Genomic DNA, 57,671 nt, shown 5'->3' with positions numbered 1-57,671 from the left:
GCTACCAGCCGGTCACACCGCCCGACGTCCTGTACCATGGCACCGCTACGCGGTTCCTGGCGTCAATCTTCGATGAGGGGCTGGTCAAAGGTCGCCGCCACCACGTGCACCTGTCGACCAACCAAGAGACCATGCTGCAAGTCGGCGCCCGCCACGGCAAGCCGGTCGTGCTGTCCGTCGCCGCCAAAGAAATGGCGGCAGCCGGTCATACTTTCTTCGTCACCGGCAATCAGGTTTGGCTTACCGATCATGTGCCGGTGGAGTATTTGGGGGTGGTAGATTGAGTGCCGGCAATCCTGAGCATCATTCGGCCGTCTGCTCCTGGTCGGGCAACGGGTACTGGTACTTCCAACCGTTTTCGTCCCACCATTTTTCCACGTCTTCCCCCCTGCCCAAGGCATTGCCCACGGCTTGGCCGAGCGCTCCCCGGCAGGCGCCTCTGATGTTGTTGTGGGGACTTTCGAGAAACAGTTCCACGAGCGCTGCAATAGCTCGAGGGTGGCGTATCTGAGCGAGAGCAGCGGCCGCCTCACATCCATCGCGGTCGTGCCTGGGCTCGAGCGTTCGCAGGTACTCCTTGAGCGGCGAAATGGCGCGAGGGTCGCCAAGTTTCCCCAATGCTTCGGCTGCCTTGGCCTTATCGGTTGCTCCGTCCTCAGGCGTAGCCAACAGCAGCCTGCTCAACGCCTCTCCAGCGGCCGGATCGCCTATCTCGCCAAGCGCTTCGGCGGCAGCACCGCGGACCGCCCCACTGGAATCGTCGAGTGCCTTAATCAGTGGCGGAATCGCCCGTCGGTCACCAATTCTACCTAGCGCTCGGGCGCTTTCGCGACGTACGGCGATCTCCTGATCCGCCAAAGCTGCTACGAGGCCAGAAGTGGCTCGCATGTCACCAAGTTCGCCCAATGCCATGGCGGCATACATGCGGACATAGTGATCTTCGTCACTCAGAGTCACTGTCAGGTCCGGCGCAACGCTCTTGTCTTTGATCTTGCCTTCTGCCTGAATCGCGGCGATGCGGACGCGACTGTCGGGAGAACGCAACAATCGGAGCAAGGGGCGCGACGCGTTGCCCGCTTCCAAATTGCCCAGTACCCTGGCGGCGTCTCGCTGAGTGTACTTGTCGTTCAGCAAGCCAACTAGCGCCTTCAATAGGCTGTAGCTATCCCGGGGGAGCTTCTCCCGATCGCGGGGAACGGACCTCACGGCGGCGCTGCGCACCCCCGGGTCCGGGTCCTTGAACGCCGCCAGCACTGCGCTACGCGCCTCGTGGCTATTGTATCTCCCCAAACCCGCCACAGCCCTCGCCCGCACACGGGGATGGTCGTCGCTGATCAACGCAATTCGCATCTCCAGAGAGGCTGGTGTATCGATCTCACGGAGTATGTAGACACAGTTCAGTCGAAGATTCAGATCATCCGATTCCAAGCCGCGTTTGAGGGCCGGCAGGGCCTCGTCCTTCATGGCTACCAAGGCCGAAACCCGTCGCCTATGCTCGAACGACAATCCTGGTTGGCTACTCGATTCCCAGTCCAAATCCCCTTCGGACAGCTGGGCAACCAGCTTGTCGGCGTCGTCAGGCACTGTAGCGGGCTGCTCGGGCTGTTGCGCCGCCGCGAGGCAGCAAAACTGCAAGGCGACAAGAACACTTGGAATACGAAACCTATTGTGAGCCACGATATCCTCGATAATACTTGAACGGTTTTAGTTTTCCCTGGACTGTTCGTGCGCGGAAGGGACTCTTATTTCGGACCCGGTTTGTTCGAGGCGTGCACGTCTCATTCCCCAGTATCCATTGGCTTGCACCTCGCCGTACAGAAGTAGACCCCAAGAGAGTGAATATGGACAAAGCCATCATTCAACAATGGGTCTCCCCATTCTATTTAAACATCCTCCATGGCAACTTCGCATCGGGAATCGTAGCTGGAGATGAGCAAGTGCAGTTCAACACCAACGTGCGTGCGGCCCTTGAGTCGATCACTCCCAAGATTGCTTCGCAGTTGATCGACGATGGTTGGCGAGAGGCCATTACCGGAAGTTGGTTTGCAGGACTCAAGCGGTTCGTCGAGTGCCGCGACCAGATTGGCGAGATGCTGCTGGCTTCCAAGTTTTGCTACGCGGGACAGGGCCACGCGTTCGGCATGGCGTGTTTGGCTGACGATGCGAGCATCGACTTCTTGAAGCAGTACCTCAACACGTACCTCAGGCGCGTCGACTGCTATTACGACCAAAGTTGGGCCATGCCCGCACTGATGTGGATCGACCAGCAGCGCGGGACCAGCCACGCCGATGAGTTTCTTGCTCCAGGCGGCTTGTGGGACCACTTTACCAAGGACAAAATCTCCGCCAACGACGATGCTTGGACCATCGAGCGCAGCAAGACGCATTTTTGGACGAATATGGAGTACTGCCAGGATCATTTTCTGAGCTAGCCCACAGCAGGTGCTGTCCGAATTCTTGCGAATCCGGCTACGTCTGTCTTTTGGTCATTTCTGCCTTCGTCATTGGTCACTATCTCGGCAGTGATTCCCCCACCCGCGACCAGTGCGGTAGAATACGCGCTGGCCTAACCAACACTTTCACGTCGTACCCGCTCCACACCGCGGATGCGTCTCGCACAGGAAAGGAACAAGCCATGCAACTCACAGCCGAACGAATCACCATGATTGCCGTTATCATCACTGCTGCCTGGTTCACTTCCGCTCCGTTTGGTTGGGCACAGCGGCGGGGGCCGGGGCAGGGCGACGCGCAGCTCGAGAAGCCGCCCGTGCCGGTTGACGACTTCGAAAAGAACGCCCTCAAGGTACTTGCCGACATCAACTCCAATCAGCAGTTCCGCAATGTGCCGGAGAACGACGGGCGGCTATTGCGAATCATGGTGCAGTCGATGGGCGCGAAGCACGCCGTGGAGTTGGGTACTTCGACCGGTATCTCCGGCATCTGGCTGGGGCTCGGACTGCGAGAGAACGATGGCAAGTTGACCACTTATGAAATCGACGCCGAACGCGCCCAGACCGCTCGCGAGAACTTCGAACGGGCTGGCCTGGACGACGTGATCACTATCGTCGAAGGCGATGCCCATCAGGAAGTCACCAAGCTCGACGGCCAGATCGACTTGATCTTCCTCGACGCAGACAAGGACGGCTACATCGACTACCTCAACAAACTGCTGCCCCTGCTCCGCCCCGGCGGCGTAGTGCTCGCCCACAACATCAACCCGAGAATGGCCGACCCGGCATTCATGAGGCGCATCACCGAAGATCCGAACCTGGAAACAGTGGTCCGCGGCGGGATGTCGATCTCGCTGAAAAAGAAGTGAGTGAGCAGCGACGTTTCAAAGCAGCATTGGTGCTACAGCTTCGCAGGATGTGTCAGGCGAGTCTCCGCTTGCGCGGGCCCTTCATGTTTCCTTGCGGAAAAAGTCCCTAGCTTTGCGGGCCGGCTAACGGTGCGCGTCGCCGCGCCGATTCGAGTACAATCTCCACTACGCCATCACTGACGATCCGCGAGAAACGCTTCGCGCGACGTCGGCCGTGGTCGCTTGTGTGTTCTCATCTACCACGCATTCGCGGAGTGGAAGCCATGTCGAAGCAAGTGGGTGTAGTCGCTCGTGGGTTGTCCGTTGTTCTCTTAGCTGCGGTGGTCGGCCTTTCCAACGCCGCCACGGCCGAAGACGTCGGTCCGCCACCCGTAACGGTCCAAGAAACCGCCGACGCGTTCATCCTCTCCAACGGTATCCTCACCGCCCGCATCCTCAAGCAGAGCGGCGACCTGCGTTCGCTGCGTTACGGCGACACCGAAGTACTGACTGATCGCTCAGGGCACGCCGGTGGGTACTGGTCGCACGACACGATTGGCGGGAAGGAGACCCAAGCTACCATCACGATCGATCCCGCGACGAACGATGGCGAGCGGGCCGAGGTGGCCGTCATAGGCATCTCCGGCGGTATTCCCATGGGGCATGGGCCGGGTACACCCAGCGAGGGCGACTTCGCGGCCGACATCGAAATTCGCTACGCCCTTGGGCGGGATGATTCGGCCATCTACACCTACTGCATTTTCGATCACCTGCCCGAGTACCCCGCGGCCACGATGTCCGAAGCCCGCTTCGCCGTGAAGCTGGCCGACTATTTCGACTGGATGAGCATCGATGAGCATCGCAACCGTAGCTATCCCGAGATCGACCATAGCGAAGACAAATATGTCTTTACGGCGCTACAGTCGGAGAACCGTGCATACGGATTCGCCTCCACCGACCGTAAAATTGGCTTCTACCTTATCAATCCCAACACCGAGTACCTTAGCGGCGGCCCGACCAAGCCAGAGTTCCTCTGTCATCGCGACACCACGCGGACTCAAGCACCCGTGGTGCTGAACTACTGGCGCTCGAGCCACTACGGCGGGGCGAATGTCTCCGTGGAGGAGGGCGAGCGGTGGACCAAGGTCATCGGTCCGTTTCTGCTCTACGTGAATGAAGGGGGCGACCCGGATGCTCTGTGGAACGACGCCAAACAGCGGGCTGCCGTCGAAGCCAAGGCGTGGCCTTACGGTTGGGTCGATGCCACGGGGTACGCGAAACCCGCTGAGCGTGGCACCGTCACCGGACAACTGGTACTCGACGATCCGCAGTTCGAAACACGACTCGGCAAGTTCTGGGTGGGACTCGCTCACTCGCCATATAGCGTGCCGGGATGGCGGGGACTCAAGCGACCGATCTCCTGGCAGACCGACGCCAAGCACTACCAGTTTTGGATGGAGTGCGAAGCCTCTGACGGTGCATTCGAAATCTCCAACGTAGCGCCGGGCACCTACACGCTGTACGCCATGGCCGACGGCGTGCTGGGCGAGTTCGCCAAGGCCGATATCGCAGTGGACGACAGTGCAACGGTCGACTTGGGCGAACTCCGCTGGACGCCCGTGCGTCGCGGCAAGCAGTTGTGGGAAATTGGAATCCCCAATCGGACGGCCACCGAGTTCGCCGGCAGCGATCGTTACTTCGATCCACGGATCACGCTCGAGTATCCGCAGTTGTTCCCCGACGACGTTACCTTCACCATAGGAAAAAGCAGCCCGGCGAAGGATTGGTTCTTTGCTCACGTGCCCCACAACATCGATGCTGGCGCGCGGGTGCTGCCTTACCGCGGTGTGTCGGGCCATGGCAGGGCGACACCCTACACCATTCGCTTCGATATGGACGATTTGCCCTCCGGGAGGGCTGTCCTGCGGCTGGCGATTTGTGGTACCGGCACCCGTTCGATCGACATCGATGTGAATGGACAACCCGCCGGCGAGGTGCGACTTGGCATGGGCGATGGCGTGATTACCCGTCACCAAATCCAAGGGTTATGGTACGAGCGAGAGCTGGAGTGCGACGCCTCGCTACTGCGCGAGGGCGACAACACCCTGACGCTCACCGTTCCGGCCGGCCCTGTGAACAATGGCGTGGTGTACGACTACCTGCGTCTGGAATTAGTGAGCGATGAGGGCAACGGCGAAGAACCTCCACAGCCGAAGCAACGCCCGGACGCCGAGGCCTGGAAGAATCAGCCGCCCACCAATACCGACGAGGCATCTGTCCGCGACTACACATTGCCCGACCCGCTGACGACAGCGGATGGGGAAAAGGTTAGTTCGACCGACCAATGGGAAGCGGTCCGTCGACCGGAACTGCTGAAGCTGTTCGCCGAACATCAGTTCGGCGTCACGCCCACCAAGACCATCAAACCAACCGTCGAGGTAATCGAGCGCGACGCCGAAGGTCTCGATGGCGCGGCCCGCCGCAGTCAGGCTCGCCTCCACTTTGGCGAGGGGCCCGATGCGCCGACCATTCGCGTGCTCCGCTATGTTCCTGCCGATGCGAAAGGTCCCGTCCCGACGCTTTTGTATATTGGCTTCTCGCCCAATTGCCTGGCGGTCGACGAACCGGGCATCGACGAAGGCATGGCGTGGGACACCCGGCGGCAGGTCCGCGTGCCCGATCGCGAAACGTTCAGCTTTGGCCCCTTCAACGCGAAGTTCTTCATCGACCGTGGCTACGGGCTCGCCCTGGTGTACTACGGCGACATCGAGCCTGATTTCGATCATGGCGGGCGTCATGGTGTCCGGTCATTGTTTGGCGCGACGGGCGATGAGCGCGACGACAACGAGTGGGGTGCGATCGGCGGATGGTCGTGGGGGCTGAGCCGGGTGCTCGACTACCTCGAAACCGACCCGGCCGTCGACAGCAAGCAGGTGGCCCTGGCCGGGGTATCGCGGCTTGGCAAGACGGTCATCTGGGCCGGCGCGCAGGACGAGCGTTTCGCGCTGGTGATGCCGCTGCTCTCCGGCGAAGGCGGAGCGGCCATTAGCCGCCGTAACTTTGGCGAGACGGTGGCCGACCTCACGAACCCCGAGCGGTTCGATTACTGGTACACCCCGAATTATGCCACCTACGCCTTCGACGTCGACGCCCTGCCAGTCGACGGGCATGAACTGGTAGCCCTGATAGCCCCCCGCCCGATCCTGCACGTCGTCGGCTCCGAAGATACCTGGTCCGACGCGAAGGGCGAGTGGGTGGCCGCCAAAGCCGCCGAGCCGGTCTATGAACTCTACGGACTCCAAGGCCCGGATGGCGAAGAGTATCCTCCGCCCAACACGTTCTTAAGTGGCGACATCGGTTACTACGTGCACGAAGGTGGCCATCGGCTGTTCCCCAAAGACCTTGAGGTAATGGCCGATTTCATGGACCAGCATTTTCAGCGGCCGGAGGGGGAAGAGTGACGAACGCTTTGAGTTGGTGGGCGATTCTCCTCAAGAGGGTCACGCTTGGGCGCCGCGGTTGCCAGACCTATCTTGCTGAGGTGGAAATATCCACTGCTGCGTCTAGGTCTTAGAACATGTTTTGAAGTTCATCTTTCCGCCGAGGCCACGCACCACCCCACTGGTCCGAGGACAACAAGCAGTAGTAGGCCACTCATGCCGATTGACCGTCGCAATACGAACTAGGCGACAACGAGTGGATTGCGTCTCGATTGGAAGGTCCTAAATCACGCTTGCCTGTTACGCTCGGTCCTTCAGTTCAGTGACACCGGAACGCTCGGCACAGTGATCGCAGCAGAAGTACCGTTGGCCACTTTGTAGCCCGTGTCCGATAATCCTGATCCCACATGCTTCGCACGAAGGAGCCAGCCTGGCGATCGCGCATTCAAACGAATCAAAGGTGTACGTCTGGCCTTCCTTGATAACGTCGAATGAGGCATCGTACTCATTGCCGCAGGTTATACATTTCCCCATCATCTACCTCCATTGTGAACTTGCAGTAAACAGGCACAACGAACTACTGCTTCACTGAAATTACATGCGGCACAGCGTTCCAACGTCCAGAACTACCGCAAAACCATAACGTATCCTGGCACACGGAAGTCGCTCGCATTGTCTTTTTCTAAAAAGCTATCTGGCTAACCAGCAAAACTCGGGCCGCCCATTCCTCGCTGCCGCCCCCATGCCTCCCGCTGGGAATGAAAGAGCGATTCGTCGATTGCTTTGTTCGCTCAGTGAGCGGTTGGCTGGATTGAAGACAACCAACGTGGGCCGTAACCCCCCACTTGGCTCGGGTGTTGCAGCTGCGCATTCCTGAGCCGGGTGCATTTAGGCAACCAACATCCATATCGGATCAAACCGTGTCCCGTGGGGAAGGTTCGCAAGAATCTGAGCTGGTCGAAATTGAGCAGCAAGCTAGGTCGTCGCGACCGATTAACAAAGAAGAGAACCTGCTTGAGTCACGAGTTGGACACCGGCATCCATCAGCATGGCCTCGCACAGCCCCATGGCCAGATTTCGTCTGAGCTGGCCCCCCCGCTACGAAGTACCCTCACGGTACGCGCTATCATAACCCATTGAGCTGGCAAAGTTTCGACCGCGACTGAATCGCTTGGATTCGCGCGGTACAAACTCACCGAGATCCTTCTGTGATTAATCGATAACCAATCCAGGCACTTATGCCTAGCAGTATTCCCATTCCACACCATCGCAGGCGAAGTCGATCCGATGGCGATTCCGCGCTGGACGGTGACAGCTGATGACCCTCATCGATGTCGGTTCTAGCTGGTCGTATGGGGCCGGTAGAGGGTGCTTCGACAGTTCGATGGCCCTCGATGGTACCGTCGACATCGTGCACCACAATTCGACTCGGCGCTTCTTTGGACGCCAAACGTTCGGCATCTCGCAACGCCTGCGGCTTGGTGTTGGCGGAGCTGGCGACATCTGCGGCGCCTTCAGAGCGTACCGCCCACCCATCTCCGCTTGGCACGACGTGAAATACACTTTTAGACATAGCCTGCCTCAGTAGATGAGCAAAGCGCGAACAAACTCCCTAAAGAATCTGGAGTTTAGCCATTGAATGCTGCACGTCTCGTGCCGTTCGTGCGGCAAAACATTAACCTACGAGCAGATCTGGCTGACCCTACCATAGCTTGATCAGCATTTGTTGAACCTGACCCCGTGTAGACTGCTGTAGGTGGGCTATTGTCGTTTGCGAATGAGGGCAGCGATCTCGCCCGGACTAGGAATCCCTTTGGCGACGACTTCCAAATCGTCTTGACCGGAACTCGAAATGGCTAAATCGCCGACGCTCAGCAACCTCTGAACCGCACTCTGGTCGATTTGGAGATTGCGGACGTCGTCGTGCTGTACTTCGGTTGTCTGCTTTGCGAGTATTCCCTCACGCAACCTCGTCCGTTTATTGGTGACAGTAAGCGTCATCGAACGAGTGCGCACCCACCACACAAGCAGCATCGCCCCAAAAACTAGAGCGATCAAAAGAAGGACAAGACCAAGGGAAGTTGCGGATTCCCATCGCCCCTGGTCGGCGGGCCAGAACCAGATAACTCCTGAAAGCACCAGGCATCCGACGAAAACCGTCGATAGCAACAGAAACCAAAACGGATTTCGACGGAACATCGCCTGATGGACCTGATGAATGATGGTTTCATCGTCAGCGGTTCGATCCACCACATTCGCCTCACTGATGTCCTCGCTTGCGCGTTCCGTTGCAACTTGCATCGGCTCAGCACGCGGTGGCTCCGGAACAAACTTGCTGCCGCAAGTAGGACAAGCAACCGACTCCCCACAGAGATGAGATTCGACGGCGACGTCGTCATTGCATCCGGGGCATTTATACAGAATTGGATCGCCCATCGCTGACCTTCCTCGTAGACTGCTCGCTCCAAAGTCGAAAATACCGAATAGTCGAACCCGATCGAGCAACTAGGAATCGCTGCATATGCGATGCCGAATCACTCTTTTGCTCTGAATCGCCGACAGGAGTTGGCATTTGCCGCTAGCTGCAGGCACTACCAGGACGGACACCCCGCGTTGAATTGCGCAGTGTCCGCCGCCACCCTATCTCCTGCCTGCGCAAATAGCGCACCTGGTTGCTGAGCGGTCGGACTGCATAAGCGATGTGCTTCGCGAACAACCATTTGTCCGCTACCTCGACGTGCGGTGCAGTCTAGTTGCGACGAGCTACTTTCGTCAGGCAGGTGCTTTATCAAAACTTGCAGCCGCCCCCACCGTGTGGTTCACGTGCCTCGTTTGGTTTCAAACTGCCTCTATAAGTAGTCCGACCATTCGCTTTCGGTGGATCACTGGAAGTTGTTGTTGGACGCACGGGCCTCAATTGCTGCAGAGTGGATCTCACACTAGTTAGCCTTCTGGCATCCGGATTGCGTGACTTAATTACGTAACTCAGCTGACGTCTAACACTTACTACCTCTTCCCGCAGAACCAGAGTTTACCGATGACCAAAGCCTTTCTTCTCCACGCCACTTTTGGGTTGACTCACCTCGATTACCGCTGCGATCCCAGTCGTTCCTTTCGTCGGTTGCGAGACTGAGATGGACGATGTTGACGTCCCACCAGTCGAATCGACTGCTCCGCCGACTTCGCCCGAAACGACTGCGCCCGACCCAGCCGATAAGAACGCGGATGAGATTGACCACGAGGATGTAACGGAGATTGAATAGCGACGCCCTGACGAGAGACGACGTTTCCCCATTTCGTGAGTAGCAGGTTATATCCGACCTGACAACGAGGACCCCTACGCAGTTTGGAAGCGACGCCAGTCGAGCGAGCTATTGCTGACCATCCTGGAAAGGGAAGGTCATGAGCTGAGCGACGATGCTGTCTTCGAAATTATCGTGGCCGATGGCATGGGTGGTGAACGGCTAGGAGAGTTCGCTAGCAGGGTAGCGTTGGAGTCCTTGTCCGACCTTGCCAGAAATGCCACGAGTTGGGTAATGAAGTTCACCAACTTCGAAGCCCAATAAATCCGTCAGCGCGTAAGTGAGTACGTCGGCGAGGTTCGGTCTACTCTACGAAACCATGTCTAGGCAGATCCCGCGCTGCCGGGCATGGGGCCACCTGGAACTCTGCGCTATACCTTGGGCGTGACATACTGGTCGTTCACGTTGACGATTCCCGCGCCTATACGTTACGGCAAGAAAAGCTGAGTCAAATTACCCGTGATGAGACGGTGGCTCAAGCCTTGGTGGACGCCGGCACAGCCCGCCCACCGTGAAGCAATCCCGTCACTTTCTTCTCAATCATTTGGGCGGCGAACAGGAGCCTATAGCGGCGCAAATCCCCCGCGTTCGTGTCGACGCGGGTGACCCCCAAGTAGTCCGGGAGGGACTCGAACCACCCTCGCGAAACGAGGGGAAAACGTCGATTCCCGATGCCCGCGGCGCAGAATGCGGCGCAGTTGGCGCAGGTTCGGCCCCAAACGACCCCGATCTGGCCCTCGTCGTCGAGCGATGGGCGGAGCTACCCGAGGCCGTGCGGGCTGGGATCTTGGCGATGGTGCGGTCGAGCACCGGCGGGCAAGGGACTGCAGCCAGCTTGCGCAACTCGTCATAAACCACCGGCAGTAACTGATCGGCAGCCGAGGGATCTCCCTGCTGGATCTGGGGCACGATTTCCGTGACGTCGGCCATGACCTCGATTATAGCCGACGTTCGGCTCCGGTCTCACAATTGACTGTGGTGGTAGTAAGGCCGTGGCGAAGCGGAAGTCTTGGTCCGCCAAAGTGGCTGAGGTGGCTACACCGACGCGAGCTTCTCAGATTCTTCGTGCAGGCGGATAAATCGACCGCCAGCTCGGTGACCTTCCGTGAAGCCGCCGAGGTGTCAAATCTCGGAGGAGACCGCTGCGCGTTAGCTTCGAGCGCAACTCCTGTCGGATGGTCCAGCCGCTGTGCCGAACTTCAAATTGAAACTGAGCGAGGTGAAGGTGATCGCTGCGGCCTGGCGATGTCATTTCCTGCGGTGGTCGACAACACCTTGGAAGCCTCGCAGTGAGATGATTCCAGCACCGGGCGACACCGGCAGCTGTTTTGCCTGGCAATGAGAGATCATCGCATCGACTACGCAATTCTCAAGCCTGAATGGCTGAACACCTCGGCGATTCGGGCGAAGGTGGAGACTAAGCTGGGGGAGGTGGCCAGTTTTACCCCCGGTTGCAGGAGAGGGATTGGGCCACGCTTTATGGAATAGTGCCGTCTAAACCGGCCCCCGGGAAATTGGATCTTACTGCCAGTCTCCAAGAACCGCAGCCAGCGAAGACTCGAAAGTTGCCATCGCGGTTTCTGGTGGCGGCTCATCGCTAGCGGATTTGTAGTCCACCGGCTGTGAATCTTCGCCATCGTTCACTTGCTGTCTCAACAGCAGGAGCAGCGATGGCTGGTCATTGGTGCCGCTCGACGTCGATCTTGAGACATGATTTGATGATCGAGAAGCATACGCAGAACGCTCCGGCGAATTGTACCCTGCAAAGGCTGCGTCGGCTGCAGGACTCGATGTGCCGCCAGTTCCTTCCAGTTCAGAAGTTGCCAGCGAATTCAAGTTCGTAGCTGGTAGTACATACGTTTTCCCAAAGTTGTTCTTCCACACTTGGTAGTCCGCAGTGTCGATACCGTTGATACCATCTCCGTTGTTGTAAATTGCCGATTCATCAGCACTTCCAAGATTGTTTCGCCACACCACGTAGTCGGCCAGGTTGACGGTGCCGTCGTAGTTGAAGTCGCCCGGATGGGCGGGGGCGATGTCGGTGATGGTCAGGCCGATGTTGTTTCCGTCGCCCGCCTGATAGCTGATCTCCAAGGTGTATCGCCCCAGTTCGAACGAGGTGCCCTCGAGTAAGTTGATAAAGCTGCCGGTCACTGTGGCGTCGCCGTTGTTATCGACAATGACGAATGCGTCGTTCACCTGCAGGCCGGGTTCTTCGATGATGGAGACGGCGAGTTGGCCATCGAGCGTCACCTCGCCATGGACGATCAGTTGGTCGCTCTCGGTGGCTCCTAGCTCGATTTCGAGTCTTCCCTCAGCGGTTTGTGAGAAGGAGGAATCGACCACCAACACGCCGGGCGAATTGCCGGGGGCGATGGTGCCGCGGTTCTCCAGGGTGGTGGCGGTGATGCGTCCCTGTCCGCTGAGACCGCCGCCCGATTCGAAGATTGCGGTCCCTTGAACTACCAGTTGACCGTCTTCGTAGATGATCAGGGTGCCGCTGGCGGGCTGGTAGTAGTTGCCGCCGATCGTCAGCAGGTTGAGCGGGTCTTCGCTCGCGCTCGCCCCCGCGCGTCCCACCACCAGTTCGCCACTGTTGGTAAACGCAGTGGTGGTGGTGAGATTTGCACCCCGCTCGAGCGTGAACTTGTTGAAGTTCTCAGCAATCTCCGACAGCGCGTTGCCCGCTCCTGCCAAGCGGCGAATTTGTCCGTTCGCGGCGAGCGTCATGTCGGCATGGTTCGAGACAATGCTCGCGCCGACGTTGATGTTGAGTGTCCCATCGATGTACCAGCTTCCACCGCTGAACTCTCCCGTAGCGACATCCAGATTCTTGAGGAACTCTCCACCGATGGTCAGGCTGCCGTTGTCGCGGACGGATACCTGCGCGAAATTCTCGAACCGGGTGCCCATGTTGAACGAGCCAACTACCTTAAATTCGCCCAGGTTCTGAAAGTCCTGCAGGAACTCGTCGGGGGTACCGATCGGCGAGCTGATGGCGAATATGTTTCCGTTGCCCGACGCGTTGAGCACGCCCGCGTTCACGATGTGGGCATTGTAGTCCATGACTAGTTCGCCACCGCTGTAAGACGAGGTGCCCCCCAGCACCAGGGTGCGGCTTCGTAAGCTTCTTTGACTTGCCACGGGAAACGATAGACCCTCCTCCGCGACGACCAGTGGGCGGAGGTTGTCGGCGTCACCATAGATTCGTCCACCTTGCCAGACGAGTCGGCTCAGCTTGGGGAGACCATTTTCGTCCGCGGTGAGTGGGTCGGGGGGCGAAGGGGTAACGTAGAGATCGCCCGAGCCTGTGAGGATGATTTCGTCGTTGTTCAATCGCCCCAGCGTCAATGGGGATTGGACGATCGAAAGGTCTTCGATTTCCATCAAACCGTCGATGTGCAGTGGCTCGAGCGCGAAAACCGACTGAATAGGTTGCACTGAGGCAAGTACCGGTTTGTAGTGCACCGTTTCGCTGTCGGTGTTGAAGATGCAAGCCGCGCCGCCGGAGTCTTCGCCCGGAATGCTGTCGCCTTGCCAGTTGGTTGCTGGCTGCCCCTGATCGTTGAATCCGCGCTGGAACCACTCCAGATCAAACTCGCCGTCCCATGTGGTTCCGCAGCCCAAGATCGGTGGTCGGGGCTGTAGATCGACGACTACGTACGCCGTAGCCAACAGGGACGTCGCACCCGTTTCGTCGGTTACGACAAACGTGAATCGGTCCAAGCCGACGAACCCATCATCGGGCGTGTAGAGCACCGTGGACGAGTCGGTATTCGGGCTTCCGGCCATCGCAGCGCCGGGCAGCAAGCTACCCAACATGCCATGTTGCGGCGGGGTGATGACATCGAAGATCAAGTCAGTCGATTCGAAGTCGGTTCCCTCCAGCAATATTTGTAAGGATAGGTCGCGGGTCGTTCGGAAGTAGGTGTCCTTGGCGGCCGGCAGCGAGTTAATGATGTACCGCGCGAGGCCGAAATTGGAGTCGGGTGTGGTCGAATCCAAGAACTCCGCACCGCCGGTCGTCAGGAGCTTATGGTTGTCTCGCGAGTCGTAGTGGATGGCCGCCGACCGCGCCGCGTCGTTCGATTGTGGGCCGAGGGTGTCGTAGAACTGAGTGGTGACGCGTCCCATTTCGCCAAATGTTTGATCGATGGTCCCGTCGGCGTTCAAGCGAGCGATGGCTCCATGCGATCGGCTCGCGTCGCTTCGGCTTTCACCAATCAGGATGACCTGCTGAGTGATGGGCTGAATCAGCACGTCATAGGCTACGTCGTCCAGCCCAAAGTCGACGACCGACCTTCCTCCCCCACCAAACATGTCTCCTGGTGTCGAGTCGTTCGGGCTGCCGTCGTCGAGCGAGCCGTCGGTATTGAAACGCAGGGCGACGAATTCGCCGGCCACGTCTCCCGCGACCACCAGCTTTCCGTCGGCCTGACGCGCCAGGGCCCGGGTGGTGGCCGCTCCCTCGGGTAGGGTGAGTTGGGCCAGACCGTCCTGTGAGAACGAGTTGTCCCACTCGCCTCCCGCGGTCAATCGTACGACGTGAACCCATCCGGTTCCGGTCGCCGTGTAAACGATTCGTCCATCCGGCTGCACCAGCAGATCGGTGGCACCCAGCAAAGGCTCGAGTGGGTCGACGATCGGCGTCACATGAAAGCCCGTGTTGGCGAACGATTCGTCAAGCGTTCCGTCCGCGTCGTAGCGACCAACAACCCAGCGCCCTCCCAGATAGCCGGAGATCAGAATCTTCTCTTCGCTCATTGACTGAATAACCACGGCGCTAGCGACCGACGATTTGCCGAAGGGCGAGACCTCTAGCGGGGTGACGACGATGCCACCTGTGCCGAACGTCGAATCCAGCGTGCCGTTCGACAGGTAGCGGGCCAGCGCGATGCGCTCGACTGGGTTCAACTCCGCATCGAGTTCCGTTGTCTTTCCAACGACCACGATGTCGCCGTCCGACTGCAGCGCGACTCCATAGGCCGCGTCCGCCGTGTCGACACCAATGGGCGTTGTAGCAAGACCGTTAGATTCGGCTCCGAACTGCTCGTCCAATACACCGGTAGCCGCGTCGTACTGGGCAATTGCAAAGTCACTATCACTCTCGCCAACCACGATCAGCTTGTCGGCGGCTGAGTTAACCACTAGGTCGTGAGCAACATCCGCCTCTCCTCCGAAGTCTGTGGTTACTAGCCCGGGGCGTGGGCCAAACTCGGAGTCCGCATTGAAAGAAAGGTCCAATTCCCCAGCAGTTGCCGATAGTGCCATCCGCGATTCTAGCGTCTCGAGATTGAATCGCCTGGTAGGAATCAATTCGTATCCACATCGCCTGATCCTGTTCGACATCATGTGTCTCCTGCATTCAGTGATTGAGCGAGCCACACCTACTACCTCGACTTGTGTTTATCCGGAATACTTTCGGGCGTGTAACCAAGAGCACATGAGTCGAAGAACATCTACACATCGTCTGTGGTCTGTACACAAACAAGGTCACACAGACTAATGCAAATATTACAATTGTGAACGACGGTGGTTCGGGCACCGCTGATCGGCCAACTTGTTCCACGAGCGAGCCAGGCAGCGGCAGCGTGGCACCGAAGTTCGTTTTCCACACCGTCGTAGTCCATCAAAGATACGACTCCGTCGCGGTTCCCATCGGCCGAGAGGCCAAGTCCCGTTTCGCCCAGCAGGTTTCGCCATATCGTGTAGTCGGCGATATTGACTTTACCATCGGCGTTGTAGTCGCCGGCTAGGACCGGTACGACCGCCAATGTTACCGCGTTGGTGTCATAGAACACGTCCATCGCGAGTAGCGAGCCCAGGTCGGGCAGTTGTGCGCTGCTGAATTTGCCTGCTACGCCCTCAGCTGCAAGTAGGATGTCGAACACGTCTCCCAACTGCGGGTCAAAAGGCGCGAGCAGGGACACTTGCAGTGTGCCATCCAGAACGGCAGTCCCTGCGACCCCAAGTTGGTCTAACTCTCCATTACTCAAGCCCCCAATTTCAAACTCCGAAGTCAGAGAATTTCCGAAAACGACGTCCCCGTCCATTTGGATTGTGCTTGGGCTGTTCCCCGGCCGCAGGTCGCCTTCGAAGTAGACGGTGCCGGTACCGGTGTAAGGCCCCGAACCAGTGGCGGCACCGAGGAACACCGTGTTGCTCCCGGCGGCGGTTCGGATCTCGTCGCCGTTGTGGGTGACGTCGTCAAAGAAGGTCGTGGTCGCTCCGCCACTGGTAACGATGCGGCCGCCAATGTCGTTGAAGACGTCCCCTTTTACATCGGTAAGACCTGCGCTAAACGCCATCGCGCCCTGGTTGGTCCAGCCGCCGTCGGCGATAAACTGACCCCGGCCAGCAACGAAGCCCGTATCGTTGTTACCGGTGTCGTTGTTTATGAACTGTCCGTCGAAGCGGACTTGACCGCCAAAGTTGTTTACCTCGCCGAAATTGGAGAAAGAGCCAGCAAAATGCAATTGTCGCCCTGAGAGAATTTCTACTTCGCCGTCAACGTTGTTTTGAAGAGTTCCCGCGATCGTTCCGGCTCCAGAGAGGCGTCCGGTATTGTCGATCAAGCTGGCTGAAACACTGCCGCCGTTGAGCGCAAACGTTGCACCGAAGTTAACAGCAATCATATTGGTCACCACCAATTGTTGACCAGTGGTTAGCGAAACCGTAGAGCCGAGGGGCCCGTCGGTGCCGACTGTGAGTCCGCTCGCACCGGTGATCTCCAGTGTTCCACTGTTGAAGTTCAGCGTGCCTTGGATATCGAGCGCGCCGGTCCTGAGAACACCTCCGTCTATAGTCACCGAATGAAAAGGGGCAATTGTGGTTACGGCAGGTGTCGTCAATTGACGGTTTTCAGTAAGCACCAAGTTTTGCGATAAGCCCGTCCCAACACCGATTTCTACTCCAGAGTTTACAGTTAGCGAACCGGTGACAAAGTTAAACAGCCCGCCATTTGAATTATCGAACGAGTTGGTCACAATACTGCCACCGTCGAGAGTGACAGCGCTTGTGCTCCATATTTTCAGCACGCCTCCCACTTCCAGTCGCCCCTGGTCATACACATTTAAAGTCCCAGGTCCGGCTGCGCTGTCGTTATTGCCGCCAATTACCACATTGCCTGTATTGGCCCAGGTTGATCCTGCTCCATGAATTACCACTTCGCCACTGGAACCCGTTTCGTAGCCAATGAACCCGTGAATGTTCTCCACACGGCCTCCCTCCTCGATTAGCAGACTGCCACTGCCGAACTCGCCGACATCGGCATTGACACGGTTGTGCCACAATGACCCTACGCCGCTTACGACAACCTCGCCCATACTCCCAGGGTGGTAGCCAATAAAGCCGACATCGTCGGAAACTACTCCTCCATTGGAAATCGTGAGCACACCTTTGCCAAAGTTGCCCACATGGATATTGCCATCGTTTTCCCAGGTAGAGCTCGAGCCGCCCTGGCTTACGCCACTTACGGATACTTGACTGGTAGTCTCTTCCATTGATGCAATCGCAGCAAAATTGCTGCTCACGTAGCCACCGTTCGTGACTTCCATCGTCGCATTCCCTTCGCGTCCGACGATTAGCGTTTGCGATGTGTGCCATCCGGAAGGGGTTCCGTTGCCGTCGGTGCCGTCGACAATTGCAACAGCTTCAGTCCCGTCGGCGTAGCCGATGTAACTGAATGTGCTCGTGATTTGGCCTCCGGATGTTGCCGCTACGTAACCGTCGTTGCAAAAGCCAACGCTGCCCTCCACAACAAATTCAGACGAATAGGGCAAAGTGCCATCAATGAGCAAGTAGCCTAACTGGTCGACTTGGGCACCTCCAAGGCTGCGAAGTCGAATACCAGCCAAGAACAAGAAAGTGTCGCCACCGCTCGCGCCTGTGACCTCGACGTCTGTGAAGCTACCTGCCCCGCCCGATCCATTCACGATAAGTTCCCACACTTGGGTAGGCTCGTCATTTAGAAACAACACGTCATCACGGTCAATTCGTAACGTCCCGATGCTCGGAGCAGCTGACATCGTTTGCGAGTTCCACAATACTTCGTACTGAGCCTGAAGGTTGAATTCCACGTCATCGAGTGGTCCAGGCGTTCCCGCCGGGTCCCAGTTCTCGGGCAGGTGAAAATAGGTCGGAACACCCGTGCCAAACCATTTCTTGGCGACCTGGGCTGAAACCGGCGTCATGGGGATTGTCAGAACTAGACACCCTCCGATCAAGCATTGTGTTGTCCATTGGTTGAATGGTGCCATCGCCTTCATGCTACTTCTAATATGCATCGTGGCCCTCTCGGTGCCTTGTGAACAGACATAGGACGAGACTCGCAGTTCCATGCTCCGATTTGACCTTCGCCGCACTCGTATTTAGCAGGTTGTGCTTCGCTCTCACGGCACATCTACTTCCTGTGGCAGTGCTTCCGGACACAGCACGCTTGCGAGATAATCGAACATCAATGCGTCAGCCGAACTAATTGATTTGTCAGACTGAGCTGCGAGTTCGTTGCGAAACGACTGAACGGACTCTTCGCAAGAATGCAGGTCCCCATCAAACCGCGCTTCCTCCGCGGATCGCAACTTCACGTATAGCGAGAAAGCGACGCCCTCCTTTGCCACGGACTGGTCAATCGGGATGGCAAGGGACTCCGCACTGAAAACGTCCGCCGCATCACTTGCGAAGTCGACAACAGAGATGCCGGGCATGATATTATCGTCATCAAAACGGCAGATCGCGAACACATCGCGATAGGTATCACGCACGATCGCGAGGCTCTTGGGATCGTCTTCTTTGGGCGCCATGAATGCCTCAAACTCGACGAAACCAACGAATTCATCGTCATCGCTGTCGAGTTGCTTGGCGTTTTGATAGTTGTTCTCCGTGAGTTCCAGGTAGGGAAGCACTGCCGACGCTTCTACTGGTCCGTTTGAGTTGGCAATCAGGTCTCCTAGCCCCTGGTAGACTCGCCACCGCGCTCTCCGCATGCGTTCGCGGTAGATTCGCTCACCCTCTTCGTCGGAGCGCTCTTCAACTGTATGGCCATCCTGGTCGATACACAGCAGAAAGTAACCGGTTCGGTAGGGTGGTTTGGGAACCAGGCAGAGTACAAAGCCATCGTAATCAATCGACCTTACTTCGACGCAATAGTCGTATTTTCGAATTTCGATGACCTCGCTACCCTCCTCCCATTGGTAGTTGTTATCAAACTCAGTGGGCTCTAGATTGCGGTACCACTCCACAAATGCTGCGAGAGTTGGGATGCGATTGCTAGGATGCGTAGCGCGGTAACCTTCCAATAAACGCGTTAAATTAAGTAACTTATTCTCAAGCTGTAATTGCTGTGCGTTTCGGTTCGCATCGTGAACTGCTGGAGTGGTTAGAGTCAACAGCATTGCAACTAAACTGACTGTTACAACTAATTCAACCACCGTAAATGCAGTTCGCCGAGAAGCGTGGGCAACCGTCCGGCGGCGCGTGTTGCTCTGAAGTTCATGTTGAGTCATGGCGAAGTCTCCATGTTTAGAATTTGTGGTCAGAAATAATCTTTCAAAGTCTCGAGAGCGCAGGAACCGTGTCAGCGAGAACAGCGGCAACGCATCGAAGGCAAACCAATGATTGCTATTGCCAAGAGCAACGAGGTTACAGCCGCCGGCTCGGGTACCGTCAGTTGGTGCCCATAGCCAGCACTTGAAGTGCTGGTCTTGCCGAAGTTGCCTTTCCACACGTCGTAGTCGAGCACCGAGATGAGGCCGTCACCATTGCCGTCCGCCGCCAGGCCGATGCCGGTGGCGCCAAGCATGTCTCGAAAGACAGGGTAGTCGGCAATGTTCACAATGCCGTCGTTGTTGTAGTCACCGGCCAACATCGGTGACGCGACATATTCGGAGAGTGAACAAGTACTTCCATTGCAATCGAAAACGAAAGAACCTTTCCCGTCTGCCGTCGCGATCCGACTGCCATCGCTCACATCGTCGAACATGCCCGTTATCTCGCCCTTAAAGATGTTGTACGCCACGCCAGGCGCCGGATTGTTGACAAAAATATCTAGCCTGCCACCCAGCTGGACGTTCCCAATAATGCGGTCAACTGCTAGGCCATTGATCTCCATTTCGACAACACTTGTCTCTCCAAGTTCCAAATCCTCTACCATCGCAGTTCCCGGTGACGATCCCGGAGACATGGTTCCTTGGTTGATAAGCTGCGCGGATATCACCGCACCATCTCGCAACGCCAAGTGTGAGCCAATTAAATTGTGGAGGGCGCCATCGCCTTGGATAACAGCGTTCTCTTCGACTACCGCGTCGTTACTCAGCTGCAATTCTTGCCCCGCAGCAATCTGTGTGTTGCTCCCCGTCTCGAATCGCGAGTTTACACCCAGTACGGTGTCTTGAGAAATGTTGGCGTTTCCCTGCAAGCTCAATGTTCCAGTGCCCTGGTAGGTGCCACCTTGGAAAGTTGCGTTACTTGTAAACTCCGCCGTGCCATCGATTGTCATCCGTACGGCCGACTGCAACGTGCTCGACGAATTAAGACGTAATACACCGCCCGATTGTACTTCGATCATCCCCTGCGCGTTGAGTCCCGTGCTTAAAGTTGCTCCGTTTTCTACATTGATCCTCGCATCTTGTTCGAGAATCACCGCCATGCCCGACATGGCTGTGTTCCCTCCAAGAGCAGTCACAACCCCATGAATGTGTAGCGGAGAGCCGTACTGCGAACTGACAACGGCGCTGTTTCCGCCAATGCCCTGCAGATTCATCGTTCCATCCAGCAGCCAGGGAGTTGGAGAGATGACGGGAGGAGCAGAAGCATTTGGCGGGAGGGGAATCACGGTTCGAGTTCCGGTATTCACGAGCAACGTGCCACCGTTGATGTTTAGAGTCCCATCGTAGCCGTCGGTGGTCGGAATGCCGTCAATTTGAACGGCATTGATGATGAACGTGACCCCTGAGGCGATGTTGGTAACGGCCGATCCGCCCACGGATCCGTCCCAGTCGAATTCATCGAGCCAATAGGTTGTTGCTGGGGGCCCGGCAATGGGCGGCATTTGATAAACATTTATACCGAGGGTGGTGTTTGCGGTCACGTTCGCCGTGCCGTCTTGCTGAATGGTCCCGCCCCGATAGGCTCCGCCTTCGTAATTGGTTGTGCCGTCAAGCTGCAGTACGTCACCTGCGCCTATCACCACCGAGGTACCCGATTTGAACGCAACCGGCGCAGTAATCCTGCTCGTCTCCGCGTTGACCGTGCCAGTGACGTTCATCTGCGCCGAACCGGCAAGCACGGTACCGTCGTCCAAATCCAACCTGCCATCCAAGGTCCACGCCGTTGACGTATTTACTGTCATGGTTGTGCCACTGCCGTTCAAATCGATACGCCCATTGAAGATCTGAGTGCCTGATCCTGTTTCGATTCTCGACACGTTGAGCGTGAGATCGCTATTAACGGTCCAGACAGTATCTCCACTGTTGCCATCCAGATCCCAAGTGCCATTGCCATTCAGAATTGTTGGCGAAGAACTGTCGACGAGAGCGTTTCCAATCTGTTCGACCACACCAGCGGTGGAGTACGTTCCACCAAAGAATCGAGTATCGCCCTGCAAGCGGACCCTACCCTGGCCCGCAAATGAACCGTTCCCTGCAAATTCCATCGATCCTTGAATGTTTAGTAGCGAACCACTACCCAAATTGTAGGTACCTCCCCAGGACGCAAAACTCGATGCAATATCCAGATCCGCTGAATCACCCAGTTCAATGTGCCCATCGACGTTGCTCCCTGGACCAGTAATCTCCAAGTTTCCAGAATCTTCTACCGTGACATCGCCTGAGGTTCCAAAATTCCCATCGATCTGCGCGAATCCCGATATCTCCAAATCGGTGTCCGCATGCAGATAGAGCCCCGACGATGACCGAAACACGGCAGCTGTGGATAAACTAGTTCCGCCTTGCAAGGAGACAAGACCTCCCGTTTCAATATTGACCGTATTGTCGATGTAGAGCGTACGTGCTGCCCCAACCATCATCGTGCCATTGAATGCATCCGTAAGTCGGCCTTGTGGAAAGCTAATATTGCCGCTTCGTGCATCGAGAACGCCATCCTCACCGGTTCCGTCCAGGTTCCAAACGGTAGAACTGGAGGGAACACTTGTTGTGAAGGAAAGCGTAAGTCCGTTGGTTGCCCGAATCGTTCCATCGTTGATGAGAACGCTTCGAATATGGACGCCTCCTGCATTTCCGCTCCCTCCATTTCCTAACAAGAGAGTATCGGGCCGAGTGATGAGCGTGAAAGCATCGATTGACCCACCCAAGACTTGAAGCTCGGCCTGATTCTGAACAAACAGATTGTTTGTGTCCAACAATCCTCCTGTATCTACGAATATGTCTGTATCGAGGCCGTTGGCGGTCACGGTATTGCTTACAAACAAAGAATGACTGTTTGTCGACAGATTATCGCCCTGACCGACAAAGAGATTTCGTGCGGAGGCATTTGCCGATAGATCGACTGTGGGATTTGCGGTTGGAGATCGGATAAATGCATCGTCGTCGCCGTCTGGAAAGGTTCCGCCGATCCACCCAATTCCATTACTCCACAAACCAGAGCCGGCAACATACTCTTTGCGATCGAGGTCGATGCCTGCTGCCGTGAAGTTGAGTACGTCCGCAACTGCAAAAACGTCAACAGCCGACGGCAATACTCGTGTTCCAGGGGGAGTTATTGGCGTCATAAGCGTAGTCAGCGCAGCGAGGTGCCCACCGTCGCCGGACGGACCATTGAAGCCGGCCGAAAAGTTGCCAATCCATGACGGTTGAGCCTCGTACGGACCTTCTCCAGTATTGACGCCAAGTTCGTGTCCCAATTCGTGAAGAACTACGCTTAATAAGTCAAACTGATTCTGACGGGAAGGAGAGGTTGCGTAGCCTCGGTAGCCTACTTCCATCACGCTGGGTGGAGCGCCGGTGAACCATGAGGACCGTTCGCTAGCACTAAGGTCGCCATATAACCACTGTCCCCCAAAATAGGATGATGCACCGCTCGTTGCCGGATTCTTTGTCGTGAAGTTAAATTCGCTGTGGTTCGAAGGAGATGAGTCATAATACCAGTCGAAGTTCGGATTGATTTCGATCGTGTTGTCAGCAAGCGGATATTCTGTCCACAATCCCAGCGTATTAGACCCAATGTCGTCATCCCATTCTACGTCGACGTCAAAAGTCCCCGGTCCGGGCAGCAAGTCTTCCCAAATGTCCGCCGCAGCTAAGAACGTGTTGCGAAGCAAACTTCCAGTTTGATCCCAGCTAGGATTCTCGCTCGTATTCGAGTCGAGACTAATGTTGATCTGAATTCCGAATACCGATGAGCTTGTAAGAGCGACCGCGATCACGGCGGCAAAGACCGATAGACGTTTGCCATAATACATCGAGCGAAATGTGAGATTGGAAAGAACCATAGCGATATTCCCTTTTCTGCCCGCGTTACAATAAGAAATCCATCGCCCTGGGCGCGCGGACCGTGCGCTGGGGTATGCGGCACCGGTCGGTGAGTGGTGGTTGGCGCTACTGGCTCACCGACCGGGTTTTTGAAACTGCACTTCGGTTATCGGAATCAGTCTCGTTGTCGAAAAACGGAATAGATTGAAACGAATTGTTCACAGTTGATTAACGCACCTCTGCGTTGGTCGATGACTGATCGACCGCGTTCGCGTCGATGCCGAGCACTTCTTCGGCCTCGCGACGAAAGCTGGCCAGTTCCAAGTTCGATAGCGTCGTGATACCTGCCGCTTCTTGCTTCTCCACTCCGCGACCATACGACTGGCGGGCTTCGTCCTGCTCGCCGCGCCGCCAATGGGCCATTGCCAGGAAGTAGTAGTTGCTCATGTCGTCCTCGCCCCCAAACTCGATCGATCGGTCAAGCGCAGTGATCGCCTCGTCGAAATCACCGGCGCGGTAGTGCCCGATGCCGAGCGAGTTCCAGTAGTCGGGCGACTCGGGGGCCCTCTGCAGGGCCTCGTTGGAATACGTGATCGACGTCTCGGCAGCGCGGAACGGTGACATCGGGCAAGCAACGCGCGTCCAACGCAGGGCGCTCTTGGCGAGATCTTGGTGGGACGTACCTGGTGATTTGCTTAACGCGCTTTCAAAGCCTTCGAACGCAAGGCGGAACGAGTCGGCTGCGGCCTGGGTCTTTCCCTGGTAGTGCTGGAGCAGCCCCAGATCGTAGAACGTCCAGGCGGTTTCTCGCTTGGCGATAGCATCGTCTCCAGGGCGTTTCGTCTGCTGGGCGATCTTGCCAAGATAGGCGTCCTCGGCCTCCTCGAGCCGGCCTTGGGCGATTAGGACTTCAGCAAGAACACGTAGCGCAAGACTCATGTGTTTGCGATATAGGTCAACGTCGGGAAAGTCATCTTTCAGGCGCCCCAGACCTTCAATCGCCGAGCGGAGATTCTGTTCCGCCTCCGGCGCGGCCCCGCGGTGGAGCAGCGCTTGGGCCAGATATATCTCAACATGGCCTAGACGCGCCCTTGCCCATGCGTCGTTCGGGAACCTATCCAACAGTTGCTGGCGAATGTCTCGAGAGAGCCGCAGGTGCTGCTCGGCCTCCTCGTACTCGCCGATCTTCATCAGATTGCTGGCCAGCCAGTGATGCGAATGCCCCTCCTCCCAGGGGTTCATCTTCAAGTGTGGAAAGTCCTCGCGAAACTGCAGCCAACGTGCCAGCGAAAGGCGGCAGAGGTCCACGCGTTCCGGAATCGTCGCAGGCCATGGTCCCCCCTGATTGGCGGCGTCCACTGGCAGTCGCGCCGCCTTTCGACGATACCGGACAACCGTGGGATGCTCGCTCGCCAGCCGTTCGGCGACCTGTAAGGATCGCCGTATCATCGCGACCGATTCATTGGGATGGCCGCTGCGACGCAACCTAACTGCCAGTTCATTGAGACTATCCGCGAGCCGGATACGGTAATCGGGCGCTGCCGGAAATTCGTCGGCGAGCTGCTCATACATTGACGCAGCCTTTTGCGTCGCCGCTACGGCGTCCCCATATCGCCCAAGAAACTCGTAGGCGAACCCGAGGCGTTGATAGGCAAGGGCTGTCTCTTTTCGAATCTCTGGATCGGCGCTCTTTTGCTGTAAGAAGCCTTCATAGAACTCGGCTGCATCTTCCAGCAGTGCTCGGCGCACCTCGGTCATGTGCGGTACATTGACCAGTTCCTCAGCAGCCCGTGTAAAGAGCCGGTCAACCGCTGCGCGTGATTGACGCAGGTTTTGTTCGGCCCGTTGGCGCTCTCGATCGGCTTCTTCGGCGGCAATCGCTTCTCGCCGAGCCGACTCTTCGGCTGCGTCGCGTTCCTGGGCGATCAGATAGGTACTGGCCCCTAATCCGACAAACGCAATTAGCAATACAACAGCAGTTGTCGAGAGCCACCCTCGATTACGGCGGGTGAACTTACCGACGAGGTAAATACTGGACGGAGGGCAGGCTTCGACTGGTTCGTCGCTGAGGTAACGTTGCACATCCTCGGCAAGGTCGCTCGCTGTCTCGTACCGCCGCGCGCGATCTTTCTCAATCGCCTTCATCACAATCCAGTCCAACTCGCCACGTACTAGTGCGCCTAGCTTGCTCGGTTCCAATTGGCGATCGGCCGCGATCGATGCAAGAGACTGGCTCGTACTCAATTTCACGCTTGGGCGGGGAGGTTCATCTTCGCGGATGATCCGCAGCATTTCGTCAAAGGCCGCGCTGCGGAGTCGCTCGCGTTCGAATGGTGTCTCACCAGCCAGAAGCTCATACAAAAGCACTCCAAGTGAGTAGATATCAGTGCGAGTATCGATGTCCATCTGATTGAATTCGGCCTGCTCGGGACTCATATACTCCATAGTCCCGACGACCTGACCAAACTCGGTAAATAGCGTCTTTTCCGTCAGCCGTTGTTGAGTAGCCTTGGCGACGCCGAAATCGATGATCTTGGGTATTGCTTGGCCATCGTAACGGGCTACCAGCACGTTGGACGGCTTGATATCGCGATGGATGATGCCCTTCTGGTGGGCGTGTTGCACAGCTTGGCAGACGGGAATAAATAGCTCTAATCGCTGCCGGGGATCGAGCTGTTGCTGGTCGCAGTACTCGGTGATGGGCACTCCTTTCACCAGCTCCATTACGAAGTAGGGGAGGCCCGCTGCCGTCGTGCCTGCCTCAAGCACCTTGGCAATATTGGGATGGTCCATCATGGCTAGCGCCTGACGCTCGGCCTCGAAACGGGCGATCACCTGACGGGTATCCATACCCGGCTTGATGATCTTCAGCGCTACCCGCCGTTCGACCGGCGCGGTCTGCTCGGCCATATAAACCACGCCCATGCCCCCCTCGCCGATCTGCTGCAACAGCTTGTACGGGCCGATCGTGTCGCCCGGTTGCTCGGCGATGGATCTGTCGAGGATACAGGCTTCGGGAGGAGACTCTAAAAAAGTAGTGTCCTCGTCGTAAACTCGCAGCAGATCTTCGACGCGAGATCTAAATTCCTGGTCCTCGCCGCATATCTCGCTTAGATAAGCGTCGCGATCAGCAGCGGAATCGAGATTCCTGGCCTCTTCGAAGACGGCTTGCTCGTGATTTTTTTCTTGCACCATGACTTACCCCTCAAAGTGTCAGTGCGAGATTGGGCAGAGAATTCCCCGATCAGAATGGAGATTTCTCTGAAATATAGTGGAGATTCAATTCTCGGCACGGGTCACTATTGCTCTAAGTGCAGACGCAGCCACGACTTCGCATAAGCCCAGTCCGCGTCGGCAGTCGACTCAGAGATCCCCAACACTTCGGCAGCCTGAGCAATTGTGAGGCCGGCGAAATATCGCAGTTTGACAAGTTCCGCCTTGCGCGGTTCGCGTTCCCCAAAGACGGCTAAAGCTTCATTCAGGGCGAGTAGATCAACAGAGGTATTCGGTGCAGCAAGGTGGTGATCGTCGAAGACTTCCCGCTCGAAATGTCCCCCGCGTTTGAGGCACTGTTTCCTGCGTGCCTGTTCGACCAACAAACGACGCATCGCCTCAGCAGCCGCGGCAAAGAAGTGACTTCGGCCGTTCCATTGGGTGGAATTCGTGCCATCGACAAGTCGCAAGTACGCCTCATGCACGAGGGCCGTGGCCTGCAGCGTCTGGCCCGGTTTTTCGTGAGAAAGGCGCGCGGCGGCTAGCTTTCGCAGCTCGTCGTACACTAGTGGCAACAGCTGGTCCGCCGCCGCAGGATCACCTTGCTCGATCTGGGACAGGATTTCGGTCACTTCGGCCATACGGCCGATTATAACAAATGCCATAAGGTGCCTGGGGCCAGCTGAAACCGCCCATCTCCTGCTGAGGTCGCCCCGACCGACTGCATTTCGCCGACTCTCAAACTCGCGGCGGGTGCATCACCCTCGCTCAGTTGGCCGGAGGGCTTCGGCGCAGCGGTGTCAAATCGCGGACACGACCTCAGCAAGTTCCGGGCCGGCGCAACTTGCTGAAGCTGGTCCAACCGCGTTCAGTTCGAGATCCGGTAATTTGACGGCGGTCTCGCCACCGCTGCACCAGCTATCTAGCATTTCCGGCGGCGGGCTTGAATACATACGCAGTTTGCGCGGCGAGGCCGACCTGTTCTCGAGAACCCGTTTGGCGGCTATCGAGCCGCCACGTTCAATGCAAATCGAAGACCTTGTGGCTCCCGCCGATACCAATTGTTCGTCGCTAGAGCGTGCTAATACAAGGGAACGTATTATTTTCTGAGGTGTTACAATGTCGGGATGGACGCCAGCAACTCTTCTGATTCCAAACCAGCCCACCCGCACGAATTTGCCACCACGCACTGGAGCATCGTGCTCACCGCGGGCGACGTCGAGCATCGACAGGCACGTGAGGCCTTAGCGGTGCTGTGCGAGAATTATTGGCTGCCGCTGTACAGTTACGTGCGACGACGGGTTGCAGACCAAGCGGAAGCCCAGGATTTAACTCAGGCCTTCTTTGCTGAGCTGCTGGAGAAGAATTATGTTGGCACCGCAGACCCGAACCGCGGGCGATTTCGCGCTTTCTTGCTAACGGCTTTCAAGAACTTCTTGTCCAAGGAAAGGGAAAAGGGACGCGCGCAGAAACGGGGTGCCGGCAAAGCACCGCTGTCGCTCGACTTTGCTGCGGCAGAATCGTCACTCGATATTGGTCTCACCGGCGGGCTAACTCCCGAACAAATCTACGACCGGCACTGGGCCATGACGCTGCTATCGCAAATCATGGAGCGTCTCGAGTGTGAATTCGACCGCGCTGGCAAAGCGGATCAATTTGAGGCATTACGATGCTATCTGGTCGGCGATCACTCCGGTGGCACCTACGCAGCCGCGGCGGAGAAATTGGGAATGACGGAGTCAGCGGCCAAGAAATCGGCCTCACGCATCCGCAAACGGTATCGAGAACTGTTACGAGAAGAAATTGAGCAAACTGTCGTCAACCGAGGGGAAGTCGATGACGAGATCCGCAGCCTGTTTGCCGTATTCGAGTAGTGAAAAAACGGAAAAATTCTTTGTCACCTTTGCACTCGCTTCCGTCAGAAGAAGGTAGAGGGCCAACCCAAAGGAGCTTCGAGGTGACCGAATACGCAACTTGTCCGAAATGTAACGCCGCACTGCCATCCAACGTCCCTGGGGGATTGTGCCCCAAATGCCTGATGGCCGTAGGGCTTGAGGAATCGGTCCCCGAGGGCGACCTGCCGAAATCGGATCCCGAAGCGCCGACGGTTGATTCCGATCGGCCAACTCATGCTTCGCCACGGCCGGGAGAGAGGATTCGGTACCTTGGCGACTACGAACTCTTAGAGGAAGTTGCACGCGGTGGGATGGGGGTCGTCTACAAGGCCCGGCAAGTAAGCCTCAACAGGATCGTCGCCTTAAAGTTGATCCTCGCAGGGCAGATGGCTGGGGCACAGGAGATCGAGCGCTTCCATGTTGAAGCGGAAGCCGCGGCCCAACTCGACCACCCAGGCATCGTACCGATCTACGAAGTGGGCGAGCACAAGGACCAGCACTATCTCTCCATGGCCTATGTGGATGGCGGCAGCCTGGCCGACAGGCTTCGTGAGGGTCCGCTACCACCGCGAGAAGCGGCTCACTACGTGAAGAAGATTGCTGAAGCCGTGGCTTACGCCCACGAGCGGGGCGTCATCCATCGCGATCTGAAGCCCGGCAACGTTCTAATTGACACCAACGGCGATCCCAAGGTGACAGACTTTGGTTTGGCAAAGCGGGTTGATGGCGATAGCGAACTCACCGCTACGGGTCAAATACTTGGCACACCCGCCTACATGTCGCCTGAACAGGCTGCCGGGCGCACAAGCGAGGTCGATGCACGATCGGACGTCTACGCACTGGGCGCAATCCTATACGTGCTGCTGACCGGTCGCCCCCCTCACCAAGCAGACAACTCCGTCGATACGCTACTGCAGGTGATTGAACAGGAGCCCGTTTCACCCCGACGACTCAATACATCGATACCAAAGGATATAGACTCAGTGTGTCTAAAGTGCCTTGAAAAGAAGCCACTCGCTCGCTACGCATCCGCCGCAGAATTGTCCGAGGACCTGGATCGATTTCTGGCGGACGAGCCTGTGCGCGCAAGAGCTTTGACGCGCCTAACGCGCCTGTGGCGGTGGAGCGACAAGAACTTTGGACGGCTGACCATCGTCATTTCTGTCGCGGCGCTGTTGCTTCCGGGACTCTTCCTCGTCTGGTTGAGCTATTTGACGGGCAAGTGGCCAGAATGGAAATTCTTTGTATTCGCTTACGGGTTCATTCTGTTGATAGCATTACCGCAGATCGCCGCATGGCTTCTGTACTCGAAGCTGCACGAGAAGAAACGGAAGGCGGCGTTGACCGACCGCACACCCTCGGCAGGTGCCGATCGATCAATACCGATCACCATTATTGGGGGCTTACTGGTCTTAGTTGGTGTGGTCGGCTACTTCGGTATTGCGATCAACAATAACTGGCAGATTCCCAAAGGGGCCAATTTGTTTCTCCTCGCGTTCGTTGCGGGGATCGGGCTAATCGCCACTGGGCAAGGTTGGCGTCCCTATCGATGAGCACGACACGACAGAATGTTTATTAGTACTTGCTTTAGTTGGAGGTACCCATGCGCACACTGATTCTTAGCCGAGGCAGCAAACCAGGCCGTGCACCTGAGGACGGCTTGCGCGGTTTAGCAAATCGAAAACCAATCGTCCATCTCAGGTGACGGCAATCGTTACGCGAAAGTGTTTGCGGGAAATCACGTCATGACTTTCCAGATCTTTGTCGCTCCGCAGCCAGTTGGCCGCGACGAAAATGACGGCTTAACCTTCTGGTTTTTCTAGCCGAAGCAGGTACAAACTCCGCGTAAGGTATGGCGGTGTCCCTATATCCGATAGCCAGTCGCCGGGTACATGAGTCGATAGCATGGCCAGCGAAGAGTCGCTAGACTATTGAAAATCACGCTGCAACAGTACTTAAGGCGTCTATCACTTTCTATTCGTTTCGACGGCCGAGGTGCAACATGGGCTCAAGCGTACGCCGCTGGCTTCGTCTGTCTCTTCGCGAACTTGTGCTTTTGGTGACTATCGTCGGTTTGGTTGGGGGACTGTGGGCTCAAAGTCTCCTGCATCGAGGCGAGTTAGCCGAGCTAGAAGGATCGCGCCGGCGTGATTCTTTGGAACGGCGGCGGCTGCACCAAAAGTGGGTAGATGTTATCGACGACGATTTGCAGCGATTCCTAAAGACAATAGTGGTGGGTAAGCCAATGAAGGAATGGGGAGTTAGTATGCTGCTGCCGGGGAACGACTACGGTGTCGGAACGCCCACCGTGCTAGACCCCAGATGCGTGATCATGGTGACCGAGCCCGATACGCCGCCCGAGGTATTTGAGACGGCCGCGCTCTTCGCCGTGTCCAAAGCTTGGCCCGCCTATTCGCTGAGAAAGCTGCCGACTCTGCTGGCAAAGTACAGTGAAGTCCAGGGCGAGGAATCGATCAACGAGAAGTTCAGAATAGTCAGCGGGACTTTGCAAGTGGAAATGAGTGCTCGCCCAGGAAGGAGTCCCTGGCTTTTTGTCACGGTGCGGCAGGTGAACGACGTGCAATATCTGCGCCGCCAGCAAGGCGTCGATGTCTCCGAGGAAGAGGACATTTTGCAGGGCGAGCTCTTTTATGGCGGAAATCCGGCACCAGATAAGTGCAGAGCGACGGTCTTAAATGGAGTCAATAGGCAAGTCGAAATCTTGCCACTATATCTTGGGGGCCAGCCCCCAAACCCCCGAGATTTTTGAGGCATGGCGAGTGTTCAATGAAGCACAGAGGAGTATACTCGTCGTTGCCTGGAGAAACGGAGCGTGGCTCTGCGGAGACGCAACCTCGCGAGGGATATCCAAGGCCGAGTGCGTCAATGATGCACAAGAGCGTTTGATCATTTGTTGGTCAAACGCTCGTTTTCTTTCATGCCGGATTTTTCCATAGCTCATCCTTCTTGATGAGCGTGTTGAGAATCGTTAAAAACTTGCGCATCGCGGCAACCAACGCAACTTTTTTCTCTTTCCCGTTTGCCAACAGATGTTGATAAAACTTGCGGATGGTTGGATTGAATCAAGTTGCAGTCAGCGTTGCCATGTAGAGTACCTATTGCGTGGCGGCTTCATGAAGAATCCTGGCCAAGCAGGTAGCATGCAGATGATGATGTCTTGGACAGATCAGTCGATGCCACGGAGGGTGTGGCCCAGCGAGAATCGGCCACCGCCGCTGGCTCGACACTTTGCGAGAGACTCTTTCTATTGCGACCTTTTACAAATTGCTAAACACCATCGGGTTCAAAAACAGCCTCAATTCTGGTAGTATGAGTTGAAGTTAAAGGAAATTGCGCGGTTCTTTCGAGACTGTGCTGGACGTGTTTTGAATTGGGGATTTCCATGTCGCCGACATTCAGAAGATCCGCGTTCTTTGCAATTGGCGTGCTTATAGCTGTATCGTTGTTTCCACCTCGATTTGCCTACCAATCCCGGGCCTCTACATCAAGGGCCGTAAGCGTGCCTTCCGGATTCCCATTATGGGCATCTCGACGGTTTGTGTTTTCCAAAGATCTCTATCAAGAGAGAATATCGGTAGGGTCGAACGGTGAGATAATTCTCCCGGCAATGGTCGATGCGGGGCGCCTCTTGGTTGAGTACGGATTAACTATCGCATTGTGGTCGTTATTCCTGTTGGTCTCCAAAACAACACTTCGCACGAAGGATGCCCGAGAGTAAGCGACCTTTAAGCTCCTTCGCTTCCATCTTCCGTTCTTCGTAACGCGGCTTGAATTCGTTACCCGTTTTTCGATTCTTCAGCCAGCGCTGAAAGTCGCACTTTGGACTGCTGCTCGGTTCCCAGGCGTGACACACTTAGGTACTTTCGGCCAGACCCGCAGGTCACCTCGGTGCAGCTCACCTCAGCCGCCTCGCAGATCGGCCAACCGACGGCGGTTGCATCGGCCGACGCAGATTAGCCCAATGGCCAAATCGCACACCTGGCCGATTTCTTGACTAAAATGAGGTCATCTGTGCAGCTAGCGTATGCTGCCTGACCTCATCACAGAGTGACAGGAAGTTCAGCAGGAGGCCGGTTATGGCCATCGGCTGGTGGAACCTGGGACGGAAGCATGTGCCGACGGTCTGGAGCCGTCACCATGTCTCACAGCTTTGAGTCCGTCGCCGCCAAGTACCTGGCCGCCAAGAAACTTTCGTCCGGCACCTGCAAGGAATACCGGGGCACCGTCACCAAGTGGACCGCCTGGGGGAAAGGAGTCGACGTTGACCAGATCGGCAGGGTTCACCTGCGCGACTTCCTGGACTGGGTCCATGAGAAGGCAGCCGCGGACGGCGGGTCGAATGCCGGGCGCACGGCCAACAAATCCCGCGAGAACCTGAGGGCGATCCTGTCCTGGGCCTGGGAGCAGGATTTCCTGGAGAAGCTGCCAAGGCTGCCCAAACCGAAGCCGCAGCGTGACGTTGCCGGACGTCACTACCTCACGAAGGCGGACTTGAACGCCCTCTACTTCGCAACGTACGAATTAGAACGGCCGAGGGGCTGGAAGCAACCGTTGACCGTCGGCCACTATTGGCGCGCGGCCCTGGTTGTTTTCTTCAACTACGGCGTCGACACCGGGACAGTCTTCAAGTCGGCATCTTTCCACGAGCCCGTTTTGTGGCGTCACATCTGCTGGCGACTTGAGCCGCCGAATGGCCAAGGTAAAGACTCACGTTACGGCTGGCTGTACTACCGACGCGTGAAAACGAAGAAGCAGTTCTATCGTCCGATGAATCGAGTGGTAAAGGTGCATCTCAAGAGCCTCCGACCGAACGTGGTTGAGCCGGATCAGCCGGTGTTCCACTGCGGCACCTCACGTCCGAACGCGCAGTTCCAGCGGCTCTGCGTCTTGGCCGGGGTCAAACCGAAGCATGACGTGGAGACGGGCGAGGAAAAGAAGTGGGTCCTGAAGGACCTGCGGAAGACCTGCGCGACCTATTACGACGAGCACATGCCGGAGTCTTCCATCGAAATCCTCGGGCATTCCGTGGGCGGCGTCACGTACCGACACTACGCCCATCGCGACCCGCTCGCGTTCAAGGCGATCATGTCGCTGCCGCAGCCAACGGCGTTCACCGCGCTGATGCACGGTTTCGACGGCGAGTGTCCGTGCTGCCGCCGCAGATTCCGCCAGGCGTAGAAAATCCGACCAGGGCGGCGCCTCCCGGCCTAGCTGCAGAGGTGTCGCCGCCGGTCGGTCACCTCTACGGCTTAGCCAAGCCGCTAACTTGCTGAAACTGGTCCATCCGCTGTGCTTCTGAGAGCTTGCGAACCGGCGGCGGTAGCAAGATCACGACGAAAGCTATACTCCGTTTCTAGCTGAGGAGGTGCCCTCCGCAGTCTGCGGTTCGCAAAGAACTGCCTCCAACGGACTAACGGTAAAAAATGTCCGGAACGCCGGGGTTCTAAGCTAATGTCCGCTGGGAGAAAAGGGAGCTATACTTGAGATCCGAGCGACGGCGATTGCCTATTCCCCAGAGCAGATCGACTGCGGGCGATCTCGTACTCATCTCGACTCTTAACTTGACCGGCAGAAGCCGCCTTAGATCGGCTAGTAAATTCAAGCTAGTGGACTTGAATCAGCAAACTCTCATTCATACTCTCGAGCCCAGCATGAAACCATACACCATCGCCTACGCTACTCTCGCATCCGTCGCGCTCGCGTTGACTGCGTGTGACCAGAAGAGCGCAAACGCCGCCGACATATCGACGGCTCCCTCCCCAGCAGAAACCAAAACCATCGCGGAGGAGGGCTTTATTTACGGCCTGCCAATCGTGATGAACTACGCCGTGATGTACGAATACGCCGTCGACAAGGAAAGCAGCCAGTTCAAGGCCCCGTTCAACCAGATCAAGAACGAGCCGCGCGTCTACACCTACAAGGACACGGCGGTCATCACGCCGAATAGCGACACCCCCTATTCGTTCGTCTGGCTCGACCTCCGCGCCGAACCGATCGTCCTGACCGTGCCTGCGATCGAAAAAGATCGCTACTATGCCGTCATGATGTGCGACGGCAATACTTACAACTACGGCTACATTGGCAGCCGCGCCACCGGCAACGATCCCGGCAGCTACATGGTCGTCGGACCCGATTGGAAAGGCGAAAAACCGGAAGGCATCAAGGAACTCTTCACTTCCAGCACGCCGTTCTCCATCGTCGTTTACCGCACCCAGCTGTTCAACCCTGAAGACATGCCGAACGTGATCAAGGTGCAGGACGGCTACAAGGTGGAGCCGCTTTCCGCCTTCCTTAAGCAACCCGCTCCCGCCGCCGCTCCGGCGATCGACTTCACTCCGGCCACCACCGCCGGCATCAAGGAGAACTTCTGGAGCTACCTCGACACTGCGCTCGAATACGTTCCGGAATCTGACATGGACAAGGACATCCGTGCCAAGCTCGCGACCATCGGCATCGGGCCTAACAAAACCTTCAACCTCAAGGATCTTTCGCCAGAGCACCAAAAAGCCATCGTCGAAGGCATGAAGGCCGGTGACGAAAAAATCAGCACCTTCCTGGCCTCGGGCATGACCGACGTCAATGGCTGGCAAGTCGGATCCCTTCCAGGTGACGAAGCCCACTACAACGGCGACTGGCTCGCACGTGCCGGCACGGCCAAGGCCGGCCTCTATGGCAACAGCGCCGCCGAGGCCGTTTACCCGTTAACCCGCGTGGACGGCAAGGGCGAGACCCTCGATTGCAGCAAGAACAACTACACCATCACCTTCCCTGCGGGCCAATACCCGCCGGTGAACGCCTTCTGGTCGGTCACCATGTATGATGGAAAGAGCCAGTATCTGATCGAAAATCCGATCAACCGCTACCTCATCAACTCACCGATGATTCCGAATATGAAGAAGGGCGAAGACGGATCCCTCACCCTCTACATCCAGAAAGACAACCCCGGTGGCGACCTGGAGGCCAACTGGCTCCCAGCGCCCAACGACACCGTCTATTTGGTGATGCGCCTCTACTGGCCGAAGACCGAAGATCCGTCCGTCCTTCCTCCGGGCAAAGGCAGCTGGAAGCCACCGGGAATCGTGAAGACAGAATAATCTGCCCTTCGTTTCTGAACCACGCGTGCCGTATCACTCGATCCGGCACACGCATTCAGCAACGAATGTCAACCACCTAACTTAAAACGAAACCAGAATCCATCCCATGAAAACTGCAACCACAATAGCGGCCGCCCTCGCCATGACATGCGGTTCTGTCTTCGCGCAGAACACACCGGGCTATAACCATAAGATCCCCGCGGAAATCATGACTCCCGACAAGGTAGAGACCAGCATCGGAACGCTGAACTTTGTCGATGGAATCCCCGATGCCGATACCACGCAAAAGCTCTATGACAACCTCGACAAGCTCCGCGCGGTCGAGACCTTCCTAAATTTCATTCCCGCCACTTCCATCGAAGGACTGCGCCAGGGTCAGATCTCCCGAGGAGCGACCGAATGCAATCAAGTGCTTCTCTTCGAGGACTTGATGGATTCCAATCCCTTGTTCCTCACCGGCAACACCGACACCGTCTATTGCATCGGCTTTCTCGACCTTGAAAAAGACGGACCGACCGTGGTCGAAGTCCCACCCGGCTGCGGACCAGGCACCTGTGACGACGCCTTCTTCCGTTTCGTCATCGACATGGGGATTCCCGGGCCCGACCAGGGCAAGGGCGGGAAGTATCTCATAGTGCCTCCCGGCTATGAGGGCGAGTTGCCCAAGGACAAAAAGGACGGAGGCGACTACTACATCGCCCATTCGCCGTCCTATGTGAACTGGGTGCCGCTTCGCGGGTTCCTCGTCGACGGCAAGACCGACGCCGCCGTGAAGATGTTCAAGGACGGCGTCAAAATCTATCCTCTGAGCAAGTCCGACGATCCTCCGGCCATGGAATTCATCAACTCCTCGAGAGAGTATTTCAATACGATTCACGCCAATAACGACGAGTTCTACGAGGAACTGAACACCGTCATCCAACGGGAACCCGTCGAATTCATCGACCCGGAACTCCGCGGCATCGCCGCCTCCATCGGCATTGTCAAAGGCAAGGAATTCGCCCCTGACGAACGGATGAAGAAGATCCTGACCGACGCGGTGGCCATTGCCAACGGTACCGCCCGCGCGATCGCTTTCCGCAACCGTGATCCACGCGCCAACATCTACGAAAACGGCCACTGGACGACCGCCTTTATCGGCGGCGACTATCGCTGGCTCGATGGCAACGGGCTTGCGGGCCGCGATCTCGACGCCCGCACCTACTTCTTCTACATCGCCACGGTGAATACGCCCGCAATGGCACTGGAAATGGTCGGCAAAGGTTCGCAATACGCGCTCGTGTACGTCGACGAAGACGGAAATCCAATTGACGGCTCGAAGAACTACAAGCTCCGCATTCCGGCGGATGTTCCGGCCAAGAATTTCTGGTCGGTCGTCGTCTACGATCCGCAGACACGCTCCGAGCTCCAGACCAGTCAGCCCTTCCCCAGCAAGAACAACAAGCGCGATCAACTCATCGAGAACGCCGATGGTTCGGTCGACCTCTACTTCGGCCCAGAGGCTCCCGAGGGCAAGGCAGCCAACTGGATCGACACCGTGCCCGGAAAGGGCTGGTTCGGCTGCCTCCGGCTATACGGCCCGCTCGAGCCATGGTTTGACAAAACCTGGCGTCCGGGCGAGATCGAACTGGTGAAATGACCTAGAGAACAAAGAACCAAACACCATTCAGAGGAAATCATGAAACCGAACATCGTTACTCTAGCACTCATGGGCGCGCTCACCATGGCGACCGCCTACGGTCAGGACGACCCGGCACGCGAAGCCGCGAAGACCAAAGCCGCCTCCATCCCGGACAAGGTCGAGACCGTTGCCGGCGAGCTGGAGTTCTTCGATGGCGTGCCAATCGGCGAGACCAACGACAAAGTCTATGACTACCTGACCCGTTCGCGAGCGCTCGGAGTCTACCTCGACAACGTCGGCGCCGTCGCGATCTACAGCGTCCTCGCCGGCATGGCCGAGCAAGGGGCCGACGCGCCGAATAAGATCGCCATCTGGGAACAGATGATGGATTCCCGGACGCCGGTCATCACGTCCAATACCTCCACGATGTATGCCTATGCGCCCACGGATCTGGCCAACGACGGCCCGACGGTTATCGAAATCCCGCCGGGTATGCTCGGGTTCCTCGACGATGCCTGGCAACGCTTTGTCGGAAACATGGGGGTGACAGGGCCCGACAAGGGCAAGGGCGGAAAATACCTCGTTATTCCTCCCGGCTACGAGGGCGAGATTCCGGACGGGTATTTCGTCATGCGGCCGTCCACAAATCGGAACTTTCTTTTCCTGCGTGGCTCAGTAAAGGACGGGCTGGAAGCAGCCGTCGAGAACTTCAGGTCTGGCCTGAAGGTCTATCCGCTGAAAGATGCCGCAAATCCGGCCCCCACCGAGCTCGTCAATATGTCCGGGAGATCGTTCAGCACGATCTTCCCGAGTACGTTGGAGTACTTCGAAATCCTGAACAATATCGTGCAGTCGGAACCGGTCGAAGCGGTGAGTCCCGAGGTTCGCGGCTACATGGCCAGCATTGGGATCGTCAAAGGACAGCCCTTCAATCCTGACGACAGGATGAAGAAATTGCTGACCGAAGCGGCGACCCTCGGCAATGCCGCCGGGCGTTCCATCACCTACGACCCACGCATCGATGGCGTGAAGATCTATCCCGATTCGAAGAGCCAGTGGGTGACCGCTTACGCGAATCGGAATACGGCATTCGAAGCGGACGGGATCATGAATCTCGATGCGCGGGTGCTGTTTTACTACAACGCCGGTGGTGTTACCCCCGCGATGGCGACAACCCATGTCGGAGCCGGCTCCGACTATGCCTTGGCGTTCCTGGATCAGAACAATCAGCCCTTCGACGGATCCAAGACCTACAGGTTGCATCTGCCGCCCAACGTGCCGGTCAACAACTTCTGGGCCGTCACGCTTTACGACACTCAGACTCGTTGCCAACTTCAGACCAGTCAGCTGTTCCCGACCGTCGGCAGCCTGACCGAAGGCATGGAGAAGAACGCCGACGGCTCCTACGACGTCTATTTCGGACCTGAAGCACCCAAGGGTAAGGAAGGCAACTGGCTCGCTACTTTGCCCGACAAGAGTTGGTTCTGCATTCTGCGCATGTATGGGCCGCTGGAGCCATGGATCAACAAGACGTGGCGACCAGGCGAGATTGAATTGTTGGACTGAGAGCGATTCGATAGCAAGCGGCAGATCTGCATGCATTCACGGATGCGTGCGGTCACTTCGAACCCTTGGCCTACACATCAAGATCGCCGGGCTTGAATCGCATAGCATCAACCGCCTTGTTAAACAGTCTGACCGGATTGAACGGGCGTGACTTTGGTCACTTGGGTTCGCCGTATGCATCTGTAGAGTGCGCGCCTTCCGTGGCTTCAACGTCACTTTGCTAGCTGCCTGCCGAAAACGACACCGTGACATGGATGGCGGCTCTCTCAAGTGTGGCCGTGCATCTCCCTCTTCCCAAAAGTGATTACCTACTAAGGTGGCACACGCTTTACTGAGTATAGGGACTTGCCAACTGACTGAGGTTGCATCACCCGCTAGCTGGAAGGGATTCTCCCAGCGCGCAGCGGTGTAGAATCTCGAAGAAGACCTCTGTACTTAGCTTGGCGAGCTAAGGCGCAGCGGCTGGTCCACCCGACTTCAATTACGAACCTCGCCAACTGACGGCGGTGGCGCGACCGCCGTCAGTTGGGAACGCGTGCCCCGAGGCGACAAATGCATCGCCTGTGGCAAGTGCGTTGTACTGACCAACCTCAGGCCTCACGGCGGGTTCTTCGCAGCAAAAGCCCTAGGCATGTCACGGCCCCTAAAATCGCCGTACTTGGCTCTGGCACCATCACTGCCCGCCACGCCTCGAAGTTGCCGTCGGGGTTGATACCTCTGCCGATGATCACTCTGCCATCGTTGGAGATTGCTTCAGCTCCACCCAAGTCCCAGCCGACCAATTCATCGCCCAGACCGAAGTCGTTGATCAAGACATCGGTTAGGTCACGCATGCCATTCGACGCGTCCCAGATGAACGGGGTGCTGCCGTCGGCCGTCGTGCCCCGCCCGACGATGACTCTACCATCGGCCGAAGCGTCAGAGGCCGCGCTGTTGAAATCGCCGCCCGGCAGGTCGCCCAAGCCTGTCATGCCGTCGCCGAGAGTCCAGCGAAAGGCTTCACTAGAACCGCTTGAGCTGTCGCTTCTGCCAACAACCACCAGTCCATCCGCCGAGATGCTGGTGGCGATGCTGTCCAAGGAGCCACCCGGTAGATAACCGAGACCCACGTTGCCATCCGCCGCGTTCCAGACGAATGCCTCGTCGATTAACGGAAGTGGTCCATTTGGATTGACCAGATTCTTGCCCACCACAACCGCCCCATCTGCAGACACACCATTCGCAACCCCTGAATTGGAAATTGGGGTGAGGACGCCCCCATTCCAGTGATACGCGATGTTGGGTTGGCGTGAGGCGGATCGATAAGATCCGACAATTGTGTTCCCATCTGAATCGATGTCGTTCGCGAACTTGTCAACGGCTCCCGTTGGGAATGGATCAAAGTTTTCGATGCCATCGGCGTCGGTCCACGTAAAGGGAACGATCGAGCCTGTCGTAGGAAAGAGCCGTCCTAATATGATTGCGCCGTCAGTAGTCGCTGAGAAACCAACCGAGCTGTCGTTGCCCGCGGGCACTCCCAAGCCAACTATGCCGGTGCCCTCGGACCAACGAAAAGCCTCTAGGCCACTGGTGGTATCGCTGCTGCCGGTTACTACTTGTCCGTCCGCAGAGAGGCCCAGTGCGGAGCTTTGGAAATCCCCTCCGGCAAGGTCACCCAAGCCCATGAAGCTTTGCGCTGAGGCGGGAGCACATAAGCCGAAGCTAACGAGGAAGAAGGCGACTGAAAGTCTTGCCGCATCGCGTTTACCGAGCGGATTTATCGATCGTGTACAGCTTGTGCGTAGAAGGCCAAGGCCAATCAGAGCGAGCATGCCCAACACCGCAGCACTCGGCTCCGGCACCAGCACCGCCCGCCAGGCTTCGGAATTCCCATCGGGATTGAAGCCGTTGCCGACGATCACTCTGCCGTCGTCAGAGATCGCGGTCGCTTCGGTCAGGTTCCAGCCGGCTAGTTCCGAACCTAAACCAAAGTCGTCGGTCAGCACGTCTACAAGATTCCGCATGCCGCCCGTTTCGTCCCAAATGAAGGGGTCGAATGCCGACGAGAGAAACCCACCCAACACATTGCTTCGCCCCACAACGATGCTGCCGTCGGCTGTCGTGTCGGCCGCTCTGCTGTCGAAGTCACCTCCGGGTAAATCGCCCAGGCCCACCATGCCATCGGCTTCGGTCCAGCGATACGCTTCGTTGTCTCCTGCTGCGTTATCGCTGCTGCCCACCACGACGTTACCATCAGCTGATATTCCGTTAGCACTACTGTTGTTAGTAGCACCCGGCAAGAACCCGAGTCGGGTAATCCCGTCATCGGCAGTCCAGATGAAGGAATCGCGAATAAGTGGATTCGGGAAGTTGAGTATGGCGATGCTTCCTGCGACCACGCGTCCATCGGCCGAAACAGAAGTGCCATTGGTAAAGTCTTCAAGATTCGGGTCTTCGATCGTAGTGAGCGTACTACCGTCCCAATGATACGCTGCGTCTGCGCCCTGAAACCCGCGACGATATGTCCCAACGACAGTTGTTCCGTCCGCCGAGAGATCACCTGCGCCACGGACGTCAGCGTTTGCGGGGAACGGATCGAAGTCCGTAGGTCCACCGCCAGTGGTCCATAGCATAGCGCGGGCGGGATTGGTTGCTGAGAGGTTGGCGCCGTGAAATCCTGCCACGGTGTCGCCATCGTTGCTTACTGCATTCGCCGTGCTGGTGTCGCTGCCGGGCGGCATGCCCAAGTCAACTATGCCCGTACTTTCCGTCCACAGGAAAGCTTCGGTTTCATTATCGGTAATCAGACTGCTCCCAACCACGTATTGTCCGTCGCCTGACAGCCCGGATGCACGACTTGAGTAAGGTCCCCCGGTCAGTTCGCCCAGGCCGATAAAGCTTTGCGCGCTGGCCACGGCACAGAAACTTGCGCAAGCCATCAATGCGGCGGTCGATAATGTTGTCGTTCTCATTAGATTCACCTCTCAGGTGGCCCGCAGTAAAATAATAAAGCCGTCGCCCGACCGCGCGCAGGCCGTGCGCGAGGGTATCCGGCGCCGGCCGGTGAGGTGTGGTTGGCGCCTCGCGCTCACCGGCCGGATTTTTTCTCGTCGCTCTGACTACCGAAGGTAGTCGATATTCAAATCACAGGTTCGCTTCACTAGTCGTCCGATGCTGGTTCTGTTTGATCACGGAGGGCTGCCTCGTACTCGGCCAATCGCTCCACATATTTCACTCGATCGGCGACTCGCGTCGATGGTAAGAGTTCGATTGCCTCGCGCTGGGTGTCGACCGCCGCCACAGTATTGCCTGTTTCGTATTGGGCAAGCGCTAGCGTGTCCAGGTAGTCACAAAGTTCATCGCTCGGTTGTTGGCGAGCTTTGTTGCAGGCGCGCTGAGCGAGCGGCAATGCCCGTTTTGGGTCGCGAAGCTCTCGGTATTGATGCGTCAAGAGTTGCCATGCCAAGTGATTCAGCGTTGCAGGGTTACCGTCGTCGTAAAACCGGCCCACCTGCAAGTCGAGCGCTTCGGCGTAACGCTGCCGCGCCATGTCGTGCAGTTCCAGGTTTTCGTAGGTTTCGGCGATCCAGCGGATGACGTTCTCCGTGAATTCATGTTCTTCCGGCAGCTCAACACGCATCTTTACCAGACAGGGTTCAAGCACGCTCCGCGCTTCCTTGTACTTCTCCGACCGCAGCAATAGAAAGCCAAGATTGGCATTGGTGCCGAGCCGCCATTGGGGCTTGATGTCCGGGTTGCCCTCCATCACCTGGACCAGTTCGCTGTAAATTTCTGCGGCTTCGGCATACTCATCGCGTTGATGGTGCATCCACGCTTTCTGATAGTTGACGGCGATCATTACTGTATTGAGCTGGCGCTCCTTCTGCGTACCGACCTGTTCTTCCTGCAGTTCCTTTACGATTTGATCGACTTGTTCAAGCGCCTCATCGTCCTCGAGCGATTGCCCCAGTACGGCGACAAGCAACCGCTTTGCGGTTGTACGGTCGTCCGTCGATAGTTCAATCGCCTGGCCGCCGGATTCCAATGCTAGTACGCCTTCCAGGATTTGCCGGGCTTTCTCCAGCAACTCTGGATCCTGCGTCGCCTGACCCCAGCTGAAGTAAACCTGCGCCAATCCGAGACGATATCGATACACCATTGGATCTTTGTTGCGCACCAGCTCATCGATCACCTCTTCTTGTAACTCCGCCGCCTGCGAAAAATCGCCGTCCTCACCAAGCATCCCCGCAAGGTTGGACTTAGCGTTGATAACCGGATAGACACTGTGCGGCGTATTGCCGCTTGCGTCGCGAACATCGATGATTTCCCGATACATGCGTTTAGCACGCTTGCGTAACTCCGCGTTACCGGTCCTCTTTGCACGATTGTCGTAGGAGCTCGCCAAGTTGTGTTTAGCCGCAAGGCGCGACGGATGGGATTCGTCCACGATTCTTTCATATTCCGCCAGGACCTCCTTCCGTATGCTTTCCGCCTCTTCCAAGTCACCTAATTTCCCGACGGCAATGGCCAGATTGCCCAGGGTAGACAGCCGATCGGGATCTCCCGCAGCCACGTCAGTCATGCTGTCCAGCGCTTCCTGGTACCGCTGCCTGGCGTCCTCATACCGATGCATGTCGAGGTAGATATTCCCAAGATTGTTGAGGTGGTTCTTAAGCAAACTTCGCTCTTTTCCTTCCTGGACGTGTTCGTTGAGAATATCCAATGCGTCGAGAAACATTTGTTCGGCTTGCTGATACTTGCCCTGGCAATACCAGGTGGTGGCCAAGTCGCCCATAGTGCCCGCGGTAAAGATACTTCGTTCGTCGTGCGTGCGGCTAAGGCGCAGCGCTTCGGAAATGCGTTCTTCCGCTTCGCTGTATCGGGTGAGTTGACGGTAAACGTTGCCAAGTTGGCCAAGTACATTGGCGCGGTCGATGTGATTGGGCTTCAGGCGTCGATAATCCTCCACCGCGGTCTTGAAATGCTCCAGCGCGTCTTCGTCCCGGCCCAGGTCGCTGTAGACGCGGCCAACGATCCAGTGCAGCTCCGCCGCCACCACCTCGTCCTCAATTTCCCCGGCCTCGAGGCGCTCGGCAGTTTCGTCGAGAATCTTGATGAGAACCGTCGGGTCGGCGCCCAGCGTCACCGCGGGCGCTGCACCGTTAAGCATGTCAGAGACAAGTTGCTTTACCTCCTCCGCTCGAGCAAGTTGCCTTTCGGCTCTGTTGGCTTCGGCAACGGCCCTGTTCGCTTCCTTGTCCGCTCGCGCAGCTTCTTCGTTGGCGCGGCGAGCCTCTTCCTCAGCAGCTCGTTCGGCAACAATAGCCCGATCACGTTCAATGTCCGCTTCGATCGCCTGCCAGACGGCCACACTTGCGCCAATCACCAGGGCTGCTGCCACAGCGACCAAAGTTCCGATAACGGGCCTATTCCGCCGGACAAACTTGCGGAAACGATATGCTGCCGACGGCGGGCACGCCTCCACCGCTTCGTTGTTCAGGTAGTGTTCAACGTCTTCGGCGAACTTGCTGGCCGTGTCGTACCGTCGGGTGCGTTCCTTCTCCAGCGCCTTCATCACGATCCAGTCGAGCTCGCCGTGAATAAGCGTGCTGAGCTTCTTCGGCTCGGTCTTGCGATTGGCGGCGATCGTCGGCAGCGACTGGCTGCTGCTCACGCGGGTGCTGGGACGCGGGGGATCTTCTTCGCGAATGATTCGCAATAGCTCGTCGATGGCCGCACTGCGGAGCCGCTGGCGGTCGAAGGGAACTTCGCCCGCCAGCAACTCATAGAGCAGCACCCCCAACGAATAAACGTCAGTCCGGGTGTCGACATCCCACTGGTTCAGCTTGGCCTGCTCGGGGCTCATGTATTCAAATGTCCCCAGCACTTGACCGAACTCGGTGAACATCGTTTTCTCGGTCAGCCGGTGATCGACCGCCTTGGCCACCCCAAAGTCGATCACCTTCGGAACTGCCGTGTCATCGTAGTGAGCTACCAACACGTTCGAGGGCTTGATGTCGCGGTGAATGATGCCCTTTTGGTGCGCATGCTGAATGGCCTGGCAAACAGGAATAAATAGCTCTAATCGTTCGCGGGATGGAATCTTGTGTTCGTCGCAATACTGAATGATTGGAGTGCCCTTCACCAATTCCATCACGAAGTACGGCCGCCCGGTGTCGGTTACGCCGGCATCAAACACCTTGGAGATATTCGGATGGTCCATCATCGCCAGCGCTTGCCGCTCGGCCTCAAAGCGGGCGATCACCTGTCGGGTATCCATGCCGGGCTTGATGATCTTCAGGGCGACTCGTCTCTCAATGGGCTCGGTCTGCTCGGCCATGTAGACCACGCCCATACCCCCTTCGCCGATTTGTTGGAGCAGCTTGTAAAGGCCGATGGTATCGCCAGGGCGCTCGGAGACTGGCTGGTACTCTGTAGCTCCCTCTGGTCCTCCGAAGAATCCACCCGCTTCTCGATGAGCCCGCAAAAGCGCTTCCACTCTATGTCTTACCTGAGAATTGTGGCCACAGGCGTCGTCTAGGAATTGGGACCGCTGCTCATTGGATTCGCAGGCGATGGCTTCGTCAAAAATAGCCTGAATGTCGGGAGTATCGATAGCCACAGCTGAGCTCCTATGTTTCGTGCCTCACTATACAGTGCCCCGTTGACGGCTAGAGTGGGTCAAAGTTCTTCAAGTTTTATGAAAGAAATTATGCGGACCCAGAATCTTCGTCCTGACTCAACGCATCATACAGCCAGGCCCGTGCATAAGCCCAATGGCGCTTCACCGTGCTCGCTGAAATCTCCATGGCAGCTGCTGTCTCGTTCGTGGACAGACCAGCAAAGAAACGTAAGTTTACGACTTTCGCGCAAGCGGGGTTATGCAGTTCGAGTTGTTCGATTGCCTCGTCAATCGTTAGCAATTCGTCACTTGGCGTCTCCATAGCGAATTGAACACTGTCGAGGTCTAGTTTCTTGAGCCCGCCACCCCGTTTAAATCTCGCCCTGTCGCGTGCCTGGTTGATGAGTATACGCCGCATCGCCTGGGCAGCCGCAGCGAAAAAGTGGCCTCGCCCATTCCAATCTTGGCGGTGGTCTGCATCAGGCCCGAGCAGTCGTAGATATGCCTCGTGCACCAAAGCGGTGGCCTGCAAGGTCTGCCCCGGTTTCTCGTGTGTTAGCCTCGCAGCCGCCAGCATGCGGAGTTCGTCGTAGACTAGTGGCAGCAGTTGCTCGGCAGCGGAGGGATCACCCTGCTCAATCTGCGACAAGATTTGAGTGACGTCGGCCATAGAGCCGAGTATAGCATACAGAGAGGCGGACTCAGGCACTCAGTAGTCCGAGCGATTTGCTGCTGAGTTCGCGGCACCGCCGGCAGTTTGCGGTCGCACTAGGGCGCCGCGGATGCATCAGTCTCAGCAAGTTAGCCCACTCTCCAACTCGCACACTTCGCCATTTTCTCGACTACAATGGGGTCATCTGTGCAGCTAGCGTAGGCTGCCTGGTCAAATCACCAGAGCGACAGGAGGTTCAGCAGGACGCCGATCGTGGCCATCGGCTGGTGGAACCTGGGACGGAGGCGTGTGCCGACGGCCGGGAGCCGTCACTATGTCCATCAGCTTTGAGTCCGTCGCCGCCAAGTATCTGGCCGCCAAGAAGCTCTCGTCCGGCACGTGCAAGGAGTACCGGGGCACTGTCACCAAGTGGACCACTTGGGGGAAAGGAGTCGACGTTGACCAGATCGGCAGGGTTCACCTGCGCGACTTTCTAGACTGGGTCCATGAGAAAGCCGCAGCAGACGGTGGGTCGAACGCGGGGCGTACAGCCAACAAGTCCCGCGAGAACCTGAGGGCAATCCTCTCTTGGGCCTGGGAGCAGGACCTCCTGGAGAAACTGCCACGGCTCCCCAAGCCAAAGCCGCAACGCGATGTGGCCGGTCGCCACTATCTGACGAAGGCGGACCTAGACGCCCTCTACTTCGCCACCTACGAGCTGGAGCGGCCGAGGGGTTGGAAGCAACCGCTAACGGTGGGCCACTACTGGCGGGCGGCGCTGGTCGTGTTCTTCAACTACGGCGTCGACACCGGAACGGTGTTCAAGACTGCATCCTTCCACGAGCCTATCCTGTGGAGGCATGTCTGTTGGCGTCCCGAGCCACCGAACGGCCAAGGCAAGGACTCACGCTACGGTTGGCTGTACTACCGTCGGGTGAAGACCAAGAAGCAGTTCTATCGACCGATGAATAGGGTCGTGAAAGTCCACCTCAAGAGTCTCCGACCTGAAACCATCGAGCCTGACCAGCCAGTGTTCCACTGCGGCACCTCGCGCCCAAACGCACAGTTCCAACGGCTTTGCGCCCTGGCCGGGGTTAAACCGAAGCAAGATGTGGAAACGGGCGAGGAGAAGCTCTGGGTTCTAAAAGATCTTCGAAAAACTTGCGCGACGTACTACGACGAGCACATGCCGGAGTCGTCCATCGAGATCCTCGGGCATTCTGTCGGTGGCGTGACGTACCGGCATTACGCCCATCGCGACCCGCTCGCATTCAAGGCGATTATGTCGCTGCCGCAGCCTACGGCGTTCACCGCGCTGATACACGGTTTCGACGGTGAGTGTCCGTGCTGCCGGCGAAGGTTCCGCCAAGCGTAGCATCCGGCCGCGGCGGCGCCTCCCGGCATAGCTGCGGAGGTGTCGCCGCCGATAGTACCTCAGCCGCATGAGTTACTGACACTGGTACAGCCTCAGCCGCAGTGCATGCGGGGAATTGCAGACGATGGGAGTTGTGACAACACGCCTCCGAAGTTAGTACAATCCCGTTTCAACAAATTGTCATCCTACGAAACTAAATTGCGAGGTAATTGCAGTGAACTCCATTGCCGATGCACTTGTTTATGCTGTGGCGTACATCGATTGCCAAGAAATGGAAGTCGAAGAGAGCTTAGAAGATTCTGACGACGCGAGCGAAGCAGCGATGAGTCATATCATGGCCTATCTTTCTCACGCGACACCAGAAGAAGAGGATGCGTTGGCGGCGGCCGCGAAACGTGCTCTCGAAGAGGAGCAGTCTCTTCACTATCCACAGCAAGAGATGATCGACTTCTTCAACAAATGGATGGAATACGTGCTTGGCGGAGATTGGGATGGAAACGAACGAGTATGGGACGACGCGTGAAACGTGAGATAGTAACCTAATGTCTTATCGTTCGGGATTTATTCGCCGAGTCGGGAGTAAAGCGAAAATGGGACACTCGCACTTGCGACGGGTAGTCATTGATCAGACGATGTTCAGCATGGCGTTTGAAAGAGACGTGGACTTTCAAGATGTCTGTCCAATCTCTACTTACCTTGACCTAGAATCGGGGGAGGTCGAATGGGTCTATGAGAACGACGAAGATGCTTAAATGGAGGCAGGCATTTCTCCCGAGGAGAACAGCACCATTCGCGAACGTGTTAACGCCTTTCCCCACCAATACCTTGAGATTCCAGGTCTTGATCACGGTGACCATCACGAGCTTCTGCGGGAATTCCTGGATTCAGATTGGACTGAGAATCTGGAAGACCATTCAAGGGCACGAATCGCCTATTCCGGCTCCATCAGTGGATGGAAGAAGTCAGTTAATGACGACAGGATTGTCCACGCGTTCTACGATTACCGTGAGCGAAAGATCCAGCAGATGGCAGAGGAGTTCTTGCGTGAGCACGGCATCGAACCTGAATAGAAGTGAAGCCCAGGCGCAGCGGTAGACAATCTCGAAGGACTCCTCTGTAGTTCGCAGCTTCTGTTAACTCAAGTCGGGTGGTCCACCCGACCGGAGTTGGACCTCACGCAAACTTGCAGCAGTGTACACTCCTCCGCGAGTTCGCAGGGAGGAACCTACTCGTTAAACAGCGTCTCGCCCCGTGGCATCGATAGGAGATCCCCAAAGCAAACAGTGTAAGCAATATCGAAGTACTTGGCTCCGGGACCGTTGCGATGGACGGCGATGCTGGTGGTGGCAAGGTAGCACCAAAATTGGATTTCCAGGTAGCGTATTGTGCGGTGCCGATGACGCCAGGGGTGGGGTCGTTCAGCAACGTGCCCGAGTTAGCACCCAAATTGTTCCGCCAGACGGTGTAGTCCGCCAGATCGACCGTGCCGTCGTTGTTGTAGTCGCCCGGCAGCGTCACTTCGGCAATGGAAAACCCAAAGAAGGCCGTCGCATCGGCCGGCAAGATCCCCGATATTGCGTGTCCCGTCAAACTCACATTATACCCACCGCCAGAGGTCCCAGAGATTACTGCATAGTCGTCTTCGAAAATCGAATTGAAACCCGCAAGTGCAGCAACGTAATCACCTGGAGGAAGTCCGTTGTAGACATCGATCTCGCTTTGCTCGATGCCGTTCGCGTCGTCGTTGTGCCGGATGACCTTGCCGGTCTCGGAATAGATAGCGATTTCTGTATCAAACTCGGATCCAAATGAATCGATAGTAAACGGCACAAAGGGATCACTCACAACTCCCAGGTGAGCAGTAAGTGTCGGAAGCGCAGGAGGCTGGACGTAACTTAGCTCCAAGAGGGTGTTAGCCCAATTAGCTACAAAAGTCACTCCGTTGAATTCTACGGTTTGAAAGGGCACAAATGACAGATCGGTGGCTCCCGTGATTGGCAAGTCCAGCATTCCCGACCAGTGTAGTGTAACCGGCAGGCCGTCACGTCTAGCAGAATCCGACGTTCCAGGATCGTTATAAACGGTGGTATGCACCCCACCAACTGCGCCATCTGCAATAGCCCAGATGGCTTCTTCCGACCAAGGATCGCCTTGCACGCTCGAAAAGTCGAGCGTTACCGAATACGCATTGTACTTTCCTGCTGGGATCTGCAGTGGCTTCGGAACGGCGTTTGGATCGGTACTGCTCACGTTGAAACTGCCAAGGTTCAACGAGACTTGCGACGCAGCTTGCCTCGCATTGAGATTGAATAGAAGGCAGAGAGAGACTACTGCAAGGGAAGTACGGAATGATCGATGCCGTGATAATTGCCGTAACACGAATGCGAAAGCAATGGCTACGACTAGCACCAACGCCGTTGCGGGTTCGGGAATTATTCTCGCGGTTGAAGTTGGCGTGGTAAAGGTGAGGTCGTCGAATACGGCTGACACCTCTCCACCTAATACAAATCCGCCGCCTTGGCCACTCTCGCGGTACGCATACAAGCCCAGCGTGCCGGTCGGATACTCGCTGTCTGTCCATGTGAGCTGCGGCTCTGCTGGCTCCGTCTCGTCGGCCGACCACACTTTAAACGCCAACTGGTCTCCTATCGCAGACGCTTGCAGGAAAATCTCTTCATCGAGTGGTATTGATTCGCTAGCCAGTACACTATCCACCGCGCCGAGGCCTTCGAGTCTCGCGATTACAATACGTCCCGACAACCGACTTGGTTGCACCTCAAAATTATAGGTATTGAATCCCGTCGCGAGTGCCCCAGTTACCCGCATTGAGATGCCGGCACGCGTGTTTTCACCTTCGATCCGTACTCGCGCACGATAGGTGCCATTGGTGTATGTCGAATCACTAATTCCCGCATCCCACACACCTCCCACAAGCCCCATTTTTTTCGCTGGAATCGGCCTTCTACTCGCCAGCCAGAGTTCGTCCTTCCCATTGATCTCCGTGATCGCTGGCCCCCAGTCTTGCCCGACGGTTGTGTCGAACAGCGTCCACTCCGAGAGATCGCCATCGAAGTCATCGACAAGTATCGTTTCGGCGCTCGCGACTTGTGTGGACCAAAGGAGAAATGGCATTGAGATAGCAACCACGCTTATCCCTCGCCTTAGCTTGTAGATGAGATAGCACATGGCGCGATTCCCTATGTTCGACTATTGGAAACTTGAATAATTCGATGGTGGGTGCGTACAGAACGCAGGATCTGGCGGCGGGCGTCGTACGCGGCATTTAGGGAGAGGATGCGACAAGTCGCGTCAGAAACGCGGAGTCCACTTGGGCTCGCACTCACCACTCGCCCTGTCGCCGGAGACAATCTCTTCACCCTGCGCGGTGAAGAGCGCCAGCATCACCCTCGGGTCGACGCCTTCCGCTTTGAAGTGTACCGACCCGTCACACATCGCCACACAGATACCTCGATGGAAACTGTACATTTCCGTGGTGTTTGCACGATTGATTTCTAGGCCTTGTGAGGGACGCCAAGGAATATTGACCCATGACAGCGGTTGGAATACGCCCCAAAAGGTCACAAAGGCGACGTCAGTATTTGGTTCGCGATTATGCGATCCATGGTGTGGGAGCGTTTCGTAGTAAGTTGGGAGGCCAGCCCGCTCAACAAACATCAGTGTCGTCGAAAGGCCATCTGTGAGTTTTTCCCAACCTTTGTAGTCGGAAATATAGGTGGACCAGCCATAAAAGTTACCGTTCATTCCTCCACCACAAGCAGGATCATAGAAGCGAATCTTTGAGGTGGGTGAGTAGTCACTTCCAAAGTTTTGCACCTGGGGCTGATCGCTGAAATCGACTTGATAGCCAGGAGACGACATCATCGCGCCGACCGTATCGTTGAAATAGGGTTCCGGTTTGTACTCGGTGTCCCGCAATCGATGAGCGGACGGGCACTTTGGGTAGCGGCCCGCACGCACCTCCGTGCTCTCGTAGTACGTCCCTTCTGCGGTTTGCCACTCGGGTGGCATCGTGCCCGGATCGAGCTGACTGAGCGCGATCTGTTTGAGGTTGTTCTTGCATTCGGATAGCCGTGCCGACTCGCGAGCGGCCTGAACGGCAGGCAAGAGCAATGCCACTAGCACTCCGATAATGGCAATAGCCACCAATACTTCGACGAGTGTGAAAGCTTTACGCATCGGTTTGCTCCTCTGCGAATAGGGGGCTTGAAACGTTCAACGAACAACGTCTCTGCTAATTGACAAGTCAATTCTCAAGACTCAATCTCGCTGGACACGCACTAGTTGCGTGCCCCGCATTAAGGACTCACCTGGAAATTGCCCGATTTAACGGGCTGTAAGAAATCTTCCACATCGATTACTCCATTTGAGATTAAGAAGGCTACGGTGTCGCAATCGAGTTCAAATCCAGCCTCAAGACTGTACAGGATCGAGGTCCGTTCGTCGGGCAGCGCCGACAGTCCTTGGCCGTTGTCCCGTATGCCTACTATGGCAGTGGTGCCGATGTAACTGGGATCGGAGTCGAGTACGACTGTGCCTCCGACGAGCGCGGTATTCGAATCCAGCAATAGTATGCAGTCGACTCTCACATGAGAGATGGCGCTTATTTGGCCGTCAATCTTTCTCACCCACTGAATCTCGCCCTTGGCTGTCCCGCCAGCCGATTTTTGCGCACTTATCCCAAAACGACCGGTGATACTTGGGTCATCGGGATCTATCACGACTCCGCCACCGCTCACCTGACCGGCCTTCGAGATTTGGCCGACCAGTAAAGACATCAGTGAGGCGGCCGTAACGATCGCGACGATGGCATAGGGATTTCGCAACATCTTCCTTTCCTCTCGTTTGGCCTGCTGAAAAGTAAAATAACTCGACCGGTCGCGCAGGCTGAGCGCTCGGTCATCTCGCCCCCGATGAGCGTGAAGTCCGACGTTCCGCGTAATGCGGCCGCCAGTCATTCGTTCACTTATGAGTGGTGTCGTCTCCGTTTTTGCCTTCGCTGGCTTCAAGCAGGTAGATCGCACCCGTGCTGTCGCCGATGGCCAACGTCCGCCCATCCGGTGACCAGTCGATTGATAAAATGTTAGGTTCGTTTGGCAGATGGAACACGGCGACATGATCCCCGTGATTAGCGTCCCAGATCCTCAGCGTCCCATCGCCGCTCCCAGTCGCGACACGCGTGCCGTCCGGCGACCAGGCTGTCGAATAAACCGGCCCGCGGTGCCCTTGGAGTTGTACTCGGTACCTGAGCGACTTGGCGTCGAATAGCTGAACGATCCCGTCCCACCGACCGACCACCACCTCGCTACTTGTCGGGTCCCAAGAAACGGAAGTCGGCCTAGCCGTATTATCCAGTACGCGAAGACGATGCTCGCGTGAGTCAAGATCGTAGACGAGAATGCCGAGCCTCCAGCCCCCTATGGAGTGGACTACAGCGAGGTAGCGGTGATCTGGGCTCCATTGCATGCTATGCCCCCAACCAGGATCGAGGTCAATCTCGTCGAGGAGCTTACAGGTGTTTATTTCCCTTATCAGCAGCTTGTCACGAGCGGCGTCTTGGGAGGTGTCCCCAAAAGCTGCGAAGACGCCCCGCTGTGGGTTCAAGGCCAGCAGCACGCCATCGGGCTTAGAGTTGGTCGCCAAAGTGCGTATCTCGTCGAGTTCACGCCGTTTGATGTCGATCGAGTAAAGCTTGCCGCGCGAGTCAGATACGGATAATAGATCGTCGCTGCTCCAGGCAATCCAGTGATTCGCACCGACGGCGTGCTCCATCACGACTCCACCGTAGGGGTCGAAAACCCGAACCACTGGATTGCACTCTTCTGGCATTGATCCCCCGTTGGTTGAAGTGGCCAATAGTCGACCATTGGCACTCCACCGAACATGCAGGCAACCCGTCGTTGATTCAGCTGTTGCATTCAAGGATTGGAGCCCGCCCGCCTCATCGACACGAAGGACTCGCAATCGGCCTCGCGTCTTCGTGGCTAACAAGGAGCCATCGCTGCTGACGCCGAAGATGTTGGTCGGTTCGGAGCCCAGATAGAGAGTGCGTGTCTCGACCCCGCTCGACACGTCCCAGAGCCGAACCGCATGGTCCGCGCCCGCCGAAGCCAGCCTGTTCTCGTCGATCCACGCAACACTCCGCGCGGGGCGGTGCGGAAATCTAGCCACCGGAGCCGATTCCTTCGGGTCAAAGACAGCAACTTCTCGATTCGCCGTGACCACGAAGCAATCTCCGCTGGGGCTCCATGCGATTAAATTCTCACTCCCCAGGTCCAGTTGCTCGAATTCTCTTACAATAGTTTCTGTTTGAATGTCCCAGAGACGCAATGAACCAAACCTTGCAGCGATCGCGACTGTTTTGCCATCAGGGGAAAAGGCAACGCTGCTTACGTTCGGCCAAGTTGCATCGTGCGCCTCGAAAAGCAATTCTGGCTCTTCAATCCTCCATAGTCGGTGATCCCCATTGAAACTGGATACTGCCAGTCGCTCACCCGCTGGTGAGAGATCGAACGCCTCCACATGGCCCACGTCTCTGCCCGCTTCGAAAGCGTTTCGATCAAACAGTCGCTCGCCGGTCTCTACCGATATGACAACAACACGGCCTTGATAGTCGCCAATTGCAAGCCGCTCCCCATCGCGAGACCAACGCAACCCGCAAACCTGCCCCAAGTTCGTCTCAGGCAGCGCAGTAATCTCGCGATTGGGGGTATGGCTATTGACGTTCCACAACTCAACTGATGTCCCCCCGTCTGCAGCCTTCGTGCAAACCGCTATCTGGTGACTGCCCGGTCGCCAAGCGGCCTGTGAGATATACCTGTCCGGAGCTTCGACGAAGGGACGACCCGCCTGCTGGTTCAAGAACCGCCACTCCCAGCCGCGGAAGTCAGACTTGTCGGTCCCCGGCTGAGGTGTGGTCCGTTGGAGCAAAGACTCGAGCGCGCCGTAGTCGTTTTCCTCCCAAGCTGCTGCTGCCTGTTGCATCTGAGTCACGTAAAGCCGGCGCGCTGTCTCCAGCGACATTTGGTCCTTCTCTGCACGTTCGCGAATCGCTGCGGAAATTGCAAAGGCTAGCCCAACCAACAAGACCCCTGCGACCACAGCAGCTGGAACGAGCCGTGCTGCATGTCGCTGCGCATACTTCTTCAATTGATACGACACCGAGGGCGGCCGAGCTGCGATAGGCTGATTCAACAGAAACCGCTCAACGTCGGCGGCCATGTCGCTGGCCGACTGGTAACGCCGGTTGCGGTCCTTTTCGAGCGCCTTCAAAACAACCCAATCAAGGTCGCCGCGAAGACTCGTACGCAGGCAATTTTGGTCGGTTTGCCGGTTGTTGGTGACCGTCGACATAGCCTTGTCGTTGAGGGTGCTAACCAACTCGCTCGGGCGCTTCGGATCTTCTTCGCGAATTATGCGACGCATTTCGTCGAAACCAACTTGCTTCAGTGTATCGCTGTCGAACGGCGTACGGCCAGTGAGCAATTCGTAGAGCAGCACTCCAAGCGAATAGACATCACTACGAATGTCGACATCCACCACTCCTAGCTGCGCCTGTTCGGGGCTCATGTAGAGAGGCGTGCCGATCATCTGCGCGTGTTGCGTGTAGACAGTCTGATTCGCCGGATCATGGCTGATTGCCTTCGCCACGCCAAAATCAATGACTTTGGGAGCCGGTGCGTCATCAATGCTCGAGACAATAATATTTGAGGGTTTCAGATCGCGATGAATCACTCCCTTCTGATGGGCGTGTTGCACCGCTCGGCAAACCAGGGCGAATAGCTTCAGCCGCTCCTCAGTGGAAAGTCGTTGCTCATTGCAGTAGTCCGTGATCGAAAGACCTGGTACCAGTTCCATGACGAAATAGGGTTGACCAGAATCAGTGGCGCCTCCGTCATACACCTTGGCAATGCTGGGATGATCCATCATCGCGAGCGCTTGCCGTTCACTCTCGAAACGGCCCACCACGTCTCTGCTGCCCATGCCAGGCTTAATGATCTTCAGAGCGACCTTGCGTCGCACCGGCTCCATCTGTTCGGCCACATAGACCACCCCCATGCCCCCTTCGCCAATTTGCTCGCGGATTTTGTAAGGGCCGATTTGGGAGCCAATTTCATTCTGGGTCGCAAACTGCTGCATTGTTGCCGCCAGCCCCGGCGGCACTGCATCAAGTGGGCCCGCTTGTTCGTGAGCCTCAAGGTAGCCGTAGATTCGAGACCGTAGCTCTTGGTCCTCGCCACAGGCAGCGTCCAAGTACGCTGACCTCTCCTCCGGCTGCAAGGTTGCAGCGGCCGCGAAAAGTTCGATTTCGTTGGGAGATGAGTCTGACATGGTCACTGATCCTCTACCTACCAATGCGAATTAGGGCTAGAAAGTCCCTCATCGAAAAAGAGAGAAAAGAAAAAACAGTCGGCAACCGCCCGCTACTCGTTGCTGAACAACTCAGCGTGCAATCGAGCTCGCGCGTAAGTCCAGTGCCGTTCGACAGTTGCATGAGATACGCCCAGGCACTCCGCGGTCTGTGAAATGGTCATTCCGCAGAAATACCGCAGTTTTACGACACTCGCCGCCAGCGGATGCGTATCTTCGAGCTTGGCCACAGCCTCATCAATATCCAGAAGACTGGTATTGGGACCCACACCTTCCTGTAAAATCGACGATATGGGTTCGCGCTTCCTATCGCCACCATGCTTTATTGCTTGCTTCTTCCGCGCGGCATCCACGAGGATTCGACGCATGGCTTCAGCAGCTGCAGCGAAAAAGTGTCCGCGCGATTCCCAATGCTGATCCTGATTGCCATCCACCAATCGAATGTACGCATCGTGAACCAGCGCCGTTGCCTGCAAGGTTTGCCCTGGCTTCTCCTGCGCCATCTTGGCGGCGGCCAGATTTCGCAACTCATCGTAGACCAGCGGCAGCAGCTGCTCGGCAGCGCTTTGGTTGCCCTGCTCGATCTGCGACAAGATTTGAGTGACGTCGGCCATGAGGCCGATTATAACCACCTTTTCGGGCCTGGCGTGATGTCCATTGAGAGCCCGGCAATAGGTGTAGGATTACAGGCATTCTTGGTTTGTTTCGCGGACCGGCAATTGACTGAGGTGAGACCGACCGACGCACATTTCGCGATTTTCTTCCTGCTGGCGGGTGCATCATCCTCGCGGACTTAAGATTTGGCCTTAAGCGCAGCGGTCGTTTTCACCGACGGCAGTTCGGGGCCAGGAAAGTGTAGTCAAGTTGGTGACGCTTGTTAGCCCACCAAAGGCCACTATCGGTACCATCATCGGGTCGCCAGTGTTTGACAGGCTTGCTGATTGAGTAATCCTCTAGGTAGAGACGGCGCCTCTGGGGCGGCAAGTCTCTACTGAGCCTCTCGCGCCATCGCAACCGATGTCCGAACCATAGTTGTGATCCCCGCACGTACAGCCTCGGGCAACTCTGTCCACTGATCAACAACGAGGGCTAGATCGGGGGCGATCGGGCCTTGGTCGTTCCCAACTGCTGCGCCCAGAGCTGCGCACTGCTCAGAATCGCCGTATTCCACGGGATTTGTCGAGGTCACTGATTGACTCATAATCAGTAAGCTAAAGGTCGGAGTCCGCCAGGGACTCGTACGATCCTCATAAAACAAGAGGGTAACGCCAGCGTTCAAGGCCCGCGGCGCAGAATTGAGCGCAGTTAACGCAGATTCCGCCCTCATCTGCTTCCCTGCCGGCTGTTATCGAAGCATAGTACAAGCTGCCCGAGGCAGAGCGGGCCGCTTCACGATAGCTTTCAGTGGATGAAGTGCGGACAGAAGGGCCGGCGCCGCAGTCCGTTGTTGTCCCCGGCCCTAGGACAACCGCTGGCTCCATGTGCTAATAGTCCTGTGTCTACCAACTTGGTGGGGGCAATGGATCATTCAACGGACAATCCCGGATTCGTGCAGAGGTCGTCACGACGAATGGCATCTATGAGGAAGCCTTTGTCAAGAGACTTGTGGAATGATTTTGCGGGGGCTCCAAGCATCTATTCGGTATCACGAGCAGGTCGATGTGATCTACTTCGGCACCATTAATCGTATTACGGTCGATCCCATTCACTTAGACGGCTTCAAGAGCCATGCCATTCGCCGGGATTCGGCCTTGGCACCCCACAAGAATCTTAACGCATGG

34 protein-coding genes (1 of these 34 running past the window's edge) are annotated in these 57,671 nt (G+C 56.9%); 16 read left to right on the top strand and 18 right to left on the bottom strand.

Annotation, left to right across the window (positions count from 1 at the left end; translation table 11 throughout):
• Positions 1-284, top strand: partial view of an RNA 2'-phosphotransferase gene (locus NG895_RS09195; RefSeq protein WP_252852189.1) — the 3' end only. The gene continues 286 nt to the left of window position 1, outside the view; the window shows 284 of its 570 coding nt (coding positions 287-570); its start codon lies beyond the left edge, outside the window; its stop codon occupies positions 282-284.
• Between the two features lie 19 nt (positions 285-303).
• Here the strand turns inward: NG895_RS09195 and NG895_RS09190 are convergent, their stop codons facing one another.
• Positions 304-1,677, bottom strand: a complete 1,374-nt coding sequence (locus tag NG895_RS09190; protein WP_252852188.1) for a HEAT repeat domain-containing protein — start codon at positions 1,675-1,677, stop codon at positions 304-306.
• 164 nt (positions 1,678-1,841) lie between these two features.
• Here NG895_RS09190 and NG895_RS09185 point away from each other — a divergent pair, with 164 nt between their 5' ends.
• From NG895_RS09185 to NG895_RS09175, 3 genes are all read left to right on the top strand, one after another.
• Complete coding sequence (locus NG895_RS09185; protein ID WP_252852187.1) at positions 1,842-2,432, top strand: DUF6000 family protein; 591 nt, start codon at positions 1,842-1,844, stop codon at positions 2,430-2,432.
• 203 nt (positions 2,433-2,635) lie between these two features.
• The gene (locus tag NG895_RS09180) at positions 2,636-3,319 is read left to right on the top strand and encodes an O-methyltransferase (RefSeq protein ID WP_252852186.1); all 684 of its coding nucleotides are present in this window, start codon (positions 2,636-2,638) and stop codon (positions 3,317-3,319) included.
• A 263-nt stretch (positions 3,320-3,582) separates the two neighbouring features.
• Positions 3,583-6,759, top strand: a complete 3,177-nt coding sequence (locus NG895_RS09175) for a glucuronyl esterase domain-containing protein (RefSeq protein ID WP_252852185.1) — start codon at positions 3,583-3,585, stop codon at positions 6,757-6,759.
• 1,171 nt (positions 6,760-7,930) lie between these two features.
• Here the strand turns inward: NG895_RS09175 and NG895_RS30845 are convergent.
• Positions 7,931-8,311, bottom strand: a complete 381-nt coding sequence (locus tag NG895_RS30845; RefSeq protein ID WP_425267214.1) for a DUF2188 domain-containing protein — start codon at positions 8,309-8,311, stop codon at positions 7,931-7,933.
• 188 nt (positions 8,312-8,499) lie between these two features.
• On the bottom strand, positions 8,500-9,174 hold the full coding sequence (locus NG895_RS09170; RefSeq protein WP_252852184.1) for a PH domain-containing protein: 675 nt from the start codon (positions 9,172-9,174) through the stop codon (positions 8,500-8,502).
• Between the two features lie 698 nt (positions 9,175-9,872).
• Here NG895_RS09170 and NG895_RS30200 point away from each other — a divergent pair.
• Together NG895_RS30200 and NG895_RS09165 are read left to right on the top strand one after the other, a co-directional pair.
• A complete protein-coding gene (locus tag NG895_RS30200) occupies positions 9,873-10,001 on the top strand; it encodes a hypothetical protein (RefSeq protein ID WP_261360738.1) in 129 nt (42 codons plus the stop codon).
• A gap of 111 nt (positions 10,002-10,112) precedes the next feature.
• Complete coding sequence (locus tag NG895_RS09165) at positions 10,113-10,304, top strand: hypothetical protein (protein ID WP_252852183.1); 192 nt, start codon at positions 10,113-10,115, stop codon at positions 10,302-10,304.
• A 276-nt stretch (positions 10,305-10,580) separates the two neighbouring features.
• Here the strand turns inward: NG895_RS09165 and NG895_RS09160 are convergent, their stop codons facing one another.
• The 7 genes from NG895_RS09160 to NG895_RS09130 all read right to left on the bottom strand — a co-directional run bounded on the left by NG895_RS09160 (position 10,581) and on the right by NG895_RS09130 (position 27,342).
• Positions 10,581-10,970 (bottom strand): ECF-type sigma factor, encoded by a 390-nt coding sequence (locus NG895_RS09160; RefSeq protein ID WP_252852182.1) that lies wholly within the window; start codon positions 10,968-10,970, stop codon positions 10,581-10,583.
• A gap of 591 nt (positions 10,971-11,561) precedes the next feature.
• Positions 11,562-15,389, bottom strand: a complete 3,828-nt coding sequence (locus tag NG895_RS09155; RefSeq protein ID WP_252852181.1) for an Ig-like domain-containing protein — start codon at positions 15,387-15,389, stop codon at positions 11,562-11,564.
• 110 nt (positions 15,390-15,499) lie between these two features.
• Positions 15,500-18,232 carry a beta strand repeat-containing protein gene (locus NG895_RS09150; protein WP_252852180.1) on the bottom strand — a complete coding sequence of 911 codons (2,733 nt, stop codon included), beginning with the start codon at positions 18,230-18,232 and terminating at the stop codon, positions 15,500-15,502.
• Between the two features lie 198 nt (positions 18,233-18,430).
• Positions 18,431-19,543 carry a type II secretion system protein gene (locus NG895_RS09145; protein WP_252852179.1) on the bottom strand — a complete coding sequence of 371 codons (1,113 nt, stop codon included), beginning with the start codon at positions 19,541-19,543 and terminating at the stop codon, positions 18,431-18,433.
• Positions 19,544-19,614: 71 nt separating this feature from the next.
• Positions 19,615-23,484 carry a beta strand repeat-containing protein gene (locus NG895_RS09140; RefSeq protein ID WP_252852178.1) on the bottom strand — a complete coding sequence of 1,290 codons (3,870 nt, stop codon included), beginning with the start codon at positions 23,482-23,484 and terminating at the stop codon, positions 19,615-19,617.
• Positions 23,485-23,692: 208 nt separating this feature from the next.
• Complete coding sequence (locus NG895_RS09135; protein ID WP_252852177.1) at positions 23,693-26,659, bottom strand: serine/threonine-protein kinase; 2,967 nt, start codon at positions 26,657-26,659, stop codon at positions 23,693-23,695.
• A gap of 104 nt (positions 26,660-26,763) precedes the next feature.
• Positions 26,764-27,342 (bottom strand): ECF-type sigma factor, encoded by a 579-nt coding sequence (locus NG895_RS09130; RefSeq protein WP_252852176.1) that lies wholly within the window; start codon positions 27,340-27,342, stop codon positions 26,764-26,766.
• A gap of 462 nt (positions 27,343-27,804) precedes the next feature.
• Between NG895_RS09130 and NG895_RS09125 the strand changes: the two genes are divergently transcribed.
• The 7 genes from NG895_RS09125 to NG895_RS09090 all read left to right on the top strand — a co-directional run bounded on the left by NG895_RS09125 (position 27,805) and on the right by NG895_RS09090 (position 38,874).
• Entirely contained in the window at positions 27,805-28,551 is a 747-nt protein-coding gene (locus NG895_RS09125) for an RNA polymerase sigma factor (RefSeq protein WP_252852175.1), read from the top strand.
• 83 nt (positions 28,552-28,634) lie between these two features.
• Complete coding sequence (locus NG895_RS09120; RefSeq protein WP_252852174.1) at positions 28,635-30,125, top strand: serine/threonine-protein kinase; 1,491 nt, start codon at positions 28,635-28,637, stop codon at positions 30,123-30,125.
• A 779-nt stretch (positions 30,126-30,904) separates the two neighbouring features.
• On the top strand, positions 30,905-31,342 hold the full coding sequence (locus tag NG895_RS09115) for a hypothetical protein (protein WP_252852173.1): 438 nt from the start codon (positions 30,905-30,907) through the stop codon (positions 31,340-31,342).
• A gap of 1,388 nt (positions 31,343-32,730) precedes the next feature.
• A complete protein-coding gene (locus NG895_RS09105) occupies positions 32,731-33,771 on the top strand; it encodes a tyrosine-type recombinase/integrase (protein WP_252852172.1) in 1,041 nt (346 codons plus the stop codon).
• Between the two features lie 473 nt (positions 33,772-34,244).
• Positions 34,245-35,687, top strand: coding sequence for a DUF1254 domain-containing protein (locus NG895_RS09100; RefSeq protein WP_252852171.1), 1,443 nt, complete (start codon positions 34,245-34,247; stop codon positions 35,685-35,687).
• Positions 35,688-35,793: 106 nt separating this feature from the next.
• A complete protein-coding gene (locus tag NG895_RS09095; protein WP_252852170.1) occupies positions 35,794-37,326 on the top strand; it encodes a DUF1254 domain-containing protein in 1,533 nt (510 codons plus the stop codon).
• A 39-nt stretch (positions 37,327-37,365) separates the two neighbouring features.
• A complete protein-coding gene (locus NG895_RS09090) occupies positions 37,366-38,874 on the top strand; it encodes a DUF1254 domain-containing protein (RefSeq protein WP_252852169.1) in 1,509 nt (502 codons plus the stop codon).
• A gap of 590 nt (positions 38,875-39,464) precedes the next feature.
• On the opposite strand, the gene NG895_RS09085 is transcribed toward NG895_RS09090, so the two are convergent.
• The 3 genes from NG895_RS09085 to NG895_RS09075 all read right to left on the bottom strand — a co-directional run bounded on the left by NG895_RS09085 (position 39,465) and on the right by NG895_RS09075 (position 46,145).
• Positions 39,465-41,825 carry a hypothetical protein gene (locus NG895_RS09085; RefSeq protein ID WP_252852168.1) on the bottom strand — a complete coding sequence of 787 codons (2,361 nt, stop codon included), beginning with the start codon at positions 41,823-41,825 and terminating at the stop codon, positions 39,465-39,467.
• 188 nt (positions 41,826-42,013) lie between these two features.
• Positions 42,014-45,475 carry a tetratricopeptide repeat protein gene (locus tag NG895_RS09080; protein ID WP_252852167.1) on the bottom strand — a complete coding sequence of 1,154 codons (3,462 nt, stop codon included), beginning with the start codon at positions 45,473-45,475 and terminating at the stop codon, positions 42,014-42,016.
• Positions 45,476-45,563: 88 nt separating this feature from the next.
• Entirely contained in the window at positions 45,564-46,145 is a 582-nt protein-coding gene (locus NG895_RS09075) for an ECF-type sigma factor (protein WP_252852166.1), read from the bottom strand.
• Positions 46,146-46,461: 316 nt separating this feature from the next.
• On the opposite strand from NG895_RS09075, the gene NG895_RS09070 reads away from it, so the two are divergent.
• The 3 genes from NG895_RS09070 (at position 46,462) to NG895_RS09060 (ending at position 48,572) form a co-directional block, all read left to right on the top strand.
• The gene (locus tag NG895_RS09070) at positions 46,462-47,502 is read left to right on the top strand and encodes a tyrosine-type recombinase/integrase (protein ID WP_252852165.1); all 1,041 of its coding nucleotides are present in this window, start codon (positions 46,462-46,464) and stop codon (positions 47,500-47,502) included.
• Positions 47,503-47,716: 214 nt separating this feature from the next.
• Positions 47,717-48,025 carry a hypothetical protein gene (locus NG895_RS09065; RefSeq protein ID WP_252852164.1) on the top strand — a complete coding sequence of 103 codons (309 nt, stop codon included), beginning with the start codon at positions 47,717-47,719 and terminating at the stop codon, positions 48,023-48,025.
• Between the two features lie 229 nt (positions 48,026-48,254).
• On the top strand, positions 48,255-48,572 hold the full coding sequence (locus tag NG895_RS09060) for a hypothetical protein (protein WP_252852163.1): 318 nt from the start codon (positions 48,255-48,257) through the stop codon (positions 48,570-48,572).
• Between the two features lie 103 nt (positions 48,573-48,675).
• Here NG895_RS09060 and NG895_RS09055 read toward each other — a convergent pair whose 3' ends face one another.
• From NG895_RS09055 to NG895_RS09035, 5 genes are all read right to left on the bottom strand, one after another.
• Positions 48,676-50,688, bottom strand: coding sequence for a T9SS type A sorting domain-containing protein (locus NG895_RS09055; protein WP_252852162.1), 2,013 nt, complete (start codon positions 50,686-50,688; stop codon positions 48,676-48,678).
• Positions 50,689-50,811: 123 nt separating this feature from the next.
• Entirely contained in the window at positions 50,812-51,699 is an 888-nt protein-coding gene (locus tag NG895_RS09050) for a DUF1559 domain-containing protein (RefSeq protein WP_261360737.1), read from the bottom strand.
• Between the two features lie 119 nt (positions 51,700-51,818).
• A complete protein-coding gene (locus NG895_RS09045) occupies positions 51,819-52,349 on the bottom strand; it encodes a hypothetical protein (protein ID WP_252852160.1) in 531 nt (176 codons plus the stop codon).
• Between the two features lie 133 nt (positions 52,350-52,482).
• Positions 52,483-55,851, bottom strand: a complete 3,369-nt coding sequence (locus tag NG895_RS09040; protein WP_252852159.1) for a serine/threonine-protein kinase — start codon at positions 55,849-55,851, stop codon at positions 52,483-52,485.
• Positions 55,852-55,943: 92 nt separating this feature from the next.
• Positions 55,944-56,504 carry an ECF-type sigma factor gene (locus NG895_RS09035; RefSeq protein WP_252852158.1) on the bottom strand — a complete coding sequence of 187 codons (561 nt, stop codon included), beginning with the start codon at positions 56,502-56,504 and terminating at the stop codon, positions 55,944-55,946.
• Positions 56,505-57,671 lie beyond the last annotated feature (1,167 nt).

The sequence above is a fragment of the Aeoliella straminimaris genome (assembly GCF_024054565.1).
GTDB lineage: Bacteria > Planctomycetota > Planctomycetia > Pirellulales > Lacipirellulaceae > Aeoliella > Aeoliella straminimaris.
Note: the sequence above shows the minus strand (reverse complement) of the source record. Positions and strands in the feature narration are given on the sequence as shown.

What these genes read in the sequence shown, in the direction of transcription:
- NG895_RS09185 (WP_252852187.1), top strand. Translation starts at nt 1,842, where the DNA reads ATGGACAAAGCCATCATTCAACAATGGGTCTCCCCATTCTATTTAAAC.
- NG895_RS09180 (WP_252852186.1), top strand. Translation starts at nt 2,636, where the DNA reads ATGCAACTCACAGCCGAACGAATCACCATGATTGCCGTTATCATCACT.
- NG895_RS09175 (WP_252852185.1), top strand. Translation starts at nt 3,583, where the DNA reads ATGTCGAAGCAAGTGGGTGTAGTCGCTCGTGGGTTGTCCGTTGTTCTC.
- NG895_RS30845 (WP_425267214.1), bottom strand. Translation starts at nt 8,311, where the DNA reads ATGTCTAAAAGTGTATTTCACGTCGTGCCAAGCGGAGATGGGTGGGCG.
- NG895_RS09170 (WP_252852184.1), bottom strand. Translation starts at nt 9,174, where the DNA reads ATGGGCGATCCAATTCTGTATAAATGCCCCGGATGCAATGACGACGTC.
- NG895_RS30200 (WP_261360738.1), top strand. Translation starts at nt 9,873, where the DNA reads ATGGACGATGTTGACGTCCCACCAGTCGAATCGACTGCTCCGCCGACT.
- NG895_RS09160 (WP_252852182.1), bottom strand. Translation starts at nt 10,970, where the DNA reads ATGGCCGACGTCACGGAAATCGTGCCCCAGATCCAGCAGGGAGATCCC.
- NG895_RS09155 (WP_252852181.1), bottom strand. Translation starts at nt 15,389, where the DNA reads ATGTCGAACAGGATCAGGCGATGTGGATACGAATTGATTCCTACCAGG.
- NG895_RS09150 (WP_252852180.1), bottom strand. Translation starts at nt 18,232, where the DNA reads ATGACGCCGGTTTCAGCCCAGGTCGCCAAGAAATGGTTTGGCACGGGT.
- NG895_RS09145 (WP_252852179.1), bottom strand. Translation starts at nt 19,543, where the DNA reads ATGACTCAACATGAACTTCAGAGCAACACGCGCCGCCGGACGGTTGCC.
- NG895_RS09140 (WP_252852178.1), bottom strand. Translation starts at nt 23,484, where the DNA reads ATGGTTCTTTCCAATCTCACATTTCGCTCGATGTATTATGGCAAACGT.
- NG895_RS09135 (WP_252852177.1), bottom strand. Translation starts at nt 26,659, where the DNA reads ATGGTGCAAGAAAAAAATCACGAGCAAGCCGTCTTCGAAGAGGCCAGG.
- NG895_RS09130 (WP_252852176.1), bottom strand. Translation starts at nt 27,342, where the DNA reads ATGGCATTTGTTATAATCGGCCGTATGGCCGAAGTGACCGAAATCCTG.
- NG895_RS09125 (WP_252852175.1), top strand. Translation starts at nt 27,805, where the DNA reads ATGGACGCCAGCAACTCTTCTGATTCCAAACCAGCCCACCCGCACGAA.
- NG895_RS09115 (WP_252852173.1), top strand. Translation starts at nt 30,905, where the DNA reads ATGGTGACCGAGCCCGATACGCCGCCCGAGGTATTTGAGACGGCCGCG.
- NG895_RS09105 (WP_252852172.1), top strand. Translation starts at nt 32,731, where the DNA reads ATGTCTCACAGCTTTGAGTCCGTCGCCGCCAAGTACCTGGCCGCCAAG.
- NG895_RS09100 (WP_252852171.1), top strand. Translation starts at nt 34,245, where the DNA reads ATGAAACCATACACCATCGCCTACGCTACTCTCGCATCCGTCGCGCTC.
- NG895_RS09095 (WP_252852170.1), top strand. Translation starts at nt 35,794, where the DNA reads ATGAAAACTGCAACCACAATAGCGGCCGCCCTCGCCATGACATGCGGT.
- NG895_RS09090 (WP_252852169.1), top strand. Translation starts at nt 37,366, where the DNA reads ATGAAACCGAACATCGTTACTCTAGCACTCATGGGCGCGCTCACCATG.
- NG895_RS09085 (WP_252852168.1), bottom strand. Translation starts at nt 41,825, where the DNA reads ATGAGAACGACAACATTATCGACCGCCGCATTGATGGCTTGCGCAAGT.
- NG895_RS09075 (WP_252852166.1), bottom strand. Translation starts at nt 46,145, where the DNA reads ATGGCCGACGTCACTCAAATCTTGTCGCAGATTGAGCAGGGTGATCCC.
- NG895_RS09070 (WP_252852165.1), top strand. Translation starts at nt 46,462, where the DNA reads ATGTCCATCAGCTTTGAGTCCGTCGCCGCCAAGTATCTGGCCGCCAAG.
- NG895_RS09060 (WP_252852163.1), top strand. Translation starts at nt 48,255, where the DNA reads ATGGAGGCAGGCATTTCTCCCGAGGAGAACAGCACCATTCGCGAACGT.
- NG895_RS09055 (WP_252852162.1), bottom strand. Translation starts at nt 50,688, where the DNA reads ATGTGCTATCTCATCTACAAGCTAAGGCGAGGGATAAGCGTGGTTGCT.
- NG895_RS09050 (WP_261360737.1), bottom strand. Translation starts at nt 51,699, where the DNA reads ATGCGTAAAGCTTTCACACTCGTCGAAGTATTGGTGGCTATTGCCATT.
- NG895_RS09045 (WP_252852160.1), bottom strand. Translation starts at nt 52,349, where the DNA reads ATGTTGCGAAATCCCTATGCCATCGTCGCGATCGTTACGGCCGCCTCA.
- NG895_RS09040 (WP_252852159.1), bottom strand. Translation starts at nt 55,851, where the DNA reads ATGTCAGACTCATCTCCCAACGAAATCGAACTTTTCGCGGCCGCTGCA.
- NG895_RS09035 (WP_252852158.1), bottom strand. Translation starts at nt 56,504, where the DNA reads ATGGCCGACGTCACTCAAATCTTGTCGCAGATCGAGCAGGGCAACCAA.